This is a genomic window from Flavobacterium sp. (genome assembly GCF_044348915.1).
Classification (GTDB): Bacteria; Bacteroidota; Bacteroidia; order Flavobacteriales; family Flavobacteriaceae; genus Flavobacterium.
The window spans coordinates 1-57,671 of record NZ_JBIKRX010000004.1; the positions used below are offsets into that span (position 1 = coordinate 1).

Below are 57,671 nucleotides of genomic sequence, written 5' to 3' on the forward strand. Positions count from 1 at the left end.
ATGAAAGTACAAAATATAAAAAGATTCACCTAATAAATCCAATGACTATGTGGCATGAATTCGAATTTTATTTCACGTCATTTTGACATGAAATAAAATCCCTATATTTGAGACTGATTAGTTACGTTATTTTTTTTAAAAACATTATTTTAAAAAAACAGATTATACCTATATTTGCATAACAAAACACGACAGAAAAATGGTTGAGTTTGTAAATACTTAACTCCAAATTTTAAACAAACAATCAGAATGACTTGAGCTTACGAAAGCATGACTCCAAGTTTTAAATTAAAAACAGAATGAAATACAAAAGAATTCTTCTAAAATTGAGTGGCGAAGCATTAATGGGCGAAAGACAATATGGAATTGACCCTGCAAGGTTGGCCGAATATGCCGATGAAATAAAGAAAGTTCACGAAAAGGGAGTTGAAATTGCCATCGTAATTGGCGGTGGAAATATTTTTAGAGGAGTCGCTGGAGCAAGCAATGGTATGGATCGCGTACAAGGTGATTACATGGGGATGCTAGCTACCGTGATAAACGGAATGGCTTTACAAGGAGCGCTTGAAGACAAAGGAATGAAAACTCGTTTGCAAACCGCTTTAAAAATGGAATCTATTGCTGAACCCTATATAAAAAGAAGAGCAGATCGTCATCTTGAAAAAGGACGAATCGTGATTTTTGGAGCAGGAACTGGCAACCCATATTTCACAACAGATACTGCCGCAGTTTTACGTGGAGTAGAAATCAATGCCGATGTAATTCTTAAAGGAACTCGCGTTGACGGGGTGTACACAGCCGACCCAGAAAAAGATCCATTAGCAACAAAATTCAACTACATTTCATTCGAAGATGTTTTGAAAAAAAACCTAAATGTGATGGACACCACTGCATTTACCTTGAGCCAAGAAAACAAACTGCCAATCGTTATTTTTGATATGAACAAAGAAGGAAATTTATTAAAAATTTGCGAAGGACAAAACGTAGGAACAGAAGTAAATATATAGTTGGCAGTGTTGGGCGCTCAGTTTGCAGTAAAAACTGAACACTATACACTGGATACTGAATACTAAATATAAAAATTATGACTGAAGAAATTGAATTTATTTTAGATAGCACCCGAGAATCTATGGAAGGTTCTATTGCACATTTAGAAAAATCATTCTTAAACATTCGTGCCGGAAAAGCATCTCCTGCAATGTTGGGAAGCGTTTTTGTTGATTATTACGGATCAGCTTCACCTCTTTCCCAAGTTTCTAAAATTAGTGTGCCAGATGCAAGAACCATTACGTTGCAGCCTTTTGAAAAAAACATGCTGCATCCGATAGAAAAAGCGATTATGGTTGCTAATCTTGGTTTCAACCCAATGAATAATGGCGACGTTATTATTATTAGCGTTCCACCTTTGACGGAAGATCGTAGACGTGAATTGGCAAAACAAGCAAAATCCGAGGCCGAAGACGCCAAAATAGGGATTCGAAACGCTCGTAAAGAAGCTAATACTGAAATTAAAAAACTTGAAAAGGACGGAACTTCTGAGGATCTTTGTAAAAATGCCGAAGAGGAAGTGCAAATTTTAACCAACAATTATATCAAAAAAATAGACGAGTATCTGGTTCATAAAGAAGCTGAAATAATGAAAGTCTAACTTTTCACTATATAAAAACCGCTGACTGTAGCGGTTTTTTAATGTTTAAAAATCAATACCGAAGGAACTCTCCTTAGCCAAATACTATATTTATCTAAAAGAATTTTCCAACTTTCGACACTGATAATCATTAAATCTAGGTTCGCTAAAAAATCTTTTTTAATAACTTTACTATCGATTACAGTGACGTTGTGAGGATACTTCTGCTCTAATGAATTCAATGCACTTTTTAGGACGAAATTGTTGTTTAAGTTTTCATTTACATCCAAAACCATAACTTGCGAATTATTATTATAAATCATTTTTTGAGCATAATCTAATAAGAAAGTATCTTCTGCTCGAAAAATTGGAATAATAACCTGATTCACTTTTCTTAAATCTTTATCAATTAAAATCCCTAACGGAGTTTTCGTCTTGGCAATGATTTGCCTAGTTCTTTCGTCAAAAGGAGAGTTTTCGAAAAGCCCTTCTTTACCCGTAAATTTATCAATCAGACGGTCTGGATTAATGATTCTTGTCGTAAAGCCTAATACTTTTCCAAGCAAAGAACCTTCGAAAATGGATTTTCCAAGTCCAACCAAAAGCAAATCATATTGTCCATTATTGGCCACTTCGGCAATATTGGACTCAATATCAACCGTAGCTTGAAACAGAGTTGATATTTCTTGTTTCAAGTTTATTGATTCTGCAATAATGGTTGAAAATTTGTCTTTTTCGTATTGCTCTAAATTATAAGCGTGTACCTCGTCACTCAACGTGAGGTGCATTGCGGTAACCGTTGACTTGTCTTTTTGTTTTTTGACCAAACTATTGGCCAATCGCAAAAGAGATTTTCCTTTTTCGTTATTACCAAAAGACAGCAAAATCCTGTATTTTTTATTGCTAGAAAGTTCTTCAACAGGGCTAACATCTTTCGTTTTGAAAATAAAATTAATAAAATTTAATGCTGGACCCGTCATCGAGGTAGTAAACAAGGCCATAATCACCATCATTGTAAAAACTTCTGGCGAAAGCACCTTCAAGTCCAAACCTATATTCAAAACTACCAATTCCATCAAGCCCCGAGTATTCATCAGAGCGCCTATGGTCAGACTATCCCTCCAGTTTTGTCCGACAAATTTAGCCGCCAAAGCACTTCCTAAAAATTTACCAATAACGGCTACAAGAATAATCCAACCTGTTACTCTCCACAAAAAAGGATCGTTTATTAATCCGATTTCGGTTCGCAAACCAGTATAAACAAAAAACAATGGAAGTAATAATATCACCGAAACATCTTCTACTTTTTCGATAAATAAATTTCTGAACTTAGTAATGTCCGGCATAATAACCCCTGTCATAAAAGCCCCAAAAAGGGCATGAATACCAATAATTTCAGTCGTGTATGCCGAAATGATTAGTGTTAAAAAGAAAATTGCCACAATGGGTTTATTCAAAGCATCTTTTGTTCCGTATAATTCTCCAATTTTCTTCAAAAAAGGTTTAACTACAAAAATCATCGCCAGAACATAAATTATTGCTAATCCAATAACATATAGCGAACTCACAACAGTTCCCGCTTTTACTATTGCAATAACGGCAGCTAAAATACACCAAGCCGTTATATCATCTGCCGCAGCACAAGTGATCACTATTGCGCCTAATTTCGTTTTATGAATCCCCCGTTCTTGAACAATTCTTGCCAAAACTGGAAAAGCAGTAATACTCATAGCAATACCCATAAACAAGGCAAATGGTAAAAATGCAATATCGGCTGGTGCAAATTTCAAATACACAAAATAAGCAAGGCCAATTCCTAAAGCAAAAGGTATTACAATACTGGCGTGGCTAATTACAACTGCTTCTTTTGCCCGGTTTCTCAAGACTTTCAAATCCAGTTCCATTCCTATGACGAACATGAAAAGGATCAGACCAATTTGACTTAAAAACTGCAAGTTGCCTAGTGATTCAACCGGAAACAAAACAATTGAATATTCGGGAAAATAATACCCTAGCAAGGAAGGGCCCAAAACAATTCCAGCAATAATTTCACCAATTACCGAAGGCTGTCCAATTTTCCTAAAAATCCATCCACAAAAACGAGCGACAATAATGATAGTAATTATTTGAGCCAGAAGAATGGCTAAAGGATGGTGCAAATTAAGAGACAATGACTCTACAAAATCATTCCAATGCCCATTTTCTTTTACGGGTCGAATATAATTTTTGCCAATCTCTAAGCTTTTCCCTTGTCGCAATATCAAATAAATCAATGCGGTAAAACCGCCAGTAACAACGAAATAAAATATGGTATTTCTATGATTTTTCATAAATTATTGCTTCAATCTTGTTGATTTTTATACACAAAGATGAGAATTCCAAATATATAAATAACATCTGATTAAATTATTTTATTGTAAAATAAAAATTTCAATAAATATCAGCTTAAAAATAAAAAGATTGTTTCAAAATAAATGACTTAGGCTTGATTTAATTACCTTTGCCACATTTAAAAATTGATAATGATCAAGTGGTTTAGTTTAGGTTTTTGGGAATTAATAGCCCGAATCGTCCTTAGAAATAGAATTTTAATGTTGTCAATCATTGTGGCGATAACTGCTTTATTGGCAACGCAATGGAAAAATATACATTTTACTCAAACAGAAGCTAATATGCTTCCCGACGACAACATCGTCAATATAGAATATAATGCTTTTTTGAACAAGTTTGGCGAAGAAGGAAACTTGGTTGTTATTGGTGTAAAGGATAAAACTTTTTTCACTCCAAAGGCTTTTAAAGCTTGGGCTAAATTAATGAATAGCCTGAAAAACGACGAAGCTGTTGATTTAGTGATCTCAATCAACGATTTAAAAAAACTACAAAAAAACGAAGCACTCGAAAAATTCGAATTAATCCCTTTTGTTGATCAAAGTAAAACTACCGACAAGGTTTATTTAGAGAAAATAAAAAAGGAATTATTCAATGATTTGCCGTTCTACGAAGGGTTGCTTTTCAACAAAAAATCAGGAACTATTCGATCTGCGATTTATCTAGACAAGAAAATTGTAAATACTCCTGCACGAAAGGATTTTATCCTCAAAAAATTAGTTCCAGCTATTGAAAACTTCGAAAAAGAAACCAATATCGATTTGCGTGTTTCAGGAATGCCCTATATTAGAACCCTCAATGCACAAACTATCATTGGGGAAATCAGCATCTTCATTGGCGCATCATTACTAGTAACTTCCCTACTCTTCTTTTTCTTTTTCAGAAGTTTTAGAGCCACCTTAATTTCAATAATTATTGTGATTATTGGCGTAATGTGGTCCTTTGGTTTCTTAGGATTGTTGAATTACGAAATTACCGTTTTGACGGCCTTAGTGCCTTCACTAATTATCGTAATTGGGATTCCCAATTGTATTTTCCTTACAAATAAATACCATCAGGAATACAAAGTCCATCGAAACAAAGTCAAAGCCTTACAACGAGTAACCACCAAAGTAGGCATGGCAACCCTAATGACCAATGTGACCACTGCAATTGGTTTTGCAACCTTTGTAGCTTCAAATAATGCATTGCTTTTAGAATTTGGGATAGTCACTTCCATCAACATAATGGCGTTGTTCTTTCTGTGCATCATTGTCATTCCAATCTTCCATAGTTATATTCCAGCGCCCAAAGACCGCCACATCGAGCATTTGGATCGCGGTTATGTAAAATCGTTTATGGACTGGATTTTACGAAATGTGAAAGAAAATCGATTTTCGATATACGTAGTTGCCGTTTCTCTTCTTGTTATCAGCATCATTGGAATCTATAAAATGCGTATTTCCGGCAGCATAATAGAAGACATGCCCAAGAAGGAAGCTTTTTTTCAAGACATAATTTTCTTCGAAAAAGAATTTGATGGTGTAATGCCATTAGAAATTATGATTGACACCAAACGCAAAAAAGGCGTGATGAAACTGTCAACGCTCAAGCGAATGGAAGAGTTAGAAATAGCCATTGACGAAATTCCAGAGCTTTCAAAACCTATTTCGGTGGTCAATTTGGTTAAATATTCCAAACAAGCCTATTATAACGGAAATCCTGAGTATTACGAACTACCCACTTCACAAGAACAAACCTTCATTTTGTCGTATGCCAAAAATGCGACCAAAGACTCGAAAGAAAATCTGATGAAAAGCTATGTCGATTCGACAGGACAATTTGCTCGAATTACCACTTTTATGCGTGATGAAAACGGCGATGCCATTCCGAAAATTGAGGCCGAAATTCGAAAAAAAGCCGACAAAATTTTTCCTCCAAACCAATATCAGGTTTCGATTACCGGAAAAGCATTGGTTTTCCAAAAAGGAACCGGCTACTTGCTTGACAACTTGCTTTCCTCATTGATTTTTGCCTTTTTCTTGACAGCACTATTAATTGGTTTTATGTTCCGATCATTCAAAATGATTTTGGTTTCTATCATCCCAAATCTATTGCCGTTGTTGCTAACAGCAGGGATTATGGGCTTTTTTGACATTCCGTTGAAACCCTCAACCATATTGGTTTTCGGGATTGCCTTTGGACTTTCGGTCGATGATACCGTTCGGTTCTTAGCACAATACAGGCAGGAATTAAAGAAAAATAACTGGAAAATACGCAAATCAGTTTATGCCACTTTTGATGATGCAGGATTGAGCATGTTTTATACTTCCATTGTCTTGTTTTTCGGCTTTTCGGTCTTTATGCTATCTAGTTTTGGCGGAACCATTGCCCTAGGCGGATTAATTTCATTAACTTTATTGTTCGGAATGCTGTCCAATTTAATGTTGCTACCAGCTTTGGTTTTAACTTTGAATAAAACATTGGCCAACGAGCAAGAATTCATCGAACCAATGATCGATATCATTGAACCAACTGATGAAGAAATTGATGCCTTGAAGAAAGGGTAATTTATTTTTAGGAGTAAATCCCTCTATCTGTTACAAACGAAATGCACTGAACACCAGTAAAAATAGAAGCCAGTAAAGTTCGCTGAACTCAGCTGAAATTAGATACATTGTGAAGTATTAGGAACTAAAAATCACAATAATAAATTATATTTGCACTGCAATTGAAAAATCTACTTTCTAACATATAATATTTACAATAAAAATGAAACATACAAGAGTTAAAGACTTGCTAAACAGCACTAATACACTTCACGAAGTAAATGCAAAAGGTTGGGTAAGAACTTTTAGAAACAATCAATTCATTGCGTTGAACGATGGTTCGACCATCAATAATATTCAATGCGTAGTTGATTTTGAAAATACTCCTGAAAATACTTTGAAAAGAATCACCACTGGAGCCGCAGTTTCCGTAACTGGTGATTTAGTAGAAAGCAAAGGCGCTGGTCAAAAATATGAGATTCAGGTTCGAAAACTAGAAATTCTAGGCGATTCAGATCCTGAAAAATTTCCAATGCAACCCAAAAAACATTCCTTAGAATTCTTACGTGAAAATGCACATTTAAGAGTTAGAACCAATGCATTTGGTGCCATTATGCGCGTACGTTCGGTTTTGGCTTTTGCCGTTCACAACTATTTTCAAAAAAAAGGATTTGTGTATGTGAATACACCAATCATCACTGGAGCAGATGCTGAAGGTGCTGGTGAAATGTTTCAAGTAACTGCTTTACCATTGGATAATTTACCAAAAAACGAAGAAGGAAAAATCGATTATAAAAAAGATTTCTTCGGACAACATACGAACTTAACCGTTTCTGGACAATTGGAAGGCGAAACTTTCGCGATGGCGCTGGGTCAGATTTATACATTTGGCCCTACTTTTAGAGCCGAAAATTCAAATACCTCTCGACATTTAGCGGAATTTTGGATGATTGAACCCGAAGTAGCTTTCAATAATTTGGATGACAATATGGACTTGGCCGAAGATTTTATTCAATATGTGATAAAATACGCTATCGACAACTGTGCCGATGATTTGAAATTCTTGGAAGGAAGATTATTAGAAGAAGAAAAATCGAAACCGCAGGCGGAACGCAGCGAAATGGCTTTGTTAGAAAAATTGAACTTTGTTCTGGAAAACAATTTCAAACGTGTTTCTTACACCGAGGCTATTGACATCTTGAGAGATTGTACTCCGAACAAAAAGAAAAAATTTCAATACCTTATCAACGAATGGGGAGCTGATTTACAATCGGAACACGAGCGTTATTTAGTAGAGAAACACTTTAAATCACCAGTAATTTTATTTGATTATCCTGCCAATATCAAAGCGTTTTATATGCGCTTGAACGAAGACGGAAAAACCGTTCGTGCAATGGATATCCTTTTTCCGGGAATCGGAGAAATTGTCGGTGGTTCACAAAGAGAAGAACGTTTTGACGTTTTGGTCGAAAAAATGAAAGCTTTAGGCATCGACGAAGAAGAATTGTGGTGGTATTTAGACACCCGAAAATTCGGAAGCGCAGTACACTCAGGCTTTGGACTTGGATTCGAAAGATTGGTGCTTTTTGTAACTGGAATGTCAAACATTCGCGACGTCATTGCTTTCCCGAGAACACCGATGAATGCAGAATTTTAAAAAAAGTTTAATGTTGTTTAAAAAAGTTTAATGTTGTTTAAATCAGAACAACTTTAAACTTTTAAACTCTTAAACCTTTAAACAAATAAAAAATGCTTAAACAATTTCTAAATCTTAAACTCTCCCAGAAGTTATCTCCTCAACAAATCCAGTTGATGAAGTTAATTCAATTGCCTACGCAAGCATTCGAACAACGTTTGTTGGAGGAAATGAACGAGAATCCTGCCTTAGAATCAGGAAGTGACGACGAAGAAATTTATGAAAAAGACGAATTCGACAATGATGATTTAAACGACGAATTCGACGACTATGATGATAACGACGGCGAAGACACGAGCGACATCAATATTGACGAATATCTGAGCAGCGACGAAACCCCAGATTACAAAACCCAAACCAACAACTATAGTGATGACGACGAGGAACGTGAGTCTCCACTAGTTGCGCCAATAAGTTTTCACCAAGATTTGATCAATCAGTTGAATACTTTTATATTGGATGACGACGAGCGAGAAATAGCGGAATTCTTGGTCGGAAGCATTGATGATATGGGGTATATTCGCAGAAGCATTGCCGATCTGGTTGATGATATGGCATTTACTCAAGGACTGTACACCGATGAAAAAACCGTCGAAAGGATGCTTCACATTATTCACGAATTGGAGCCTTCGGGGGTTGGCGCTCGTGATTTACAGGAATGCTTGCTATTGCAACTGAAACACAAAACACCTACTGAATATGTGGCTTTGGCAATCGATATTATCGAAAACCAGTTTGATGCCTTTACCAAAAAACATTACGATAAACTCCTGCAAAAATACTCCGTTTCGAACGAGCAACTCAAAACTGCCATTCACGAAATAGAAAAACTGAACCCAAAACCAGGAGGCTCATTCACAGGCAACAACAAAATTACCGAACATATTGTTCCCGATTTTGCCATTCGTATTGTAGATGACGAATTGGTTTTGACCTTAAACGGAAGAAATGCCCCTTCCCTCCACGTTTCCAAAGATTATCAGGAAATGATGCAAACCTATAAAAGTTCGCGCGACAAATCGAATGCACAGAAGGATGCGGTGCAGTTTATCAAACAAAAATTGGATTCGGCCAAGTGGTTTATCGATGCCATCAAACAACGTCAGGAAACGCTTTATGTAACGATGAACGCGATTATGCATTACCAACAAGACTATTTTCTTGATGGTGATGAAACCAAGCTCAAACCGATGATTCTAAAAGATATTGCCGATATGGTTGGCTTGGATATTTCGACCATTTCTCGTGTTGCCAATAGCAAATATGTAGAAACTCCATACGGAACTAAGCTGATAAAAGAATTTTTCTCCGAAGCGATGAAAAACGATCAAGGCGAAGATGTTTCGACCCTCGAAATCAAGAAAATTCTACAAAATACCATCGAAGAAGAAGACAAACACAAACCTCTTCCCGACGATCAATTGGCCGAAATTCTAAAAGAAAAAGGCTATCCAATCGCCCGAAGAACCATTGCTAAATACAGGGAACAACTGGATATTCCTGTGGCGCGAATGAGAAAAAAAATGTAAAGCCCCCCAACCCCCGAAGGGGGAGAAAGCTGCAGATTTTAGAACTTATTTTCCGAGGTATAATTTTCATTTAAAAAAGGCGATATAAAATGACATTTAAACGACAATACTCCCCATCCTTTGGAGGGGTGTCCGCAGGACGGGGTGGTTTTTTATTGTGTTTTTAATACAAAAGAACGAGAAATCCCATTTGTTGCTCACGTAATATGATTTGTTTCAGCTGTTCACTTCGTTCGAGTCTCCTGCGTGAAATGATAAAAAAAATACATATAGTACCATTGAAAAAACTACTTCCTTTTTTTTCCTATCTATTTCACCCAATATTTATTCCGGTGTATGCGGCTCTGCTTTACTTTTTTTGCAATGATTCCTATTACACAAATCCAGAAAAATACTTTGCGCTTTTTCAAATTGTAGTACTGACCATCGTTCTGCCAATTCTAATTTTCTTCGCACTGCGAACCACGGGAAAAGTCAATTCAATTATGATTGCAGATATTTCACAGCGCAAAATTCCTCTAGTCATTCAGTGTTTTTTAACTATTTTGTTGGTTCGAAAATGTATCACTTTAGATCATTTCCCCGAATTTCACTTTTTCTTTTTGGGAGGCTTGTTAAGTACGGTCGTCTCCTTGATTTTGTTGTTTTTCAAGACAAAAGCAAGTTTACATATGATCGCAGTTAGTGCCTTGACGGTTTTTATAATTGGACTAAGCATTCACAATCAAAACAGAAACATCTATTGGATAGGTTTTTTTGTACTAATGAACGGATTTGTAGCTTCGTCAAGACTGGAAATGAAAGCCCACACTCCTAAAGAATTGGTTATTGGATTTTTTTCTGGAATAATTCCGCAAATGATTTTGATGCCTATATGGTTATAAAATATAAAACATAATTCCGACATTCAATACGTTCATGTCTATAGTTTCAGTTGAGGTTTTGGCGTTTTGAAACAATGGATTCAAACCATAATAAGCAAATATATTTATCGAATTATATCCAGCTGAAATATAGGCGCCATACTGAAATTTATTAAAATCTTTATTGTTATTTAACTCAATTGTACCAGTCGAATCCTCAAAAATCGATCTGTCATACACCAAATAACCGACTTTAAATCCAGCATAAACTCGCCAAAATTTATGGCTTTCAAAGGTTGATGTTCTCCATCTCAACTCAATAGGCATTTCTACTAAAAACTGTGAAAATCGGTTTCGATTAAAGTCAACATCCTCATCGATTATCGAATAAGCATAAGTCCCGTTCGATTCTGTGATTTTCAAATTTTGATGATAGTTATTATAGGCAATTCCAATTCCTGGTGCGATGGCGATAGTTCTATTTTTATTTAGCGGAAAATCTCTAAGAAATCCCGTTGAAAAACCAGCCGAAAATTTATCCTGGGTAAGCCCCACCGGCTTGTTTTGAAGTGTATTAAGGGTAAAACTAAAATAAAACTGATCTTCTCTATACAGCGAATCAACTTTTATTTTCGGAGCATCTTCGTCAGTTGTTTTCTCTTGCGAAAAAACAGGAAGAATCCCTATCAAAAGAAAAAAGCCAAATACTAATCTCATAGTTCAATTTTGTGGGATAAAATTACAAAAAAAAGACTTCCTTTTTAAGATAATAAAAATTAAGCCGATGAGTCTCCAAAAACTCTCCAAAAAGAACACGCTAAAAGGAATCGCATTTTGACTAACCATAGCATTTGGAAAAATCGTTTTAAGTAAAAAAATAATATAAAATAGACAAAATAGTATATAGAATTTTTTAACCCATTAGTTAATTTTGAAAATGTTAATTATATCTCATTAAATTTAATAAATTAACAAAAAAATCAGTTTGAAACTGCGATTTTTTTACAATTAAACTATTTAAACAACTCATCAAAAAAGTTGTTATTAAAAACTATAAAATGAAATACGGACATTTTGATGATGATTCAAGAGAATATGTAATCACAAACCCAAAAACACCTTACCCTTGGATAAATTACTTGGGAAATGAAGATTTTTTCTCCCTAACTTCCAATACTGGAGGTGGATATACTTTTTATAAGGATGCAAAATTCAGAAGATTAACCCGTTATAGATATAATAATGTTCCCGTAGATGATGGAGGAAAATATTTTTACATAAAAGAGGGCGATACGGTTTGGTCTCCTGGATGGAAACCCGTAAAAACGGACTTAGATAGTTATGAATGCCGTCACGGAATGAGCTATACCAAATTCAAAAGCTCTAAAAATGGAGTTCAAGCTGAAGTATTACAGTTTATTCCACTAGGTTTTTGGGGCGAAATCCAAAAAGTTAGCCTTACCGATAATGCTACAGAAACTAAAAAGCTGAAATTGTTTTCATTCATTGAATGGGCTCTTTGGAATGCGGAAGACGATATGACTAATTTTCAACGAAATTTCAGTACCGGCGAAGTAGAAATTGAAGATTCCGTAATTTATCACAAAACAGAATTCAAAGAACGCCGAAACCATTACTCTTTTTTTTCAGTAAACGAAGACATAAAAGGTTTTGACACAGATAGGGAATCATTTTTAGGCTTATATAATGGGTTTGATGCTCCAGAAGTGGTCACTGATGGTAAACCTAAAAACACCGTAGCTCACGGCTGGTCTCCTATTGCTTCGCATTATATTGAACTAGAATTAAAACCCGGTGAAAGCAAAGACTATATCTTTATGTTGGGTTATGTTGAAGTTGCCGCAGATGATAAATGGGAAAGCAAATCAATCATCAATAAAAAACCTGCAAAGGCAATGATTGAAAAACTCAATACTGTCCAAAAAGTGGAAGCAGCATTTAATGAATTAAGAACCTATTGGGACAACTTATTGGGCAAAATCAATATCCAATCGGGAGATGATAAACTAGACCGGATGGTCAATATTTGGAACCAATACCAATGTATGGTGACCTTTAATATGTCGCGTTCTGCCTCATTTTTCGAATCAGGAATTGGCCGCGGAATGGGCTTTAGAGATTCTAATCAAGATTTAATTGGTTTTGTGCATCAAATACCAGAAAGAGCGAGAGAGAGAATCATTGATATTGCTTCGACTCAATTCGAAGACGGTTCATGTTACCATCAATACCAACCCTTAACCAAAATAGGAAATGCCGCCATAGGGGGCGATTTCAATGACGATCCCCTGTGGTTGATTCTTTCAACAACCGAATACATCAAAGAAACAGGAGATTTTACTTTGCTTGATGAAATGGTTCCTTTTGATAATGATGTATCAAAAGCAAAAAGCCATTTTGAACATTTAAAAGTATCTTTTTATCACGTAGTAAATAATTTAGGGCCACATCAATTACCATTAATAGGAAGAGCCGATTGGAATGACTGTTTGAACTTGAATTGTTTTTCTAATGACCCAAACGAATCTTTTCAAACCACAGGAAACAAAAAAGGCGAAACTGCTGAGTCGCTTATGATTGCAGGCTTATTTGTAGTTTATGGAAAAGAATTTGTGAAACTATGCCGTCAAATAGGAAAAGAAAATGAAGCCTCTGTAGCCGAAAATCATGTAAATAATATGATTGAAGCTGTGAAAAATCACGGTTGGGATGGCGATTGGTATTTGAGAGCTTATGATTATTATGGCAAAAAAATTGGTTCAAACGAAAATGAAGAAGGAAAGATTTTTATAGAATCACAAGGTTGGTGTTCTATGGCTGAAATTGGCAAAGAAGAAGGTTTGGTCGAAAAATCATTAAATTCAGTAAAAGAACATTTGGATTGTGAATACGGAATTGTTTTGAATAGTCCCGCCTTTACAAAATACTACATCGAATATGGGGAGATATCAACCTATCCGGCGGGTTATAAAGAAAACGGCGGCATCTTTTGTCATAACAATCCTTGGATAATGATTGGAGAAACAATGATAGGCCGCGGCGATGCAGCTTATGATTATTATACAAAAATTGCTCCTAGCTTTTTAGAAGAAATTTCTGAATTGCACAAAGTAGAACCTTATGTATATTGTCAGATGATTGCTGGGAAAGAAGCCTTTAAACCGGGCGAGGCAAAAAATTCATGGCTTTCAGGAACTGCTTCTTGGAACTTTTATGCCATAACCCAATACATTTTAGGCGTAAAACCAGATTACAACGGACTTACAATAAATCCTTGTATTCCAGAGAAATGGGACGGTTTTAAAATGACGAGGAAATTCAGAGGCGCAACATACAATATTGAAGTAGTAAACCCTAAACACATTAGTAAAGGAGTTGAAAAAATAATAGTAAACGGTACAACCATACATTCGAATATTGTTCCAATATTAGAGGAAAACAAAACCCATGAAATTGTAGTAATTATGGGTTAGCAATTAGTTTTTGTTTTGATTAGTAACGAAAAACTCTCACTGGCTTTTCTTTGGGAGTTTTTTTATAATTATCTTTATTGAACCGATTTAAATTCAAAGGAATATGAATTATAGTTTTCCAAAAGTAATTATAGCAATAGCCTATTTTTCTTGTACTTATACCTTTGTTATAGGTCAGAATACGAATACAAACAAAGTGTCCATTCACAATACCAAATACAAACCAAAGTCAACGGACAGAATTATTTCAAGACAAGAATACAAAGATAAACTCTACGGCTTTTGGCTTGGACAATGTATTGCCAACTGGACTGGCTTAGTAACCGAAATGGATAAAATTGGCGACATTGGCGACATAAAAACAGGTGCCTTTTATACTCGAACCGATTGGGGAAAACCAGACCAACCTAGCATTTGGGGACAAGGAGTTCCCAGCAATTTATCAAAAAATATAGATTTTGTATTTGAAAATCCTAATGGCATTTGGGGTTCCGATGACGATACCGACATTGAATACATTTATCAAGAACTGCTTTTTGAAAAAAATAAATCAATCCTTACAGGAGAAGATATTCGGGAAGGATGGCTAAAACACATCAAAAAAGAGGAAGAAAATTATTTATGGGTTTCCAATCAAAAAGCTTTCGAATTGATGAATGAGGGAATGATACCCCCTGCAACTGGTGACCCAAAAAATAATCTGGAATTTGAAATGATTGATTCGCAGTTGACCACCGAAATATTTGGTCTTTTTGCTCCAACTAGGCCCGATATTGCCCTGAAAATGGCTAAGCTGCCCATTCAGACGACTGCTCGAGAAGAATCTGAACTTATTTCAGACTTTTATGTAACCATGTATGCTTTGGCTTCGGCTATTGATGTAAAAAAGTCAGATAAAGAGAATATTATTTGGATGGCAGACCAATCAAGAAAAGGGCTTCCGAATGATTCCTATCCTGCAAAAATGTATGATTTTGTAAAAAGTAGGTATTTGGCAAACATTCCCTGGGAACAAACCAGAGACGAGGCCTATCAAAGATACCAGGTAGAACAAGCAGATGGTTATAATATGACCTCAAAAAAAAAGATATTGTAATGGCTGTTTCGCATCAGGCATTAATTTTGCATCAAGCTTGATTAGTCTTTTCTACGGCGAAGGCAACTTGGTCGAAACTATAAAAATCGGAACCCTTTCTGGTTGGGATTCAGACAATCCAACAGCAACTTGGGGAGGAATGTTAGGATTTATCATTGGTAAAGAAGGTGTCGAAAAAGCCTTTAACCGCAAGTTTTCAAATAAATTTAATATACACAGAACTCGAATCGGATTTCCTAATAATGGCATTGATACTTTTGAAGCAATGGCTCAAAAAGGGTTGCATATAATTGATCGAGTGGTTCAGGATGAAATGGGTGGTGGACTAGATTTGAAAAAAGAAGTTTGGTACAGTTAAAGCAACAAATTGGTCGTATGCCTTGTATTTACTACATCCCTTGTCGGATTTATGTTTTTTTGCACAAGATTCAATCATCCATCGAGGAACAAGGTCAATAATTTGTCGGATAACCGGTTTTTTAATATTTTTGTTTCGCCTGAAGAGTCCCATAAAATTATTTTATTTTTCGCAAAACAAAAATAAGGGAATCTCAGGCACTTTTTATTTTAGACTTTCGGATGGTAGTGATGTTAATGAAATGTTGTTTAGAGAAAAATTAAAGAATTATTGCCATTAAAAACCTAAGAAAAGAGTAGTAAAATTTAAATTAACAATAAGTGTGTTTTTTTTTTACTTTTGAATTAATTAAATACTCTCACAACTAAAGTTTAAATTAGTTTGAGGATGTATCAATTTACTAAATATTTAATAATGAATAAATTTAAGCTGTTTTTTTTTCTAATCATTTTTAATAACACAATAATAGCACAAAGCGCTGCTATTATTGACCAACTTAATTTCAATTTACCTCAATTAGAGTCCGTAAAAAAAAATCATAATTCAGGTAATGATAAAAATGCTTTACGGTTACTTTTAGGATTATATAGGCAGAAAGAAAATTTATATTTAAAAGTTTCTAAATCGGATTTAGAGTATATTAAAAGTAATTATCCTGACGAAGTTGATAAAACTTTAAAAAATGCAAATAAAGTTTTAAATCATAATTTTTTATTCCGTGATGAATGGGATTTGGAAAAATCCACGATTCCATATCAGTTTACAGGAGCAATAGATTGGAAAACAATCCCTGACGGTGATATAGAGTGGTGTTATATGTTAAATAGGCACAAATTTTGGGTCGATTTAGGAAAAGCTTATTTGCTAACTGCTGATGAAAAATATGCCAAAGAATTTGTAAATCAGGCAACTCATTGGATTGATAATAACCCGTTAGAAGATGCTCTAAAAAAGTATTCATGGAGACGTATAGAAGCTGGTATTCGCTGTGAAAATTGGATAAAATCTTTTGAATATTTCAAAAATTCAAAATACATTACTCCCGAGTTTCTTTCTAAATTTTTAAACTCCCTTTATCAGCATGCGCAGTATATTAATAATTCTTTTAGTAATTTTTCTAAAACCAGTAATTGGGGTGTTATAGAATTTCAAGGGTTATTTAATGTTTCTCAATTTTTAACAGAATTTAAAGAGAATAAAAAATGGGAGACAGACGCTTTAAATAATTTAAGCACCTGCATTCAGCTTCAAATTCTAGAAGATGGAACTCATTGGGAACAATCCCCGATGTATCATAACGAGGTATTTCATTGTTTTATGAATGTGAATTTATTAGCGCAACGTAACCATATTGTACTTCCAGAAATTGTTGTCCAAAAAACTAAACAGATGGCCCTTGCTAATGTTCAATGGCAAAAACCCAATTATCATGAACCCCTTTTAGGAGATAGTGATGACAATGACTTAAGAAGTTTTCTCACATTATCCTCCTTTTTATTCAATGATTCGATCTTAAAATCAAGAGCTTTTAAAACTGTGGATTATGAAAATTTTTTCATAATGGGAAAGGAAAATAGTATCATTTATGAGAATTTGGCAGGTCAACAACCTGATTTTTTATCGACATATCAACAAAGTTCGGGCGATTTTTATATGCGAAGTTCCTGGAAAGAAAATTCAACTTATACTGGCTTCCACCTTAAAAAGCTTGGATGCGGTCATGGTCATGATAATTTATTGCATTTCACCCTGTTTGCAAACGGTAAAGATTATTTAGTTGATGGAGGCCGATATACATATGTTGAGAACCGATGGCGCGAATTTTTTAAAAATAATAAAAGTCACAATACATTGGGCGTTGACGATCTAACTAACAGCATCTATAGCGATTCCTGGTCGAATTCATTTGAAGCACGTTCTCAGGGTATATTTACAAAAATAGAATCGTCATTTGATTATGCCGAAGCTGAAAATACTGCTTACAAAAGATTGATAGACCCTGTTTCAATAAAACGAAGATTATTATTCATTAAACCAAATATTTGGGTTTTATTCGATAGCTTTAGCGCTAATGGTGAGCATAAGTTTTCACAATATTTTAATTTCCCCAATGATAGTATTCAGATAAAAAGCGGGACTTTAACAACTACTTATGCAAAGAATAATTTAATAATCCAACCTGTCAAAAAAGCAGAAATTAAGTTAACAGATTCATGGTGGTCGCCAGAGTATAATTCAAAAATAGAAAGCAAAAGAGCAGAGGTATTTAGTGCAGCAAAAGGATTTACTTCGTTTATTACGTTATTGTACTTTCCAGACGAAACCAATCTTAAATATGAAAAAACACCAGTTTATAATCGTAGTAATAAGTTACTCTCCGATGAAGTTGCAGAAGCTTTAAATATAGTTGTAGATGATAAAATGTATACCATTTTTGTTCTACACAATTCACCCGTACCAGCAGATCATTTTTTTATTGTTAATGACCAAATTATTAGTGGTGAAATAGTTTTAATTGAAAAAAATAAAGATCAAAATACAATAAAAATTATTAAAGATTAAAAGAAGTTATTTTTCAAAGTGAAAAATAAATTACATTTCTCTTATAAATTATGATAAAAATAATAAGCATACTATTCTATTTATTAACACTGTTAAGTTGGCAAAAAATAAGTGCTCAAAAGGATGCTTTGTTTTTTAAACATTTGACCACTTCTAATGGTCTGTCATCCAATAGAATAATTACCATTTTGGAAGACAAAGACGGTTTTATTTGGTTTGGTACTGGAGACGGCATAAATCTTTTCAATGGTAGCTCAATTAAGAAATTCAATGTAGAGGCTAGATGTATGTCACTTGATCCCAAAACAAAAAATATTTTGGTTGGCACTGAAAAAGGATTGGAATTATTTGATAAAAACTTCCAGAGTTTTAAACGACTAAATCTACAAAATATTTTAGGCGAAAAATTAAACACTGGAGATGTCAGGGCCTTGTATTTTAGTGCAGATAAAAAACTGTATGTGGGAGGGGATTCGTTTGCTGTTTTAAACGAATCCATGACTGATTTTAAAAAGTATGATCTTCCTAAGGATAGCAATGGAAGATATAGTAAAATAATTTCCATAAACGTAATTGAAAAGGGCAAAGTACTATTAGGCACGCAGCAAGGAGTTTGGCAATTAAATTTAACGACAGGAAAGTATACTGCTGTTTATAAAAATGAAGATTTAGGGCTTATAACAAAATTATTTATAGATAAAAATTCGAACCTTTGGATATGTACCTATTCAAAAGGTATTTGTTTTGTTAAAAATAGTAACCTCAAAGACGCCCCCATTTTTTTTAAACAAGAAAATGGATATTTAATAAACAATCGAGTGATTGATATGGTTGAAGATGGTGACCAGGTTTTTTTAATTGCAAACATTGAAGGAGGTTTAGTACGCTTCGATAAAAAAAACAATAAAATAGATCACTCAAAACCAGATATTCATAATTCAAATAGCTTAAGTGGAAAAGCACTTACAACAATATTAAAAGACAGTCAGAATAATATTTGGATAGGAACTTATAATAGCGGGGTTAATTTTATAGACAGACACCGAAAGAAATTTGAACACTACCAAATTAATTTCAAAAACGATGGCCTTTTTAACAACAATATAAGGGCTATGTTTCAAGATTCAAGAGGGAACATTTGGATAGGAACAAAAGAAGATGGAGGATTAAGTAAGTTTAACCGTAATTCGGGCACTTTTAATCATTATAAACCAAACGAAAGCAGTGCTGGAAGCTTAAGTGATGATTACGTTTTTTGCATAGAAGAAATAGACCCTACGCATCTAATGATAGGTACACTAAAAAAAGGGATTGATATATTTGATGTCGAGTCTGGTCGGTTTTCTAATATTTTATACAATAAAAGTAATTTACTTTATAATATGGTTTATACCATCCATAAAGATCTTAAAAAAAGAATATGGGTTGATTATGGAGGGTTGTTTTACGAATTTTTACCTCAAAATAATACTTTTAAAAACATAAAAGGATTAGCTAATGTTAAGTGTGTTATTGATGAAAATGAAGATCATCTTTGGATTGGAACCTATGAAAAAGGCTTGTATCTTTTTAATACGAACACCAAGCAATTTAAAAAGTTTGATGTTGGTAGTAATGAAATTAATACGCTCAAAAAAGATAGTCAAGGGAATTTATGGGTCGGTACAAATAATGGCCTAATTTGTAAAAAAGCAAATTCAAAAAACTATATAACCTATACCATCAAACAAGGACTTGCAAACAATCAGGTTTTGGCTATTTTGATTGATGACAACGATAATATATGGGCAAGCACAACGAATGGACTTTCTAAATTGAATTCTAAAAATAAAAAAATCAAGAATTATTATGTTAATGATGGTTTGCAAGGAAATGAGTTTGAGCGCTATGTAGCTTTTAAAACAAAAGAAGGTGAATTGATGTTTGGTGGCCGAAATGGCTTTAATATTTTTCACCCTGACAAGATTTTTGATAATACAAGTATTCCTAAGGTAGTTATCACAGATTTCAATCTATTTAATAAACCCGTTTCTATTGGATCAAAAGATTCACCGCTCACAAAGGATATCTCCCAAACTGAAGAATTAACATTGAGTAATGATCAATCCGTAATAACCTTTGGTTTTGTAGCATTAAACCATTCTTCGCCTGAAAAAAATCAATATGCTTATTTATTAGAAGGTTTTGATAAAGATTGGAATTATATTGGTAATCGACGAGATGCCACTTACACCAGTTTGCCAGCAGGAGATTATGTTTTCAGGGTAAAAGCTTCAAATTCAGACGGCTATTGGAATAACAAAGGCGCTTCAATAAAAATTACCGTGCTCCCACCCTGGTGGAAAACATTTTATGCCTATTTTGCTTATGTAGTGGTTATTATGCTCCTTTTTAAAGCATTTTATCATTTTTTATCTGAACACGTTAATTTAAAGAACAATTTGATTCTTGAGCAAATTGAAAAAGAAAATAATAAACAATTGTATTTAGCTAAACTTCAATTTTTCACAAATATTTCACACGAATTTCGAACCCCATTAACCTTAATTCTGGGTCCACTTGATAAACTTATACAGAGTAATATTAATAATCCTAAACTGCAAAAGCAATTTAAGTTAATGGAAGCAAATACAAAAAGGCTTTTGCGTCTTATTAATCAGTTAATGGATTTTAGAAAAGTGGGAAGTGGGAAGCTGACTATAAACGTAGCGAAGTATGACCTAGTTGCAACTACTAAAAAAATAACAGATTGCTATATAGGCAAGGCTGAAAATTGCTCAATTAATTTTACTGTTAACAGTTCAATTGACAGTATTTATGTTTATTTTGATTTAGAAAAATACGATATAATTTTAAATAATTTATTGTCTAATGCTTTTAAGTTCACGCAAAACTATGGCAATATTGCTGTTGATATTAATTTAAAAAACACAGAAGATGGAAACGAATTTGTTGAAATCAGTGTTGAAGACAATGGGAAAGGAATTTCAGAGGAGAACGTTAAAAGAGTTTTTGAGGAATTTTATCAGGTAGATCAGGATCAAATTGGTACAGGAATAGGTTTGTCACTTACAGAAAAATTGGTAGAATTACATAAAGGGAGTATCAGAGTTGAAAGCAGTATTGGCAAAGGAAGCTGTTTTACTGTGAGTTTGAGGTTAGGCAGAGAACACTTTACCGCAACTGACCACCTTTTGTCTCAAGATAATGCGTATCCTGTAGAGGAAGAATTTAATTATTTAGATGAATATAATTTAGATGTATTAGATGGCGAAAATTCAATTCAAGACCGTTATATTTTTAAAAATCATAAAAAACCAATTAAAATATTATTAGTTGAAGATAATGATGATCTTCGTGATTATTTAAAAGAAAATTTAGAGAATTATTATAGTGTTTATGAAGCTAAAGATGGTATTGAAGGGATAAAGGAATGTCTAAAAGTTAATCCTGATCTTGTAATAAGTGATGTAATGATGCCAAATAAAAATGGGGTTGAAATGTGTCGTGATTTAAAAACAGATATACGAATAAGCCATATACCTATTATTTTATTGACAGCTAGAACTTCTTCCGAATATAAAATTGAAGGATTGAAAACAGGAGCAGACGCCTATATGGAGAAGCCATTCGACATGAGACTTCTTGAAATTCAAATTGTAAATTTATTAGAATCTCGTAAAAAACTAAGAGAACGATTTGGAAATGAAATAAACATTGCCCCTAGTGAAATTTCTAGTTCTTCGGCCGACGATCGTTTTCTGAATAAAGCCATACAAATTGTTGAAGACCATTTAGCTGAAAGTGAATTTAGCGTAGATGATTTTGTAACCGAAATGAGAATGAGCCGAAGTAGCTTGCATATAAAACTGAAAGCTTTAACTAATAAATCTACTACTGAATTTATTCGCTCAATCCGTTTAAAAACTGCCGCCGCTTTAATAAAGCAAAGCGATCTGTCAATCTCAGAAATTGCTTATAAAACAGGTTTTGCCACCCCTCCCTATTTTTCGAAATGTTTTAAAAAATCCTTTGGAATATTACCAACTGACTACCGAAACGAATAACTATTTAATGATTTAAATTTTTACTCCTCAAATTTTATTAATTAATTATATCCTACAAAATGAAAATTAGCTTTTTTAAATTTCCACTAATTGCAAGTTTGCTATTGGGAATGACTGACGTATCAGCTCAAATGATTAAAACACCCACCCCTGCCCGTCCTGCTGGACAAAAAGACGTATTACGTCTTGCGACCGCACCAATTCCTGTAGTTCGTGTGGCCTTTATTGGTGTAGGAATGCGTGGTCCTGATCATGTTGAGAGTCTTATAAATATTCCTGGAGTTGAGATTGTAGCCCTTTGTGATATGTTAGAAAAAAACACAAAACAGGCTAATGAAATGTTAGTAAAAGCGGGACTTCCTAAGGCACAAGAATTTTTTGGTGATGAAAATACTTGGCGTAAAGTAACTAAACTCTCTAATGTAGATCTTGTTTATATTGCCACAGATTGGAAACACCATGCCAACATAGGCATACAAGCTATGAAAGACGGCAAACACGTAGCGATTGAAGTACCAGCAGCAATGACTATGAATGAAATTTGGGATTTAATCAATACTTCCGAAAAAACCAGAAAACATTGTGTGCAATTAGAAAATTGCATTTATGACTTCTTTGAATTGACTACATTGAATATGGCTCAACAAGGATTGTTTGGAGAAATTCTTCATGCTGAAGGTTCTTATATCCATAATCTGGAACCCTATTGGGCAGATTATTGGAACAATTGGCGCTTGGATTACAATGCAACTCATCGTGGAGATCTTTATGCAACCCATGGGATGGGTCCTGCGTGTTTGGCATTAAATATTCATCGTGGGGATAAAATGAATTATTTAGTTTCGATGGACACAAAAGCAGTTAGTATTCCAGCTTACATCAAAGAAAAAACAGGCAAAGAACTAAAGAATTTTAAAAACGGTGACCACACAATGACCATGATTAAAACAGAGAAAGGAAAGACAATTCAAATTCAACACAATGTGGCCAGTCCTCGCCCCTATACCCGAATGTATCAATTGACAGGAACCAAAGGATTCGCAAACAAATACCCAAAGGAAGGGTATGCATTGAATTCAAAATCCATAGGTGACGATATCCTTGTAGAACATAAAAAATTAACAGCTCATAGTTATGTTTCAGAAGAATTAAAAAAGGCCTTAATGGAAAAATATAAAAACCCGATAGTAAAAGATATTGAAGAAAAAGCAAAGAAAGTTGGTGGCCACGGCGGTATGGACTATATTTTGAATTACCGCTTGATTTACTGTCTTCAAAAAGGACTGCCGTTGGACATGGATGTTTATGATCTAGCCGAATGGTCTTGCTTAGCACCGTTAACAGAGCTTTCTCTTGACAAAGGCTCTTTTCCAGTAGAGATTCCTGATTTTACACGTGGAGGATGGAACAAATTGAAAACAGTCGAATTTTCGAAATAACAGAATAAATTTGATTAAAATATTATATGCAAAGGCTGTCTTCGGACGGTCTTTTTTTTATACAACTGGCTCCATTACAGTCCAATTGAACTAATTTGAAAAATAGCTGCTCAGAAGGAGATTAATTAATCGTACTACAATGTGGATATACAAATAAAAAAAGCACATACAACTAAGCTTCATTTTTGCAATTAACCTAATTATTTAAATTCTTCAATACTTCCGAAATTCAAATCAAATTGTAACTTTTTAGAGTCTAATAAAAACCTAATATATTCAAAGATATTTCTTATAATAAAACATATGTGTGTTTTCAAAAACATATGTATATTTTTAAAAACATATGTTCTTCAAGATAAAACAAATCACCTATACTTCTTCAACGAATTCAAGTTTCTTTACAAGAATAAAATACCAGGTTATATAAAATGAATAATAAAGATAAAAATGCTACAGTTGTTCTGTTTAAATTGTCAATTGTCGGACTGCTATTTATTACTGCAATCTTGTTTTTTATTCATTCATTATAAAAGTATTAGTTTAAAAAGTAATTTATAAAAAATGATAGTTTATGAAGTTTAGTCTAGTAAAGAAAGCTGATACGTGTTTATTGTTAACTAAACAAAACATTATATTTTGTGTTGTTTTTTTATTAACAAACATTATGTCTCAAGCACAAGTTTATAATTATAAACTTTTGATGGATCGAGTATATATTAGCCAAAATATAAATGTTGCCAGTAACACCACTATGGACAACTGGATTAGCACACAGAATCTCGATGGTAGTTGGCCAGATTTAAAATATGGAACGCTATCCGTTACACAATCTGTAACGGATAATCACGTAACACGTTTGTGGAATTTAGCAGCTGCTTGTTCTAAAACTGGTAATGTAAAATATAACAATGCAACTTACAAAGATGCCATAAAAAGAGGATTGCAATTTTGGTATACTTCCAAGACCGTAGATCCCAATTGGTGGTTTAATAAAATTTTATTTCCACAAAAATTAGGTGAACTCCTTATTTTTATGCGTGTGTTTGATGGATATATTCCAAAAACAACTTCACCAGGTATAGATGAACCCGAAATTATTTCATTATTCTCCCCTACGGCGATAAATGATATTACGTTGTATGGGACAGGTGCCAATGCAATTGACATAGGGCTACATTATGTTTACAGAGGACTGCTTACTGAAAATGGAGTATTACTTGAAGGCACTAAAAATAAATTAGAATCTGTTTTAGTTGAAAATATAATGGGCGATTTGATTTATCAAGATCATGGGCCTCAAATTATGACAGCAAGTTACGGCTGGGTATTTTGCGATGGTTTAATACGTTTGGCCTATTTCTTAGCAGATTCACCAGCAGCATTTGACACCACAAGCGTAAATTTTGGAACCGTATTGCGTTTTATTAGAGAAACACAGATTCCGTCTACTAGGGGTAACTCATGGGATTTTAGTGTTATGGGTAGAGGTGTAAGCCGTTTGAATGGGATGACTGCAAGTATGAATTACCTTCAATATTTAGCAGACAATGTAGATCCTGCCAATAAAACGGAATATATGGATGCACTTTCACGATTAAAAGGAAATAATCCTCCAAATTTTAAAGTACGTGAATTCAATAAACATTATTGGGCTTCAGACTATACACAACATGCCCGAAAAGGGTATTTATTTACAGTTCGAAATACTTCAACGCGCACAGTAGAAGCAGAAAAAGGAAACGGGGAGAATTTAAAAGCTAATTACTTTTCTTATGGTGCTAATTTCATTTCTGTAGATGGAGAAGAGTACAAAAACATTATGCCTGTTTGGGACTGGTCTATGATACCAGGAACTACATTTCCATATACAACAACTTTTCCATCTCGCTCCGATTGGGGAACTAATTATGCAGTTAATTCTTTTGTTGGTGGTGTATCAGATGGTGTTCATGGGGCAAGTGTCTTAAATTTAAATAAGTCAGGCATACAAGCAAAAAAGAGTTGGTTCTTCTTTAATGATGAAATTGTGTGTTTAGGAGCTGGTATTACTGACAATAGCAGTAGAAATGTAAGAACTACCATTAATCAAGCTTGGTTGAAAACTCTTTCTAATTCGTGTTCCGTTGGTAGTACAAGTGAAATTGAGCAAGGTGTAACCTCATCAACTTATAATAATACAAATCTAAAATACATAAGAAACGGCGCTGTTGGTTATTATTTTCCAAATCAGGGGAATGTGAAGTATACCATGAAAGCACAATCAGGATCTTGGAGTTCTATTAATAGTTTGATGGGATCCTCAACTACAGAATCAGGTTTTGTATTCTCGTTATGGTTAGACCATGGCAACAATCCTTCTAATGCAAGCTATAGTTACATTGTGGTTCCAGGAATAGACAGTCCGCAAAAAGCGCAGAGTTACGATGCATCTGCCATTGAAATAATACAGAATACAGTTACAACACAAGCAGTCTACCACAAAACATTAGATATACTTCAAGTGATTTTTCACCAAGCAGGCACTGTTAATGTTGGAGATAAATCAGTTACTGTAGATTATCCTTGCGCTCTAATGTTTAAAAATGGCAACTTGGTTACGGTTGCAGATCCTTTCCAAACCCGTTCAAGCATTACTATAACGATTAACGTATTGGGAACAACTTATACAAAAATAGCTTCAATGCCTACTAGTGCTGAAACTAAAGGATCTTCAGTTGCAATTGATTTTCAAGATGTTTTAGCGATACAAATTCCGGAAGAAAATCGCTTTAAATACTCCTTTTATCCAAATCCAACTAAGGGACTACTTCATTTAAAAGGCACAAATGATGATTCATTGGCTTATCAAGTAATTGGGATTGACGGAAAAACTGTAGCTAAAGGAGTCTTTATTGGCACAACAACGGTTGATTTATCGAACCATTCAAATGGTATGTATTATGTAACTATTAGAAGTAACACCTGGGTTAGTACACAAAAAATTATAAAACAGTAATAGTGTGCTACAATTATGATTTCACTTTAAATAAACAACTAAAGTTTAAAATAAATAAAAAAATATGAATAAAAGAAATTTATCACTTTCATTTACTTTACGAGTGATGTTGTTGCTCTTATTTGGAATGAACAATATGGTAACATATGGGCAGAACAAAAATAATGTTACAGGAATTGTAGTAGATCAGAAGGGCCTTAGTATACCTGGAGTTAATATTACTGTCAAGGGAACAAAAAGTGGCACAACCACCGATTTTGAAGGAAAGTTTACTATTGGAGTTACTTCTCCAAGTAATATATTGGTATTCAATTATACAGGTTTCATTTCGGTTGAAAAATCAGCATCTGATAAACAGCCATTTAAAATTGTTATGAATGAAGATCGTCAATCTTTGAAAGAGGTTGTAGTAATTGGCTATGGTAAGCAAAAGAAAGAGACTGTTACAGGAGCTATAAGCACTATACAAGGCAAGGACCTTGTAGATGTGCCTACATCAAATTTAAGTACGGCCATTGCCGGAAAATTATCTGGTGTTGTTACCATACAATCATCCGGTAGACCAGGCGAAGATGCGGCTTCTATATTTATTAGAGGTCAGTCAACATGGGTTAATAGTAGACCTTTAATTATTGTAGATGGTGTAGAACGTGGTAGTATTTCCGAAATTGATCCTAATGAAGTGCAAAGTATCTCTGTTTTAAAAGATGCGTCCTCAACAGCAGTTTATGGAGTTAGAGGTGCCAATGGCGTTATTCTGATTACTACAAAACGAGGGAAAGAAGGCAGTCAAAAAATTATTATATCAGCTAATTTTGGTGCGCAGCAACCGGTTAATATACCTAATTTTTTAGGATCATATGAGCATCTATTATTGCGAAAACAAGCTACACTAAATGATGGCTTAGACCCTGTCAACGATCCTTTGTTGACTGATGAGTCTTTAGAAGGCTTTCGTTTAGGTAACGATAAATACAAATATCCAAATTTAAAATGGTATAACGAAGTTATCAAATCAATGGCTTTTCAGCAAAGGTATAATATCAATGTTGTAGGCGGAACCAAAAAAGTCAAATACTTCGTTTCTGTAGGCTATTTAGATCAAGGAGGTATGTTTAAATATACAAACACCAGCAACAAATACAGTTCAGACACCGATTATAAACGCTTCAATTTCCGTTCCAACATTGATTTAACTATTAATAAATATCAAACTTTCAGTGCTAATATTAGTGGACGTACCGAAGAAAAAAATGGTTTTCCAGATGTGAGTAACGTATTCCAAACCTTAATAGCCAAAGTGCCCTATGCTCATCCTATTTTTAATCCAGACGGCTCATATGCAGCTATAGCAGGTCAGCCTAATCCGGTAGTGAAAATTGCTAATTCTGGTTACGATAATACGCGAATCAATAACTATGACATAGTAGGAGTATTAAAAAATGATTTAAGTTTTATAACCGATGGTCTATCTTTAGATATGAATCTGTCTTATAATAGTTCGATGGGCGCAACCAAAGGTTACAGAGAACAACCCGATACATTTTATTTTAACCCTAATACAGAAGAGTACGACCAGATCACAGAATCCTCACCTCTAACTTATGTAGGAGAATCAGCTACAGATACCTACACCAATACAGGGATTCAATTAAAATTAGGTTACACTAAATCAATTGGGAAATCAAAAATAAACACTACTGCAATATATAACCAACAGAACGAAAAATACAATGCCAACAATCCTTTCGTACTTATGGGATACGCTGGACGTGTAGAGTATGACTATGCTGGCAAATATTTAGCAGAATTCAATATGGGCTATAATGGTTCTGAAAACTTTGCTCCGGGTAACCAATTCGGTTTCTTTCCAGCAGTATCGTTAGGCTATGTAGTGACTAACGAGCCTTTTATGGAATCTGTGTCTTCTGTTGTAAAGTTCTTAAAAATTAGAGGGTCATCTGGTATGGTAGGTAACGATAAAATTGGAGGTAATCGTTTCTTATGGCAAGGTCTTTACCAATATATACCCCCAAGCCCATCAAATTTACAAAATTTTGGTTTTGGAACAACAAATCCATCTAGCTTAGGAGGGATATATGAATCCCGAAGTGAAAATAGACTTTTGACCTGGGAAAAATCAAATAAACAAAACATAGGTATAGATGCTAAACTATTTGACAAAAACCTATTGAATATAACTTTTGATGTATTTAGCGAAAGACGGACTAATATTTTAATGGCAGCACGTTCTTTACTGAATACTACAGGAATTCCTTCACCCCAATACAATATAGGAGAAGTTAAGAATTGGGGATATGAAATAGATATTAGACATAGCCATAAAATAGGTCAAGTAGAATATTCCCTTAATGGATTGTATAGTTTTGCACGCAATGAAATCATTAATTACGACGACCCTGCAGGAACACCTGAATATCAGAAATTCAAAGGGTACCGCATAGGGCAATATAGAGGGTTTAAAGTGTTGGGATTCTTTACCTCACAAGAAGATATTGATAATTCGCCAAGCCAAACCACTCTGGGAGGCCCTATCATTCCTGGAGATTTAAAATATGAAGATATAAATGGTGATAATCAAATCGATGTTAGAGATAGAACTCCAATCGGCTATTCTAATGTTCCGGAGATTGTTTATTCTCTTTCTCCAGAAATTAGATGGAAGGGTTTTACTTTAAGCGCTATGTTTCAAGGTGCTGCAAATGCTTCCGTCCTATTTGTTTCAAACGCTGGTTACGAGTTTGGAGGTGCTGCGGGAGGAGGTCAAGTTACACAAACTCATCAAGATTTTTGGACTCCAGAAAATCCTAATGCTTCGTATCCATCATTGCATCTTAATCCACAGCACAGTAATAAAAATGTAAACTCTTTTCATTTAAAATCGGGCAACTATGTAAGATTACGCAATGTGCAAATTAGCTATGATTTACCCGATAAGTTTTGTAAGAAGTTAAACGTATCAAATGTAAAAGTTTTGTTAAGTGGAAATAATCTTAAAACCTGGTCCCATATAGACGGATTTGATCCTGAAACGTTAGATCAAAATGGAGAGGCATATCCACAGCAAAGTGTTTATAATTTAGGAGTTAATATTAATTTATAAAAAAATGAAGAAATCAAAATTATATAAATCAATGTCATTGGTAATGTTTTTAGTAGCTTTTGTTTCTTGCACCGACGCCTTTGATTCGTCTCAATTAGAGCAAGCTCCAGAACAAGACTTGAATTTTGAAAAAGTATTTACTGACTATCAACAGTTTCGACAATACCTAGACTACACTTATAGCTTTATGCCAGGACATTTAGGGCGCATGTGGAATAGTATGGTTAGCGAACTCTCTGATGAAGCAGAGGGTTTGGGTTTAAATACCTGTTCAACTGTTTTCAACAATGGTGCTTGGTCTGGCGATAACTTATCGTATTCAAGTCCAACTGGGAATGCCAATAGAGAGTTAGGAGATATGTGGGTTAATCTTTACAGAGGGATTCGTCAAGCAAATATGGCAATAAAAAACATTGATTTAGTTGAAAACTTTCCAACGCAAAAATTGCATGACCGCTCGTTGGGAGAAGCTCATTTTATTCGTGCTTATCTATATTTTGAATTGATAAAACGATGGGGAGGTGTACCTATTTTTGATAAGCCATTAGAATTGGGTGTTGATGAATTAGATATACCTAGAAGTTCATATGATGACTGTGTAAATTTTATTGTTGCTGATTGTGACCGTGCAAATCAGTTACTTGATTTAGTGAATGATGAAGGTGACACAGGTCGAGCGACGAGAGGTGCTGCATTAGCCCTAAAATCTAGAACTTTGTTGTATGCCGCACGGCCATTAAACAACCCTAATCAAGATGTAGAGAAGTGGAAAGCGGCGGCTGCGGCGGCTGCAGATGTTATTAATTTAAATCAATATTCGTTAGATTCAGATTATGTAAACATGTTCTTTCGTCCTAATTTAGGAAGTGAAATTATAATGAACCGACCACGGCGAAAAATAAATTTTGAACAAGGCCATATCGACAACTCTAATTTTTTAGTTCGCTTTATAGTTCCTCAAGGATATAACGGATGGATGGGAACATCTGTAACACAAAATTTTGTAAATCTTTATGAAGATTCCAATGGCTTACCAATTACAGATGCATCGTCAAGTTACAACCCTAATAATCCTTATGCAAACAGAGATCCACGTCTAAAAATGACCGTACTCTATAACGATCGTTTTTGGTATGATAGAAAAACTCAATTCAATGTAGGAGGATTAGATTATGGAAGCACCTTAATTAATCCGATAGGATATTCAATTGCCAAATTTTGGCCAGAAGCCCATCAACGCTATAAAGGAACATCAACTTATTTAAATTATATCTTTTTCCGGTATGCCGAAATCTTATTAAACTATGCAGAAGCTTCCAATGAAGCTTATGGTCCAGATGGAGCATCACCGGGTACAGGTTTAACTGCAAGAGGAGCAACTGCACAAGTACGCCAACGGGTAAATCAAGTACCTATTCCACCCCAGATTTCTTCATCTAAAGAAGGAATGCGCGAACGGATTCGTAACGAACGTGCCATAGAACTTTGTTTTGAAGAACAACGCTGGTATGATGTAATCAGCTGGAAAAAAGGTGTAGAAATTTTTGGTGAACAGAATCCAATTATAGGGATGAGAATTACTAAAAATAGTAATGGTTCCTTCAATTATAATCCTTACGAGTATGAAAGACGCATTTTTAAAGAGCACATGCATTATTATCCAATTCCAAATAATGAAATATTTAAAAGTAAAGTATTAAAGCAAAATCCAGGTTGGTAGTAATAACTTAATCTTGAGGATATAAAAAATAATATCACAATGAATCAAATAAAAACATTTTTAACCGTACAAAGAAGCTTCATAGTTCTTGTATTTTTTTTCTATTCGATAAATATTTTGCCCCAAAGCCTTCAAAATAATACAGCTGCATACGAGCTAACTGGAATTGTAAAAGATGAATCAGGCACACCTATAAGCGGTGTACTTGTGTCCTTGCAAGAGGAATCAGGCACTATTCGTACTAATAAGGCAGGGGTATTTAAATTACAAATATTAAAATCGGATGTCCTAATATTTAGACATACAGGGTACAAAACGCAATCGGTATTAATGGAATCCGGAGCAAAAAATGTTACTATAATTATGAAGTCTTTGTTAAGTGGCGAAGAACCTATTGACGTAGCGTTTGGATCCTATCCAGCGAGAAAAATACCTGCAGCATTTTCTAAAATTGATGAAGAAGTTGTACGAAAAAATGCTGTGAATACAATTGAACAGTCATTAAATGGAACTTTATCAGGCTTATATTCCATTAGTAATGGAGGTCAAAAATTCGGGAAATCCAATTACGAATTTTATGTTCGAGGTGTTGCTACCACGGGGAATGCCAACCCTTTAATATTGGTAGACGGTGTAGACGGTAATATTAACCTTTTAGACCCAAAAGAAGTAGAAAGCGTAACTGTTCTTAAAGACGCAAGTGAACTTGCGATGTATGGAATGAGAGGCGCTAATGGTGTAATTTTAATTAAAACGAAAAGAGGAAATAAATCGGTTGATTTTATGAATGTCGATATAAGAACAGGCTTTCAAACGCCTAGTTATATTTCCGATAAACTTAATGCTTACCAGTACACAAAATTGCATAATGAAGCGAATACTAATGATGGGAATATACCCGTTTTTAATGCAGATAACTATTTAAACCCTGTAGACCCATACCGATATCCAGACACAAACTTTCCTGATAAGTTCCTCAGAAAAGATACTCAAAGTGCATACCAAAATTTAAATTTTTCATCTGGAGGTGGAAACGATATTGCACAGTATTATTGTTTAGTAGGATATATGAAACAGGGTGGATTATTTACAGTGCCAACACAATTTGGTGATTCAAACCAAACTAGCAATGAACGCTACAATTTTAGGACAAACATAGATGTTAATTTAGGAAAAGGTTTTGTGCTAAATACTAATATAGCTGCCATAAATGATAAAAGAAAGTCTCCCTGGTTAGGAAGTACGAACAATGTGGCAAATTCAAATAATATTCTTTTCAATAGTATAATGAATACTCCAGCTATTGCTTATCCTATAATAAATCCCGACGAATCGCTAGGTGGAACATCTGAATATCAAAGCAATATTCTTGGAGTTTTGCAATCTGGTAATCGCGATGAAATTACCCGACAGTTAAGTGTTAAAATAAAGTTGTCTAAAGATTTGAGCGAAATATTAAAAGGCTTAAGTGCCAATGCAATTTATAGTTTCGAAAATTATAATTCATACTATGAGGGAAGATACAATCGTTTTGCTGTGTATCAGTTGGGTCCAGATGGCACTTACACGAAATATGGGGTTAATGACACCAAAGTAACTAATACCGGCGGACAAATGAGTGATTTTTACAGTGATGTTACCATTATGGCGGGTCTTGATTACAACGCTACTTTTGGAAATCATCAAGTAACAACAAACATAATTACTAACCAATATACTTCCAATATAAGTGGCGACAATCCTGATTATAAATGGTTAGGGACATCGGGACGCTTATTATATGGGTTTAAGAATCGTTATTACGCACAGCTAACAGGTTCCTATCAGGGTAACAATAGTTACGCTACAGGTAAACGTTATGGGTTTTTCCCTGCTGCTAGTTTATCTTGGATAGCGTCAGAAGAAAATTTTCTGAAATCAAGTAAAATCGTTCAAAATCTTAAGTTTCGTGCCAGTTACGGGGTAGTTGGAAATGATATGGGGTCGCCTCGTTATATGCACCGACAAGCATACTATCAATCTAATGGTTATGGCTTTGGAAATCCTAATGGTAATGTTCCAGGTGTATATGAGGGGACTTTAGGAAATCCTAATGCAACTTGGGAAACTGCTTACAAAGCAAATGTCGGATTGGATTTGAGTGTTTTCAAAAATTCACTAACATTTTCTGCGGACTACTTCCACGAAAACCGCAATAATATACTCGTATCTCAAGCCAATGTAGTGCCAGAATTAATAGGTATAAACCTTCCTATGTACAATGCAGGAAAAGTTAGCAATAAAGGCTATGAATTCCAATTGAATTATTCTAAAAAAATAAATAATGTACTCATTCGTACTGGAGGGAATTTAACAATAGCTAAAAATAATGTTTTAGACTTGAAAGAAGTTGCTTACTCACAACAAGAACAATATCGTTACCGACAAGGAAATCAGGTTGATACCCGTTTTGGGTTCGTTGCTGATGGTATTTATCAAAATAAGGCCGAGATTGACGCCTCTGGTTTAGTATCATCATATGGAAATTTAACCCCTGGAGATATTAAATATAAAGATTTGAATAGTGATGGAATAATTAATGATGCCGATCGAAAAGCTATTGGGAATACATTACCAAAAACAATTTATGGCATCCATTTAGGCATAGAATATAAAGGCTTCGATTTTTATAGTTTCGGAGAGGGTGCAACAGACTACAATGTACATATTAGACCTAATCAGTTTTCAACATATGCCTATGATAACAGATGGTCTGCAGAAAATAGCACTTCACAATCTGCATATCCACGATTAAGTTTAATAAGTACACACAATCAACAAACGTCTACTTTTTGGCAAGAAAAAGGCAATATGTTCCGTTTATCAACACTAGAAATTGGATATACAATGCCTGATGAGGTAGTCCGCACTATATCATTGTCCAAAATACGTTTGTTTTTCAATGCCAATAACATGTTCTCAACTGTGAGTTCAAGAGAAAATCGTGATTTTGAAGCTTCAAATGCTGGCTACTCTGAATATCCGACAATGAAAACTTTCTTGTTTGGTTTATCCGTAAATCTATAATTAATAAAATAATAGGTAATGAAAATAGTAAAAAAATTATTCTTTGCACTGATCGTTTTATCGTTTACTGCATGTGACGATATGTTAGAACCTGCACTTGATGGTACATTGACAGAAGATGCCGTTTGGTCTAATAATAACCTGGCTTTCGGCTTTTTAAACAATGCCTATAACAATCTACCCAACGGTTACAATCGCATATCAAATGCTATGTTGGATGCAGCGACTGACGATGCTGTATGCCCTAATCCGTTAAGCGCAATTAATGGGTTCAATAACGGCACATGGAGTCCCTTCAATGTGATTGAAAACGTTTGGAATAAAAATTATGATGGAATTCGTAAAGCCAATATGTTTCTATCGAGGATAGATGATGTTCCACTTCCAAAAAAATCAAATGCTTTAGGCACCGATGAAAGTATCCTGAATACTAGAAAAAGAATGAAAGGAGAAGCTAGATTTCTTAGAGCCTTTTTCTACTTTGAATTGGTTAAACGATATGGAGGAGTACCACTAACTGAAACTATTTTATCTCCCGAAGAAGCTATTAAAATCCCGCGATCTAGTGTTGATGAATGTATTAAGTATATTATTTCCGAGTGTGATTTAGCGGTATCACTTTTGCCAACTAAGTATGGAGCTTCTCCAGTTGTAATAGGATTTAATGAGGCAAAAGATATTGGTCGTGCCACTTCTGGCGCAGCATTGGCATTAAAATCGAGAGCATTGCTATATTGGGCAAGCCCACTATTTAATGAAAATAATGATGCTTCAAGATGGGACTTGGCAGCTAAAGCCGCTAATGCTGTTATCAATTATACTATTAATGCAGATGGAACAGGCAGTAAAGCATATAACTTGAAACGATTTGATAGTAATATAAACTTGTCAACTCTTTTCTCCACCAATGCCGTATTACCACTATACCATGACGAGATCATATTTTCTACCAAATATGAAAATAACACAACCATTGAAAGTCTAAATGCTCCTATTTCTTTTGGGGCTCAAGGGTTAACAAACCCAACTCAAAACTTAGTGGAAGCATTTCCAATGAACAATGGTAAACCAATAACAGACCCTACTTCTGGTTACAATCCAAACAATCCTTTTGTAAATAGGGATCCACGTTTAAATATGACTGTTTTAGCAAATAATACTGCTTTTAGCGTAAATGATAAAGCAGGTACTATAGAAACCTTTGTAGGTGGTATTGATGGATCAGGTTCCTATCCTAATGCTACACATACTGGATATTATTTACAAAAATTTATTATGCCATATGCTGTTTGGGATGGACGCTCTGTAAATGTTGCCAGAACTTGGATTCTATTCCGTTTTGCTGAAATGTACCTTAATTATGCTGAGGCGAGAAATGAGGCTGTAGGGCCAGATGTTGAAGTATATAACGCTCTAAGAGCCTTACGCTTTCGTGCAGGTTTCCGTCCGGTTTTTGTTCCAATAGGACTTACTAAAAGCGAGATGAGAAAGTTCATCCAAAACGAACGCCGAATCGAATTTGCATTTGAAGAGCACCGCTTTTTTGATGTGCGCCGTTGGAAACTTTTTGATAACCCTTCCGAACGCGATAATCTACTAACTATTCGTGGTGTTAAAATCACAAAGAATAGTGACGGAACTTTCAAATATGATACCAATAACGTAGTAGAAAAGCGTGTTTTTTTGGATAAAATGTATTTGTATCCAATAGAAGATGCTGAACTAATGAAAAGTAATGCTTTACAGCAAAACCCGGGATGGTAAATCCTTTTTAAATAACGCTAAAATTATTATTAACTATTTAAACAACTATGTACAATTATTATTAACTATTTAAAACAATTATTATGAAAAAAAAATTATCCTGTATTATTGTATTTTTTATGGTGGCTACCATACATGCGACAACACTGCGTGTATCAGCTACTGGTGATAACTCCGATGGTTCCACTTGGGCCAAAGCATTTACATCAATCCAAGCGGCGACAGCAGTTGCGGTCACTGGCGATGAAATTTGGGTAAAGCAAGGCACTTATGTTATTGTAGATGAGGCTACACAATTAAATTTCAAAAGTGGCGTGAATGTTTATGGTGGTTTTGTTGGCACTGAAGCCACACGTGCAGCCCGCAGCACCAATCCAGCCTTAACCATTATTAGTCAAGATATTGCTCCTGCAACTAACTTTAGACTATTGTTCAGTACAGCTTTAAATGATTTAACTACCTGGGATGGTTTTACTTTTGATGGTAAAAATATAGGCTCTGGGGTTCTTTTATCCGGTAACTGTAAATTAGAAAATGCAATTGTGGCAAATTGCAAAGTAACAGATGGTGCGGGAGCAGGTGTACGCATGAATTCTAGTTTAAATTTTAGTCCAGCAATCATAAAAAACACGACTGTGAAAGACAATACTATTAATGTTGCTGGCTCAAGTTATTTTGGTGGTGGTGCAGGAATTAGTGCAGTTACCTATGCATTAATTGAAAATTGTACTATTTCTGGAAACAAAATTACGATAACAACAGTTGGTGGTAGTTCTGTATTTGGAGCTGGTATTTATATTGTAGAAGGAGAAATTAAAAATTCCACTATTAACGGTAATATTTTGACAGGTTCAGCTGGAAACAATATTACAGGAGCTGGAATTGCCATTGTTCCCGCTGCTACATTAAAAAAGGTGCTAATTGATGGTTGTAGTGTGACCAATAATAGTAGTCCAGCCCGTGGTGGAGCTATTCTTATCGATCCACGTTATAGTGGACCATATCTCGGTGAATATACCATCAAAAATACCAACATTATAAACAACAATTCAAACAATGTTGGTGGGGGTATATTCAGTACTGCTGCAACAGTTCAAAGCCCTGGATGGACATTAAACGTTATAAACTCGGTTATAGCTAATAATACGGCTACTACAGGAGCTGGTATGTTTATTAATAATTCAGGAACTGTAAAAATCACTTATTCCACCTTTGCCAATAACAAAGCAACAACTGGTTTTGGTGGAGGTGGGATACAATTTGCGGGACAAGCGAATCAAACTATAAACGCCACCCTAACCAATGTGTTATTATGGGGTAACAAGGAGTCAGTAGCAAATACCCAACGTACTCAATTTAATAATAATAGTCAACTTTCAACTGTTCAATATACAGCTATACAGGATTACATTTCATCTTCTACTTATTGGACTAATGCTACAGCAACAAGTATTGTAGCTTTAAACGCTGCTAATTCTAATGCTGCAGGGCCTCAATTCTTCAACCCAGCAACAATAGTTGGATATGACGCGGCGAATGCTGCAACATTGACTGATGCTTCAAAATGGCAAATAACGAGTGGATCGCCTTGTATTGAGGCTGGAACAGATGCTAATGATCAAAACGGAAATCTTATTGCTACCGATTATGCGGGAAAAACTCGTCCAAATTCAAGTACTTTTACATTTCCAGATATAGGTGCATATCAATTTGATGCAGCGAATCCACCAACTCTTGGATTAGAAGATATTGTAAAAAATGATGGCTTTAAAATGTATCCAACGTTAACTTCGAGCACCATAAATATTAAATCAACGAAAGCTATTAAGAGTGTTGAAATTTTCAGCATCAATGGAACTTCTGTACTAAAAACAAATGTTTTAGAGCAGATAAATGTATCATCATTAGCTAATGGTGTTTACATAGTGCGTGTAGCCTTTGATGATTACAGTACAGATGTAAAACGTTTTATAAAACAGTAAACGCTCAAGCATAGTTTATTGTAATTAATACAATTAATTATGATCGATAGATTTATAAATCTATCATAAAAATAAGACCCTGTAAATGCATAATTTTTTTTGCAGGGTTATTTTTTTGGTCTAAAAATTAAAAAAACATACCTTAATTCGTACAAATTTAAGTGTTCTATCTAATCCATAAATATAGAATTAACGTATTAAAATAGGAAGATTTTTCCGTAAGGTTAAAAAAAAAAAAAATGAATAAACGAGCTGCCAAAAACGTCATTTTAGTATCAAATTATGTTGAAGTATATGGGGGGAATAAATAAATATATACTGTTCCTTAAAAAAAACATTATCTATTGTTCTGTTTTTATCTTAACTATAAACGTTTCAAGTGCGCAGGAATATAATTTCCAGCAAATGAGAGAACGTGTTTTTAATGGTCAAAGCGCAAACATTGTGGATAATGCTATTTTGGACAGCTGGATAAGCACACAAAACACAGATGGGAGTTGGCCGGATGTTGAATATGGTACACTTTCCAAATCTGTTTCTATATATGACAATCATATTTTGCGTATATGGAATTTTGCAGCAGCTTGTTCTAAAACAGGAAATGAAAAATACAATAATGCCACTTATAAAGACGCCATAAAAAGAGGACTTCAATTTTGGTATAATTCCAATACTAAAGATCCGAACTGGTGGTTCAATAAAATTTACTTTCCCAAACATCTTGGGGAGATTCTTATTTTTATGCGAGTGTTTGATGGATATATACCTAAAACAGCTTCATCAGACATTGATGAGCCTGAAATTCTTTCACTATTTAAGCCAACTGCAATAAACGATATCACTTATAATGGAACAGGGGCTAATGCCATTGATATTGCGACACATTATGTTTACAGAGCTTTGCTTACCGAAGATGGAAAACTATTAGAGAACACGAAAAACAAGTTGGAATTGATACTAGCTGATAATATAACTAGCAATATGGTGTACCAAGATCATGGACCACAAATAATGATAGCCAGTTATGGTTTGGTTTATTGCGATGGTTTAATGCGTTTGGTGTCTTATTTAGCTGAATCACCAGCAGCTTTTGATACCAAAAGTCCCAATTTTGAAAAAGTAGTGCGCTTTATTCGAGAAACTCAACTATCATCTATCCGCGGAAAATCTTGGGATTTTAGTGTTTTGGGAAGAGGTGTGAGTCGCGAAAATGCTACAATTGCAGGAATAAATTATCTTCAAAGTTTGGCAGACTATATTGATCCTATAAATGCAACAGACTATTTAGATGCTCTTTCTAGATTAAATGGAAATAATCTAGCGAATTATAAAATACGTGAATTTAACAAACACTATTGGGCTTGTGACTATACCCAGCACATGCGCAGCAGCTTCCTATTTACCGTTCGTAACACCTCTTCTCGTACCGTAGAATCTGAAGTGGGAAATGGCGAAAACCTAAAGGCCAATTATTTTTCATACGGAGCCAATTTTATTTCGGTAGATGGAGACGAGTACAAAAACATTATGCCTGTATGGGACTGGTCCATGATTCCTGGCACTACCTACCCTTACATTACATCATTCCCATCACGTAAAAATTGGGGTGTTAATTATGGAAAAACAGATTTCGTAGGTGGTGTTTCCGATGGTGACTATGGAGTATCGGTTCTGGATCTTGATAATGCGGGAATAAAAGCTAAAAAAAGTTGGTTCTTTTTTGATGATGAAATTGTGTGTTTGGGAGCCGGTATTACAGACAACAGTAATAGAGAAGTGCGCACTACCATTAACCAAACATGGATGAAAGGACCATTATCTTATATTGAAACAGGAAATATAAACGAAATACCAGAAGGTGTAAGTTCTTCTGTCCATTCTAACACCAATTTATACTACATAAGAAATGACAAGACAGCTTACTACTTTCCGCATCAAGGGAATATAAAGTATACCACGAAATCACAATCTGGAACTTGGAAATCTATCAATACCTTAGAAGGTTCATCAAACATAAAATCTGGAAATGTATTTTCCCTATGGTTAGATCACGGAAATAATCCTAAAAATGCCGCCTATAGCTACATTGTGGTGCCAGGGATAGATAGTCAAAAAAAAGCACAAAATTATAATGCAAATGATATTCAAATAATACAAAATACATCAGCTATACAAGCTGTTTATAATAAAAGATTAGATGTAATTGAGGTTGTTTTTTTTGAAGCAGGGAAAATTAGTTTTAAGGACAAAACTTTAAAAGTTAATAAACCTTGTGCTTTAGTGGTAAAAAAAGGCACACGTGTTACTGTGTCCGATCCCTCTCAAAAACATTCAAAAATATCAATAAAGATTAAAGTAAATAGAACTAGCTACACTCAAAAAGTTGTATTACCAACAAGTCATGAAGCTAAAGGAGCTTCAACTACATTCGATTTCATTGAAGCACAGTAAGTTCAATACAGTATATTAATAAGAATAAATAGTAAAATAATAAAAACAAATTAAATGATTAAGAAGATATTTTTAAGTGTAATAGCCGCATTAACAATCACTGCTTTTAGTACTAAAGAAAAAGAAATTGACAAGATGAGTTTTATAACTCATAGGCTTGAAACAATTTTAGCTACTGAAACAAATCCAAACAAAATTCCTAGGACAATAAATAAAGATGGAAGCTTACTAACGGTTGATATTTATGATTGGACCAGTGGGTTTTTTTCTGGTAATTTATGGTACATGTATGAATTAACCAAAGATCAGAAATGGAAAAATGAAGCTATAAAACGAACAGAAGTATTAGATACGATTCAATATTGGACGGGAAACCATGATATTGGGTTTATTATGAATTGTAGTTATGGCAATGGTCTAAAATTTGGTGGGCAAAAACAATATAAAAAAGTCATTATTCAATCTGCCGAATCGTTGAGCAAACGATTTAATACAAAAGCAAAAGTTATAAAATCTTGGAATCGTAATAAATCATGGAGTGGAGAAATTCAGCACTATCCAGTAATTATTGATAATATGATGAATTTGGAGCTTTTGTTTGAAGCCAGCATATTAAGTAATAATTCAAAATACAAAGACATCGCAATATTACATGCTGAAACCACAATGATAAACCATTACCGTAAAAATTATTCAAGTTATCACGTAGTTAATTATGATACAATTACGGGTAAAGTACTAAGTAAAGTAACCGCTCAAGGTTTTACCGATGAGTCGTCTTGGGCGCGTGGTCAAGCTTGGGGACTTTATGGTTACACACTTTGTTACCGCTATACAAAAGATGTGAAATACTTGAAATTTGCCGAGAATATTGCAAAATATATAATCAACAACCCAAACCTTCCAAAAGACATGGTCCCTTTTTGGGATTACAACATTAAAGATTCCAAACTTAAGCCAGACTGGAAATACAATCCTGAAAAATTCACTTCTATACCGAGAGACGCTTCTGCTGCTGCAGTTACGGCTTCAGCTTTGTTTGAATTGGCTCGATATTCAAAAAATAAAAGAGAACTTCTTAAAGCTGCCAATAAAATACTGGCATCATTAACATCGCCAAAATATATGGTTGAAAACAGTACAAACAAATATTTCATTCTAGATCATAGTGTGGGAAGTATACCCCACAATACTGAGATTGATGTGCCTTTAGTATATGCAGACTATTATCTTCTTGAAGCTATGTATAGAAAAAATCAAATCGATAAAAACGAAACGTTTTAATGACAGCTTTAATTATAATTTAAAAGCAACAGGCTCTTGCAAAGTGTCCTTTTTGATAAGATTGCTAGCATCAATGCGAAATAGCAAGAATAGGTTCAAAACTTAATAATTAAATCAAGGAAACAGAATAATAAATATTTAAATGAAAAATACTTTTATAACTCTTATCGGTTTTTGTTTTTTCTGTATCGTTTGTAATGGTCAAGAAAATAATCTTTTTTGGCTCAACGAAAAGATAAATGAAGATAACCGCATGCCTATGCACGCGTCCTATTTTGTTTTTGAAAATGAAGAATTGGCCAAGTTAGGAGACTGGAAAAAATCTCAGAATTATATAAGCCTTAATGGCGCATGGAAATTTAAGTATTTAGAAAACCCGATGAATCTTCCACAAGATTTCCAAAAAACAGACTATAAAGATGCTTCGTGGGACGATTTTAAAACCCCTGCCAGCTGGGATGTCAATGGGTACGGATTCCCCGTGTATGTTAACACCACCTATGATTTTGCCAAAATAATAAAAGTAGACCCGCCTAAGGTTCCTACAACTTATAATCCTGTTGGGATCTATAGAAAAACGATTACTGTTGATAGAAAATGGTTAGAAAAAGATGTTTTTCTTTATGTTGGAGCTGCAAAATCGAACCTTACCGTTTGGGTTAATGGAGTTTATGTGGGCTATGGAGAAGACGGCAAATTACCACAAGAATTCAAGCTTAACCCCTTTTTAAAAACAGGAAATAACACTATTGTTTTAAAAGTCATGAAATGGAGCGATGGTTCTTATTTAGAATGTCAAGATTGGTGGCGAATGAGCGGTATCACGAGAGACACCTACTTGTACACCAGAAATAAAACGCACTTAGTAGATTTTGAAATAATACCAGACTTACTTGATAATTATACCAATGGTACTTTAAAAATTTCAACTAAATTTTCAGAAATTAAACAAAATAACGGGTATTCTTTGGAAGTCCAATTAAAAGATGAAACGACATTAATTGAGTCTAAAACAATCAAAATTAGCGATTTAACAAATAATAAAAGTTTCAGTTTTACACTTAAAAATCCGAAAAAATGGAGCGCTGAAACTCCCAATCTTTACCAAGTTTATTTCATTTTAAAAAATAGTAAAGGTACTGTCGTTGAGGTTATTCCGCAACAAGTTGGTTTTAGAAAAATTGAAATTAAAAATACACAATTTTTGGTCAACGGAAAAGCTATTTATATAAAAGGAGTCAACCGTCAAGAAACAGATCCCACTACAGGTCAAACCATTTCGAGAGCACGGATGGAACAGGATATTAAGGTTATGAAAGAATATAACATTAATGCTCTAAGAATGTCGCATTATCCAAACGATGACTATATGTATGAATTATGCGATAAATACGGAATCTATGTCGTTGATGAAGCTAATTTGGAATCGCATGGCATGGGGTATGAAACAACCAAAACATTAGGCAATAAGCCTAATTGGGAATTGGCTCATTTACAGCGTATAAAACGAATGTTTGAAAGAGACAAGAATCATCCCTCCATTATTACCTGGAGTTTGGGTAACGAAGGCGGTAACGGTTATAATTTTTATCGCGCCTTTTTATGGCTAAAGGAACAGGATTCATCTAGACCCGTGCAATACGAAAGGGCATCAATTGGTGCTTGGGAAGGAGCAAAGTTAGTCTTCGATTGGAATTCTGATATTGTATGTCCGCAATATAGTTCTCCCAAAGGCATGCTGGAGTACATAAAAGCGCATCCTAACCCCGATAGACCATACATTCTAAGCGAATATGCGCATGCGATGGGTAATTCTATGGGTAATTTTAAAGACTATTGGGATATATTCAGAAGTACAAAAAATTTTCAAGGCGGTTTCATTTGGGATATGATAGACCAGTCTGTTTATAAAAAACGTGAAGATGGAACCGTATTTTTTGCTTACGGAGGAGATTTTGGTCCTAAAGATGTGCCTAGTGATAACAACTTTCTAAACAATGGTGTTTTTAATCCAGAACGAAAACCAAATCCACACGCTTTCGAGGTTAAAAATGTATACCAAAACATTCTTACTTCTTGGGATAATAATGATCAAGGAACAATTAAGATTTTTAACGAAAATTTCTTTATAAACTTAAGCAATGTGAAGTTAAAATGGCAATTGGTTCTTGATGGCGTTAATGATATTGAAGGCAGTTTCGATATTTTAGATATTGAACCTCAAACAGAAAAAATAGTTTCACTCCCAATTAACTTAGACGGCAAACAATTTAAAGAAGCTTTTGTAAACCTAAGTTATCAGCTAAAAGAAGACGAACCTTTATTGCCTAAAGATTTCGAAATAGCGAAAGAACAGTTGCATTTAAAGGGAATTTGGAAAAACAACATCGAACTCAGCAAGGGTGTTCAAATGAAAATAAAAAATGAGGAGGAAAGCGTTGTTTTTAAAAGTGAAAAAGCAGAAATAGCTTTTGATAAAAAAACAGGATTTATAAGTCTTTATTCATTTAGTGGCGAATCCATTATAAAAGAAGGACATCAACTGAGACCTAATTTTTGGAGAGCTCCAAACGATAACGATATGGGAGCAGACTTGCAAAAAAAACTCATAACTTGGAAGCAAGCCACGGAAACGCCCGTATTAATTAATTTCAATTTCTCAGAATCAAAAAACAACGGTGTTCTAGTCAATGCCACTTATAACTTACCACAAGTTTTTGCACAATTGGTTCTCAATTATGAGCTGAACAGCTCTGGCGAATTACGTGTAAAAGCCTCTTTAAACATTGATGAATCTAAAGACACGCCAATGTTGCCGAGATTTGGAATGGAATTGATATTACCCAAAAACTTTGAAAACATTTCGTATTACGGCAAAGGACCTTTTGAAAATTATATCGATAGAAATTACAGCGCTAAAGTGGGTATTTATAATCAAACGGTATCACAACAACTATACCCCTACATCCGTCCGCAAGAATCCGGAAATAAAACCGATGTTCGGTGGTATACGATTTCTAACAATGTCATAGGATTAAATATTCAATCCGATATAGTATTAAGTATGACAGCATTACATTGTTTAACCAGTGATTTAGATGATGGGCTTCAAAAAAGACAAAGTCACCCTGGCGATATTCCCGAAAGAGATTTAACCAGCTTAAAAATTGATTATAAACAAATGGGAGTAGGCGGCATCAATAGTTGGGGCACCCTACCAATGGAAGAGTATAGTCTTAGTGCCAAGAAATATGAATATTTATTTAAAATTATGCCCTACCTCATAAACGAAAAAAAGAATTGATTTTTACTTAAAGTAGCTGCTTTTAAGCGGTACTGTGTACAATCGATTTCTAATTTGAAATATTACCATTATTAACCATTAATTAATTATTAACCATTAAAACAATTTATGAAAACAAATTTCACATTACGAACCGGCCTACTTTTGGCCTTCGTCCTGGCATTGACAAACATTGCCGCACAAGTTACAGGAGATTTTAGAACAACTGCAGCTATAACAGCTAATGGGTTTTCTAATGCAACTGGTTGGCAAACCTATAACGGGTCTACTTGGGTGAACGCAATTTATTCGCCCGTTGGGAATTACGGAAGTCAGAAAATAAGAGCGAACGGTACTGCCTTGACTGGCTCAACCACCGTTACACTTACCGCCGTCAATCCCTTAATCAGAGTGAATCAAATTCTTGATTCTAGTTCTATCATACAAGTAGGAACAGTGGTAACTGCCATTTCAGGCACAACTTTAACACTATCTAGACCCACTTTACAAGCATTGACGTCGGGCACTACGCTATTTTTTGGAGAAGAATTTTCAGTAGCTTCTTCTGGGATAGTAACCGCAAGCGCGAGCGTAACATTAGCAACTGCCAACCCTGCTATTGTTGTCGGTATGGGGGTACAAGGCTCAGGTACAGGTGTGACATTTCCAGCAGGGATTATTGTTAGTGCAATAAGCGGAACGTCATTGACTCTTTCAGCACCAGTTACAACTACTAATAATTTACCTCTTAAATTTTTCACTCTAGAAACTACAGCAGCAACAACAGTAAATAGCCCAATTATTACTTTAAAAGCACCCAATAGTTTGGTTGCGGTAGGTATGGATGTCTATTCCGTAACAAATGGTCTAATACAAAATTCAGCAACAGTTACTGCAATTAATGGAGCTGAAATTACAATTTCAATACCAGTAGCTGTTGCTTACGCTGGATTACCGGTACAGTTTGCGTTTTTTGGCACTATTCCAAATCTGTACATCAATCACAATACTAGTACAGTAAACAATAGTAAGTCCTATCACATAGGTAATGTCTTTGTCAATGATGCCAATTCAACTAATGCCGGTGCTTCAGCAACCTATACAAATGCAACCCTTGGTGTGGGAGGCACTAGCACTTCATCTACTATATTTATGTGTGAGACCTTAACCGTAGCGCCAAATGCCAAAGTAAATATTGCCACAACTACCTCCAACTTAATCAATAATTTCTTTATCACTAATGGCGTAGGAGGAAATGCAATCAATAACAATGGTACAATTGATTTGTTTACTTCACCAGGTACAACTTCCGCTAAAACAAACCTCTTTTTTTCAGGTGCTGGCGCCACTACGCTGTCGGGCACGGGCGCTTTTACATTTAACACCTTTAGTTTAAATAGGAATACCTTAAGCTTATCTCTAGCGGCTAACGCTACAATAGCTGGAGGAACAATTGTAACGGGTGCTTCATTAATTGTAAATGAAGGAAAAGTTTTAACTAATACAGGAACTTTAACCAATAATGGTAATTTAATTCTAAAATCAACTGCAACAGGAACTGGTAGTTTGTTGAGTACTTCTAGTGTACTTAACGTAACCCAACAACGCTATTTGAGCAGCAACCAACGTGGTTGGAGATTGTTAAGTAATCCGATTGCTACGAAAAATTTTACTGCTTTAGCTACAGCTAGTGGCATTACCATTGGAACAGGTTTTACAGGAGCCTACAATTCTGTTGACAATACTTGGACTAGCACAGACGGTACAGCTAATATGGACACTCAAAAAGCCTACAAAGTTTTTATTACAGGTCTTTCAGGAGAATCGCCAACTTATACCACTGGGCCTTCTAATGTAACACTTGTTAACAAAGGAACTGCTGCCAATACAGCACCTAGTGCAATAGCTACTGTTACAAACCAGTACTATTTAGTGGCCAATCCGTATACAGCACCCGTTAGTATGGCTAGCATATTAGCTGCAAGTCCAGGGCTTAGTGCTACTGTTTCATATTACGATCCAACTGTTGCTTCAACTGATGTAAAAGTAAAAGCAGGTGGTTACAATACTCGAACAATTTCTGGAGTGGCAGGAAGTGCTACTGATGTAGTAATCCCTCCTATGGGCGCTATTTTTGTGCAAGCTTCATCGACCGGTAGTATCAATGTTCCTAAAACAGCTATTTACACAGGGATTGTTACATCACCTGCTGGTAATTACAATCATAAAACGGCTCAAACCAAAATCGCTTCTACCAATGCATTGAAATTGGAAGTTAGCAGCGATGGTGTTTACTATGATGCAATAGCGCTTCAGTTCACGGCAGTGGGTGATGCAGGAAGCAATATCGATTTTGGTAAATTACCAAATACCGTTTTAGATGCCTACAGCTTAGCAGGAAGCCAAAAAATGGCTGTTTCAGAATTAGAGTTAAAAGAGCAAACCATTCCGTTAGGAGTTACGTCTACCCTTCAAAAAAACTATTCTTTCAAAGTGATCGAAAATACTATTCCAGCAGGTTTTGAAGCAGTTTTAATAGATAACGTATTGAATACTTCGACAGTATTAGCTCCTGGAACCAACTACAATTTTGCCATCAATAGCACTCCAGCCAGTCAAGGTGATGCTCGTTTTGCTATTAATTTGAAAACGGCGGGTTCTTTATGGATTAAAGCTAACGAATTGGAAGCTTCTATTCAAGTATATCCCAATCCAGCACACAATCAATTCAATATCTTTAACGGACAAGACCTAAACAACGGTACTTCTAATATTGAAATTAGCAATGTAAACGGTCAAGTGATTCATTCTCAAAAATCAAATCCTGGAACCACAACTACAGTTCAAACGAACAATTGGGCTGCAGGAGTTTATATCCTAAAAGCTACAAACAATGGAACTCAAACAACTAAAAAACTAATAATTCAATAATTATGAAAAAAATATTTTTAATAATAGCCAGTATATTTGTTGCACTTCTATCCTGTCCGATTTTTGCACAGGAAGATCCTGGTGCGGATCCAGAAGCTCCAGCAGCACCAATAGATGATTATGTGGTGTTTTTAGCAGCAATATCTTTGATTTATGTTTTCTTAAAGTTAAGAACTTTTGCCCAACAGCGAAATACATCAAGGGAATAGCAAGAAAACTGTTGTTATTAAAACCCTGTCCCATATTGGAGCAGGGTTTTTTAACTCATTATTTTATCAAAGATAATTTCACCTTAAATGCTATCATCTAAAAATAATTTCCCTGAGTATTATGGCTAGAACGACAAATCACAACTCAAAATTTGACACGCTAATTTTAATTGACAACGGATTAGTTTTAAAGTATAGAAAAAGAAACGAAATAAAAATTTCGTACTCCGAACTGAACAAAGTTTACATCGATAAGCATAAACTACACCCCTTTTTTGAATTTTTTTGTATTGCTATTCCTTTTTTACTTGTATTGGTTTCCATACAATATTTACCTTTTTATCCAATAATTATTTTGTCTTTGATAACAATTCCACTTGCTTTCATAAGAGTTTTGAATTACAAATGGTATCAATTAAATATTTGCCTCAAAAATGGTGTTTTATATAGAAAAAAAGTATCTCTAAATAAAAAAGCAGAGAATTTCTCTTTGATATATAAAGTTCAAAAAGAATTCTCATACTATAATTTGAATGCCCTTCAATAAATATAAAGCATTTCACAACTGTAGTACTATTGCTATTTCAAAAGAAAAATAAAAATCCCAAGAATAAAAAAAATACCCTTATGAATTTAAATTTTGAAAGCCGTTTTGCAGTAAGTCCAAGAGAAGCAAAACAAATGAATACCGCAGAGTTACGAGAAAATTTTTTAATCGAAAACATTTTTATCGCAGACGAAATTAAACTGACTTTGTCTCATTTCGACCGATTTATTACTGGTGGCACAATGCCAATCAACAAAAAAATTACCTTACCCAATCCTGCCAATTTAAGAGCTGAATATTTTCTGGAAAGAAGAGAAATAGGAATCATCAACATAGGAGGAAAAGGAATTGTTACAGCTGATGGAGAACAATTTGAAATCGACTTCAAAGAAGCTTTATACATTGGAAAAGGAACCAAAGAAATCTTTTTTGAATCGGTTGATGCCAACAAACCAGCAAAATTTTATTTAAACTCTGCTCCTGCCCATCATACTTATCCCTCAAAAAAAATAACCAAAGCGGATGCAGAAATTGTAGAATTAGGATCAGTAGAAACAGCCAACCATCGCATCATCAATAAATTGATTGTGAACAGCGTGGTGCAAACTTGCCAAGTTCAAATGGGAATGACCGAATTAAAAAAAGGAAGCGTTTGGAACACGATGCCTGCCCATACTCACGACAGACGAATGGAAGTGTATTTTTATTTTGAAATTCCAGAAAACCAAAGCGTTTGTCATTTTATGGGACAACCACAAGAAACCAGACACATTTGGATGCAAAACGAGCAAGCCGTAATCTCGCCTAACTGGTCTATTCATTCAGGAGCGGGAACCTCAAACTATACTTTTATTTGGGGAATGGCAGGTGAAAATTTGGACTATGGAGACATGGACCATTGCGCCATTAATGACTTAAAATAAGAGACCATGAAATTTATAAAATCCTTTCTGGGAATTACCTTTATCTTGCCTGTATTCCTTTTGGCTCAAACAAAAGCAAATATCAGCATTCAAAACAATTCGGCTTTGGATCGAAAAGAAACCGTTGTTACTATAAAATGGGAAACTATCCTATCGCATTATCCACAAATAGACAGTACGAACTTTGTGGTGATCAACTCTGCAACCAAAAAACAAGTTCCATTTCAATTGGAGCACAAAGGATTAAAAAAAATCCAGAATTTGTTGGTACAGGTTGACGTAAAAGCAAAATCGACTCTTTCCCTTTTCATACAAAAAGGAAAACCGGAAATATTCACCACTAAAACCTATGCTCGTTTTGTACCGGAACGCAAGGATGATTTTGCTTGGGAAAACGACCAAATCGCTTTTCGTACCTATGGTAAAGCCATAGAAAAAACAAAAGAAGATGCCTATGGTTTGGATGTCTGGGTGAAACGAACCAATAAAATGGTCATCAACGAGCGATACAAACTAGGCGATTATCATATAGATCACGGCAATGGAATGGATTATTACCACGTAGGATTTTCATTGGGAGCAGGCAATATGGCACCTTATTTGAATGATACAATCCGGTATTCTGGAAATTACCACCAATGGAAAGTATTGGATAATGGGCCTTTGCGCTCCACATTCCAATTGATTTATGATACTTGGGATGCGGGCGGAATAAAAGTCAAGGCCACGAAAACTATTTTATTAGATGCCGGCTCACAGCTCAATCGCATCGAAAACGTTTATTCATTTGAAGGGGATAAACCATTGCCTGTTGTTGTAGGGATTATAAAAAGACCTGAAACTGGCATTATATCCTTAAACGAACAACAGGGAATAATGGGTTATTGGGAACCTACCCATGGATTGGATGGCACTACAGCGGTAGGCTCCATATTAACAACTCCTGTAAACAATATGTTGGTGGGCAATACTCAAATGTTGGCAAAAACTGCGGTAAAAAACAATGAACCCATCATTTATTACAGTGGAGCAGCGTGGGATAAAGCAGGGAAAATAACCAATGCCGAACAATGGTTCCACTATCTGGAAACCTTTAAGCAACAAATAAATGAACCTTTAATCATTACCGTAAAATAAAAATAAATTAAACAATAACTATTAAAACAAAAATTATGTCAATTAACCTTTTTGATTTAACTGGAAAAACAGCTCTTATAACAGGAGGAGTCCACGGTCTAGGAATGGCGATGGCCAAAGGACTTGGAAATGCAGGAGCAAAAATTGTGGTAAACGATCTTTCGCAAGAAGCCTTGGATAAAGCCGTGGCAGAATATAAATCGGTTGGGATTGAAGCTTACGGCTATGTATTTAATGTATGCGACGAGAAAGCCGTAATTACCAGTATAAAACAAATAGAAGCCGAAGTGGGGCCTATCGATATCTTAATCAACAACGCAGGTATCATCAAAAGAACTCCAATTATAGAAATGGAAGTGGAAGATTTCACAGCGGTTATAACTGTAGATTTAATTAGTCCTTTTATAGTTTCCAAAAATGTTGCCAAAGGGATGATTCAACGTGGCGGAGGAAAAATCATCAACATCTGTTCGATGATGAGCGAATTGGGAAGAGATTCCGTAAGTGCTTATGCTGCCGCCAAAGGGGGACTAAAAATGCTTACTAAAAATATGGCTACCGAGTGGGCAAAATTTAACATTCAAACCAATGGTATTGGTCCAGGTTATTTTGCAACAAGTCAGACTGCTCCAATTAGAGTGGATGGACATCCCTTCAATGATTTCATCATTAGCCGAACACCTGCCGCACGTTGGGGTGATCCCGAAGACTTGCAAGGAGCTGCCATTTTCTTGTCTTCCAAAGCGAGTGATTTTGTTAACGGTCACATACTTTATGTTGATGGAGGAATTTTGGCAACCATAGGAAAACCATCTAACGAAGATTAACCCCTTTCTAGGGTAAGTTCGTTTAATAAAAATTCTTATCCCTATTTTATTTTTGGGCATTTGACTCCCATTTACTAAAAAAACATCCAGTTTTTTCATATCCAAAAAATGAAAAATCATTTGCTCAAGAATGCCATGCATCCGTCAACCGGAAGCATGGCATTACATACTTCGGGGTTATTAGATGCTATTTTGGGTAGAACTAAAAAGATAAAATAATAAATTATAAAAATTAAGTTATGTTAAACAGTAGTATTGATAAAGCCACAGGGTTTGAAAAAAGGTTTGAAAATATAGGAACCATAGTTTATGAAAATTCGGTAAAGGCCTCCCAAGCTGTGGCTCGAGAAATATCCGATTTGATAAGAGTAAAACAAGCCCAAAAACAGCCATGTATATTGGGATTGGCTACAGGTTCCTCTCCAAAAGGATTGTATTCTGAATTGGTACGATTGCATAAAGAAGAAGGATTGAGTTTTAAAAATGTGGTGTCATTCAATTTAGATGAGTATTACCCTATGGAACAAGATTCCATAAATAGCTATGTGAGATTCATGAAAGAATTATTATTCAATCATGTCGATATTTTACCAGAAAACATTCATATCCCTGACGGAACACTCTCCAAAGCCGGTATAGCTGATTTTTGTGCTGTATACGAATCAAAAATTGAAGCTTTGGGTGGAATAGATTTGCAAATTCTAGGAATCGGAGGCAATGGCCATATAGGATTCAATGAATCCGGATCATTGCAAAACTCTAAAACGCGTTTAGTGGCCTTAGATCATATCACCAGAGCAGCTGCAAGTAATGATTTCTCTGGATTGAATAATACACCTAGAACTGCAATTACCTTAGGGGTGAAAAAAATTATGGAAGCCAAAAGGGTAATCCTAATGGCTTGGGGAGAAGGAAAAGCTAATATTATTAAAGCCTCGACCGAAGGGCCTGTGACTAATTTAGTCCCTGCTTCCTTTTTGCAAGAACATAAAAATGCCACTTTTGTTTTGGATAAAGAAGCAGCATCGAAACTGATTCGAATCAATACCCCTTGGTTGGTCGAAAAAATTGTGTGGACAGATAAATTAATTCGAAAAGCAGTATTGGGCTTGGCGCTTCATTTAAAGAAACCAATTTTAATGCTTACCGATGCGGATTACATTGAAAATGGAATGAGCGATTTATTGGCCGATTCAGGACCAGCTTACGAAATTAACATTAAAATATTCAACAAACTGCAAAACACCATTACGGGATGGCCAGGAGGAAAACCTAATGCCGATGACAGCAAACGTCCAGAACGTGCAGAACCGGCTAAAAAACGGGTTCTTATTTTTAGTCCGCATCCTGATGATGATATTATTAGTATGGGTGGCACATTCAAGAGATTGCACGAGCAAGGACACGAAGTGCATATAGGATATCAAACCTCGGGAAATATAGCTGTGGCCGATGATGAAGCTTTACGATTTGCCAGTTTTGTTTGCGACTATAATGACAAGTTTGGCATCAAAAGTCCAGAAGCAGAAGACATTTACAAGAAAGCGATAACATTTCTAAAGAACAAAAAAGCGAGCGAGGTTGATATCGCTGAAGTAAGATACATCAAAGGATTAATTCGAAAAGGAGAGGCTCGATCAACCAGTTTTTATGTTGGTATTCCTGAAGAACAGATTCACTTTATGGAACTTCCTTTTTATGAAACTGGAACCATTAAGAAAAATCCAATAGGAGAAGCAGATATCCAAATCACGATGGACCTCATCGATAAAATAAAACCACATCAAATTTATGCAGCAGGTGATTTAGCGGACCCTCATGGAACCCATAAGGTATGTTTAGATGCTATTTTTGAAGCCGTAAAACGACTGAAACCTAAAAAGTACATGAACGATTGTTGGGTTTGGCTGTACAGAGGGGCTTGGCAGGAATGGGGCATTGATGAGATTGAAATGGCAGTACCAATGGGACCTGATCAAGTGTTGGAAAAACGAAAAGGTATCTTTAAACACCAATCCCAAAAAGATGGTGTCGTCTTTCAAGGAGCAGACAGCAGAGAGTTTTGGCAAAGAGCCGAAGACAGAAATAAAGAAACGGCAGATTTATACGATGAATTAGGATTGTCCCATTATGCAGCAATGGAAGCATTTGTTAGATGGGAGTATTAAATAAAGACTAAATAACATTATGAAATCGATTTCAGGAATAAGAGTTACAATAGATGGAAGTGTCAACGATAATTTGACACCTATAAAAAGAAATGCAGCTCTGTATTAAGTGATAGTTTGGATAGGCTACTTGGGCATGATAGAGAGTTATGAATAAGAAGTTGATATTGTATTTCAAGATATAGGGTTTTAGTCTTATTCTAGCTGACTTGGAGCAATTATTTAATTTGTACGAGGCGATTGAGGCTATTGTGCGGCAATTACTCAAATTCATAAAAAGTACCAGATTCTTTTGATTCAGAAATTGTAAAAACAACTCGTTCTGTTAATTTTTTTAAATCTCGATTAGCCGTTGTATCTGATATTATGCTATGAAATGTGATCCAATTGTGCAATTAAAAAAGTTCATAAAAGGAACCAGCTCCTATAATATCAATTGATTTAAAAATGTTTCTGACAACCAAAATTCTTAAATTATCGTGGGGATTGATTTTTATCCGCCACTTATCCGCCAAAACGAGATAAAAACAATTTTGTTAAACCAGTAGAATAAAAAATAAAAAAGCTAAATAGAAAGGAAATTAGTGAAATAGTTAAAAAAGATTGGGAAGAAAACAAATCAAAAAAGTTTGCTTTTTAGAAAGTGTACGAAATGTAACTTAAAACAATAACTTTTTTTTTACTCGAAATATTAAAAATTATAGTCTTAATTTTATTTATCGTACATTGTATCATACAATATTATAAATAAAAAATCCGCAATGCCTATCATTAATAGTCGATTACGGAATTATTTTGCAGAGAGGAAGGGATTCGAACCCTCGATAAGTTGCCCTATACACGCTTTCCAAGCGTGCGCCTTCAGCCACTCGGCCACCTCTCTAAATTGGTCTGCAAAGAACACTAAAAAATTCGACTTTAGAAAATTAAAAATTACTTTTTATAGCATTTCCCCTCTTAATGAAGTTTCGAATTGTATTTTGAAATTATCTTGCGAAACATTTTGCCCCAACAAGTACATTAATTTTGTAATAGCCGCTTCAGTGGTAATGTCTTTGCCAGAGATTACTCCAATTTCCTTTAATGCCGTACTAGTTTCATATTTTCCCATTGTTACACTTCCGATGGAACATTGGGTTACATTAACAATTTGCAAACCGCTTTTTATTGCTTTTTTAAGCAAGTACAAAAACCATTCTTCTAAAGGAGCATTTCCTGCACCGTACGTTTCCAATACAATTCCCTTAAGTTTGGGAATATCGAAAATGACCGACAAAACACTTTCGCTAATTCCAGGAAACATTTTTATTATGACGACATTAGTATCTAAATTTTTGTGAATCTGAAGTTTTTTCTCTCTCGATACTGGCAAAAACAATTCTGGAAATGTCTTCAAATTCACTCCCGATTCAATTAGCATTGGATAATTGGGCGAAATAAAGGCATTGAAATTCTCAGCATTGATCTTAGTGGTTCTATTACCGCGATACAATTTGTATTCAAAATAAAGGCAAACTTCACCAATTACTGGTTTATTGTGTTCCCGTAATGATGCTATCTGAATGGCAGTGATTAGATTTTCCTTTGCATCGGTTCTTAAATCTCCGATGGGTAATTGGGAGCCGGTAAATATAACGGGTTTCGACAAGTTCTCGAGCATAAAACTCAAGGCTGAGGCGGAATAAGACATTGTATCCGATCCGTGAAGCACTACAAATCCATCAAAATCTGTATAATTCTTCTCGATAATACTTGCAATTTCCACCCATTTTTCAGGATTCATAGTAGATGAATCAATTGGAGCATCGAACGAAACCGTTTCGATATCGCAATCCAATTGTTTCAATTCCGGGATTTTTTGCAGCAATTTGCTGAAATTGAAAGCCTTGAGCGCTCCGGTTTCAAAATCCTTCATCATACCGATTGTTCCACCGGTATAAATCAAAAGAATTTTGGCTTTAGACTGCATTTTCGTATTTCAATTTATTGACAACTGGGTTGGCGTACATCGATAAAAAACTTTGCATTGCCTGTGGATTACTATGATCGATTCTCATCTCTAACCTGCGCTCAAAAAGTAACTTTTCATTTTCTGTGTATAAATGACTATACTGAGTGGTTTTATGTAATAAATCAAAGGCAATATAATTGGTCGGCCACAATTTATAATTACTTAAAATAGAGTCGTCTATAAGCTGTGCCAAAGCTTGAATTTGCTTATTAGAATTTTCGTGATGCGCTTTTATCTCATCCAATTCGCTGTTCAAAACAGCTCCAACATGAATATGAATTCGGCGCTTTTGACCCATCACGCCGCTCATCAAATTGATAAAATCTTCATTTTTCTCTTTGACATAAATCTCCTGATTGGCCTCTGCCATCAATTGTGGCATTTTCAAGGCATCTGTAGGGTCGTATTCATAAGAAATAGAAACAGGAACTATTTGAATTTTCTTGAAATAATCCATAAGCTCAACTTCGTCAGAAGCCATCGCCAACATTTTCAAGACTCCCGGATTTGTAGCGTCATTTCCGTCCTTGGTTCGTCCCTCACGCTGCGCTATCCAAACCGATCGATTCTCGTGCTGCAACAATTTACTTATGTACTCTGATAATAATTTGGAGCTTTGTAACATTTCACGAGGTGACAATCCTCTTTGAACCAAGAAATTACGATTCAATCTAGCTAATTTTCGTAAAAATGATTTTTGTACCAAATTGTCTCCAATAGCCGATGCGGTCATCACTAGTTTATGTTCAAACAAACACGCATTCAATAACGACGTATCTAAAAGTATGTCGCGATGATTTGAAATAAACAAGTAAGAAGTGTTTTTTTCTAGCATCTCAAATCCTGAAGTGGACAATCCATCAGATGTTTTTTCCAGCACTTTTTGTAGTGACTTATAAATGAAATTACATTGAAAATCTCGGGTTGAATGCGTACGCAGCAATTGCTCTTTCCAAACTTCATCCTGAGTTTCTGGAAAAGTAAAGTTCATCAACGCTTTCATCATCGGATGATTTACTACTCCTTGAATCGCGTCGTTTACTTCTGTTTCGTAAAATGGACGAATGGCGTCAAATTTTGACATATTAAGATGTTTTTTAGGACAAATGGATAAATTTTTATCAAAAATAGTTGAATTCTACGTCAAATCCCAAAAATAAGTCTAGAATTTTCTGTTGTTATCTTTGCGATTTCTTCTGTAGGTAGGTTGTAAATTTCGGCCAATTTGGCAACCACATTCAGCAGATAACTGCTTTCGTTGCGTTTTCCTCGATAAGGAACAGGTGCTAAATAAGGAGAATCGGTTTCTAAAACGATATGGCTGATGTCGATTTGGTTCAAAAACTGATCTATTTTTCCGTTTTTGAAAGTCACCACTCCTCCTATTCCCAATTTCATTTGATAAGAAATCGCTTGTAATGCTTGCTCGTAAGTTCCCGAAAAACAATGAAAAATCCCAAATAAATCGGCCGATTTTTCTTCTTCCAAAACGGCAAAAATCTCATCGAAAGCTTCCCGACAATGAATTACGATAGGCAATTTGTACTGTTTCGCCAATTGAATTTGTTTTCTAAAGGCATCTTGCTGCTGCGGCAAATGGGT

General features: G+C 34.9%; 32 protein-coding genes, 1 tRNA gene and 1 pseudogene (1 of these 34 running past the window's edge). 27 read left to right on the top strand and 7 right to left on the bottom strand.

Annotated elements, in window-relative coordinates; all coding sequences use genetic code 11:
* Positions 1 to 299: 299 nt before the first annotated feature.
* The gene (gene pyrH, locus ACIQ1E_RS01310) at positions 300 to 1,007 is read left to right on the top strand and encodes a UMP kinase (protein ID WP_396167996.1); all 708 of its coding nucleotides are present in this window, start codon (positions 300 to 302) and stop codon (positions 1,005 to 1,007) included.
* Between the two features lie 77 nt (positions 1,008 to 1,084).
* Positions 1,085 to 1,648 carry a ribosome recycling factor gene (frr, locus tag ACIQ1E_RS01315; RefSeq protein WP_396167998.1) on the top strand — a complete coding sequence of 188 codons (564 nt, stop codon included), beginning with the start codon at positions 1,085 to 1,087 and terminating at the stop codon, positions 1,646 to 1,648.
* Positions 1,649 to 1,686: 38 nt separating this feature from the next.
* On the opposite strand, the gene ACIQ1E_RS01320 is transcribed toward frr, so the two are convergent.
* Complete coding sequence (locus ACIQ1E_RS01320) at positions 1,687 to 3,957, bottom strand: cation:proton antiporter (RefSeq protein WP_396168000.1); 2,271 nt, start codon at positions 3,955 to 3,957, stop codon at positions 1,687 to 1,689.
* A gap of 192 nt (positions 3,958 to 4,149) precedes the next feature.
* Between ACIQ1E_RS01320 and ACIQ1E_RS01325 the strand changes: the two genes are divergently transcribed.
* From ACIQ1E_RS01325 to ACIQ1E_RS01340, 4 genes are all read left to right on the top strand, one after another.
* Positions 4,150 to 6,564 (top strand): RND family transporter, encoded by a 2,415-nt coding sequence (locus ACIQ1E_RS01325; protein WP_396168002.1) that lies wholly within the window; start codon positions 4,150 to 4,152, stop codon positions 6,562 to 6,564.
* Between the two features lie 202 nt (positions 6,565 to 6,766).
* Positions 6,767 to 8,200 carry an asparagine--tRNA ligase gene (gene asnS, locus ACIQ1E_RS01330; protein WP_396168004.1) on the top strand — a complete coding sequence of 478 codons (1,434 nt, stop codon included), beginning with the start codon at positions 6,767 to 6,769 and terminating at the stop codon, positions 8,198 to 8,200.
* A gap of 92 nt (positions 8,201 to 8,292) precedes the next feature.
* Positions 8,293 to 9,768: an RNA polymerase factor sigma-54 gene (rpoN, locus tag ACIQ1E_RS01335; RefSeq protein WP_396168006.1), complete on the top strand. Its 1,476-nt coding sequence runs from the start codon at positions 8,293 to 8,295 to the stop codon at positions 9,766 to 9,768.
* 278 nt (positions 9,769 to 10,046) lie between these two features.
* Positions 10,047 to 10,652 (top strand): hypothetical protein, encoded by a 606-nt coding sequence (locus ACIQ1E_RS01340; RefSeq protein ID WP_396168008.1) that lies wholly within the window; start codon positions 10,047 to 10,049, stop codon positions 10,650 to 10,652.
* On the opposite strand, the gene ACIQ1E_RS01345 is transcribed toward ACIQ1E_RS01340, so the two are convergent.
* Positions 10,647 to 11,348 carry a porin family protein gene (locus ACIQ1E_RS01345; protein ID WP_396168010.1) on the bottom strand — a complete coding sequence of 234 codons (702 nt, stop codon included), beginning with the start codon at positions 11,346 to 11,348 and terminating at the stop codon, positions 10,647 to 10,649. The two genes, ACIQ1E_RS01340 and ACIQ1E_RS01345, sit on opposite strands and share 6 nt — an antisense overlap.
* Positions 11,349 to 11,689: 341 nt before the next feature.
* Between ACIQ1E_RS01345 and ACIQ1E_RS01350 the strand changes: the two genes are divergently transcribed.
* From ACIQ1E_RS01350 to ACIQ1E_RS01360, 3 genes are all read left to right on the top strand, one after another.
* Positions 11,690 to 14,125: a GH36-type glycosyl hydrolase domain-containing protein gene (locus tag ACIQ1E_RS01350; protein WP_396168012.1), complete on the top strand. Its 2,436-nt coding sequence runs from the start codon at positions 11,690 to 11,692 to the stop codon at positions 14,123 to 14,125.
* Between the two features lie 103 nt (positions 14,126 to 14,228).
* Positions 14,229 to 15,221 carry an ADP-ribosylglycohydrolase family protein gene (locus ACIQ1E_RS01355; protein ID WP_396168014.1) on the top strand — a complete coding sequence of 331 codons (993 nt, stop codon included), beginning with the start codon at positions 14,229 to 14,231 and terminating at the stop codon, positions 15,219 to 15,221.
* A gap of 37 nt (positions 15,222 to 15,258) precedes the next feature.
* Positions 15,259 to 15,579 carry an ADP-ribosylglycohydrolase family protein gene (locus tag ACIQ1E_RS01360; protein WP_396168016.1) on the top strand — a complete coding sequence of 107 codons (321 nt, stop codon included), beginning with the start codon at positions 15,259 to 15,261 and terminating at the stop codon, positions 15,577 to 15,579.
* On the opposite strand, the pseudogene ACIQ1E_RS01365 reads toward ACIQ1E_RS01360, so the two are convergent.
* A pseudogene (locus ACIQ1E_RS01365) lies at positions 15,574 to 15,732 on the bottom strand (DUF4372 domain-containing protein); the annotation flags it as partial. The gene ACIQ1E_RS01360 and the pseudogene ACIQ1E_RS01365 sit on opposite strands and share 6 nt — an antisense overlap.
* 261 nt (positions 15,733 to 15,993) lie before the next feature.
* Here ACIQ1E_RS01365 and ACIQ1E_RS01370 point away from each other — a divergent pair.
* From ACIQ1E_RS01370 to nagB, 18 genes are all read left to right on the top strand, one after another.
* Positions 15,994 to 18,141: an alginate lyase family protein gene (locus ACIQ1E_RS01370; RefSeq protein WP_396168018.1), complete on the top strand. Its 2,148-nt coding sequence runs from the start codon at positions 15,994 to 15,996 to the stop codon at positions 18,139 to 18,141.
* A 50-nt stretch (positions 18,142 to 18,191) separates the two neighbouring features.
* Positions 18,192 to 22,208: a two-component regulator propeller domain-containing protein gene (locus ACIQ1E_RS01375; RefSeq protein WP_396168020.1), complete on the top strand. Its 4,017-nt coding sequence runs from the start codon at positions 18,192 to 18,194 to the stop codon at positions 22,206 to 22,208.
* A gap of 110 nt (positions 22,209 to 22,318) precedes the next feature.
* The gene (locus tag ACIQ1E_RS01380; protein ID WP_396168079.1) at positions 22,319 to 23,647 is read left to right on the top strand and encodes a Gfo/Idh/MocA family protein; all 1,329 of its coding nucleotides are present in this window, start codon (positions 22,319 to 22,321) and stop codon (positions 23,645 to 23,647) included.
* Positions 23,648 to 24,311: 664 nt separating this feature from the next.
* Positions 24,312 to 26,642 carry a polysaccharide lyase family 8 super-sandwich domain-containing protein gene (locus tag ACIQ1E_RS01385; protein ID WP_396168022.1) on the top strand — a complete coding sequence of 777 codons (2,331 nt, stop codon included), beginning with the start codon at positions 24,312 to 24,314 and terminating at the stop codon, positions 26,640 to 26,642.
* Between the two features lie 64 nt (positions 26,643 to 26,706).
* Positions 26,707 to 29,766 carry a SusC/RagA family TonB-linked outer membrane protein gene (locus ACIQ1E_RS01390; protein ID WP_396168024.1) on the top strand — a complete coding sequence of 1,020 codons (3,060 nt, stop codon included), beginning with the start codon at positions 26,707 to 26,709 and terminating at the stop codon, positions 29,764 to 29,766.
* A 4-nt stretch (positions 29,767 to 29,770) separates the two neighbouring features.
* Positions 29,771 to 31,486, top strand: coding sequence for a RagB/SusD family nutrient uptake outer membrane protein (locus tag ACIQ1E_RS01395; RefSeq protein WP_396168026.1), 1,716 nt, complete (start codon positions 29,771 to 29,773; stop codon positions 31,484 to 31,486).
* A 117-nt stretch (positions 31,487 to 31,603) separates the two neighbouring features.
* The gene (locus tag ACIQ1E_RS01400) at positions 31,604 to 34,552 is read left to right on the top strand and encodes a SusC/RagA family TonB-linked outer membrane protein (RefSeq protein WP_396168028.1); all 2,949 of its coding nucleotides are present in this window, start codon (positions 31,604 to 31,606) and stop codon (positions 34,550 to 34,552) included.
* Positions 34,553 to 34,570: 18 nt separating this feature from the next.
* A complete protein-coding gene (locus tag ACIQ1E_RS01405; RefSeq protein ID WP_396168030.1) occupies positions 34,571 to 36,316 on the top strand; it encodes a RagB/SusD family nutrient uptake outer membrane protein in 1,746 nt (581 codons plus the stop codon).
* Positions 36,317 to 36,399: 83 nt separating this feature from the next.
* A complete protein-coding gene (locus ACIQ1E_RS01410) occupies positions 36,400 to 38,298 on the top strand; it encodes a T9SS type A sorting domain-containing protein (RefSeq protein ID WP_396168032.1) in 1,899 nt (632 codons plus the stop codon).
* A 405-nt stretch (positions 38,299 to 38,703) separates the two neighbouring features.
* Complete coding sequence (locus tag ACIQ1E_RS01415) at positions 38,704 to 40,749, top strand: polysaccharide lyase family 8 super-sandwich domain-containing protein (protein WP_396168034.1); 2,046 nt, start codon at positions 38,704 to 38,706, stop codon at positions 40,747 to 40,749.
* 54 nt (positions 40,750 to 40,803) lie between these two features.
* A complete protein-coding gene (locus ACIQ1E_RS01420; protein WP_396168036.1) occupies positions 40,804 to 42,033 on the top strand; it encodes a glucuronyl hydrolase in 1,230 nt (409 codons plus the stop codon).
* Between the two features lie 142 nt (positions 42,034 to 42,175).
* Complete coding sequence (locus ACIQ1E_RS01425; RefSeq protein ID WP_396168038.1) at positions 42,176 to 45,337, top strand: glycoside hydrolase family 2 TIM barrel-domain containing protein; 3,162 nt, start codon at positions 42,176 to 42,178, stop codon at positions 45,335 to 45,337.
* A gap of 108 nt (positions 45,338 to 45,445) precedes the next feature.
* Positions 45,446 to 48,247: a T9SS type A sorting domain-containing protein gene (locus ACIQ1E_RS01430; RefSeq protein WP_396168040.1), complete on the top strand. Its 2,802-nt coding sequence runs from the start codon at positions 45,446 to 45,448 to the stop codon at positions 48,245 to 48,247.
* A gap of 2 nt (positions 48,248 to 48,249) precedes the next feature.
* A complete protein-coding gene (locus ACIQ1E_RS01435; protein ID WP_396168042.1) occupies positions 48,250 to 48,456 on the top strand; it encodes a hypothetical protein in 207 nt (68 codons plus the stop codon).
* Between the two features lie 627 nt (positions 48,457 to 49,083).
* Complete coding sequence (gene kduI / locus ACIQ1E_RS01440) at positions 49,084 to 49,926, top strand: 5-dehydro-4-deoxy-D-glucuronate isomerase (RefSeq protein WP_396168043.1); 843 nt, start codon at positions 49,084 to 49,086, stop codon at positions 49,924 to 49,926.
* Positions 49,927 to 49,932: 6 nt separating this feature from the next.
* On the top strand, positions 49,933 to 51,063 hold the full coding sequence (locus ACIQ1E_RS01445; RefSeq protein WP_396168045.1) for a DUF4861 family protein: 1,131 nt from the start codon (positions 49,933 to 49,935) through the stop codon (positions 51,061 to 51,063).
* A 35-nt stretch (positions 51,064 to 51,098) separates the two neighbouring features.
* The gene (locus tag ACIQ1E_RS01450) at positions 51,099 to 51,890 is read left to right on the top strand and encodes a gluconate 5-dehydrogenase (protein ID WP_396168046.1); all 792 of its coding nucleotides are present in this window, start codon (positions 51,099 to 51,101) and stop codon (positions 51,888 to 51,890) included.
* Positions 51,891 to 52,129: 239 nt separating this feature from the next.
* Positions 52,130 to 54,058, top strand: a complete 1,929-nt coding sequence (gene nagB / locus ACIQ1E_RS01455; RefSeq protein WP_396168048.1) for a glucosamine-6-phosphate deaminase — start codon at positions 52,130 to 52,132, stop codon at positions 54,056 to 54,058.
* Positions 54,059 to 54,856: 798 nt separating this feature from the next.
* Here nagB and ACIQ1E_RS01460 read toward each other — a convergent pair.
* The 4 genes from ACIQ1E_RS01460 to ACIQ1E_RS01475 form a co-directional block, all read right to left on the bottom strand.
* Positions 54,857 to 54,941: transfer RNA gene (locus tag ACIQ1E_RS01460), tRNA-Ser, on the bottom strand.
* 57 nt (positions 54,942 to 54,998) lie between these two features.
* Positions 54,999 to 56,027 (bottom strand): asparaginase, encoded by a 1,029-nt coding sequence (locus ACIQ1E_RS01465; protein ID WP_396168049.1) that lies wholly within the window; start codon positions 56,025 to 56,027, stop codon positions 54,999 to 55,001.
* Complete coding sequence (locus tag ACIQ1E_RS01470; protein WP_396168051.1) at positions 56,017 to 57,153, bottom strand: 1-acyl-sn-glycerol-3-phosphate acyltransferase; 1,137 nt, start codon at positions 57,151 to 57,153, stop codon at positions 56,017 to 56,019. Before ACIQ1E_RS01470 ends, ACIQ1E_RS01465 begins: the two co-directional genes overlap by 11 nt.
* Positions 57,154 to 57,212: 59 nt before the next feature.
* Positions 57,213 to 57,671, bottom strand: the 3' portion of a protein-coding gene (locus ACIQ1E_RS01475) for a TatD family hydrolase (protein ID WP_396168053.1). It continues 309 nt past the right edge of the window; only the last 459 of its 768 coding nucleotides appear in the window; its start codon lies off the right edge, out of view — the gene reads right to left on this strand; the stop codon is at positions 57,213 to 57,215.

Excerpts from the sequence above, each read along its gene's own strand:
- pyrH (WP_396167996.1), top strand. The coding sequence starts at position 300 with ATGAAATACAAAAGAATTCTTCTAAAATTGAGTGGCGAAGCATTAATG.
- frr (WP_396167998.1), top strand. The coding sequence starts at position 1,085 with ATGACTGAAGAAATTGAATTTATTTTAGATAGCACCCGAGAATCTATG.
- ACIQ1E_RS01320 (WP_396168000.1), bottom strand. The coding sequence starts at position 3,957 with ATGAAAAATCATAGAAATACCATATTTTATTTCGTTGTTACTGGCGGT.
- ACIQ1E_RS01325 (WP_396168002.1), top strand. The coding sequence starts at position 4,150 with ATGATCAAGTGGTTTAGTTTAGGTTTTTGGGAATTAATAGCCCGAATC.
- asnS (WP_396168004.1), top strand. The coding sequence starts at position 6,767 with ATGAAACATACAAGAGTTAAAGACTTGCTAAACAGCACTAATACACTT.
- rpoN (WP_396168006.1), top strand. The coding sequence starts at position 8,293 with ATGCTTAAACAATTTCTAAATCTTAAACTCTCCCAGAAGTTATCTCCT.
- ACIQ1E_RS01345 (WP_396168010.1), bottom strand. The coding sequence starts at position 11,348 with ATGAGATTAGTATTTGGCTTTTTTCTTTTGATAGGGATTCTTCCTGTT.
- ACIQ1E_RS01350 (WP_396168012.1), top strand. The coding sequence starts at position 11,690 with ATGAAATACGGACATTTTGATGATGATTCAAGAGAATATGTAATCACA.
- ACIQ1E_RS01355 (WP_396168014.1), top strand. The coding sequence starts at position 14,229 with ATGAATTATAGTTTTCCAAAAGTAATTATAGCAATAGCCTATTTTTCT.
- ACIQ1E_RS01370 (WP_396168018.1), top strand. The coding sequence starts at position 15,994 with ATGAATAAATTTAAGCTGTTTTTTTTTCTAATCATTTTTAATAACACA.
- ACIQ1E_RS01375 (WP_396168020.1), top strand. The coding sequence starts at position 18,192 with ATGATAAAAATAATAAGCATACTATTCTATTTATTAACACTGTTAAGT.
- ACIQ1E_RS01380 (WP_396168079.1), top strand. The coding sequence starts at position 22,319 with ATGACTGACGTATCAGCTCAAATGATTAAAACACCCACCCCTGCCCGT.
- ACIQ1E_RS01385 (WP_396168022.1), top strand. The coding sequence starts at position 24,312 with ATGTCTCAAGCACAAGTTTATAATTATAAACTTTTGATGGATCGAGTA.
- ACIQ1E_RS01390 (WP_396168024.1), top strand. The coding sequence starts at position 26,707 with ATGAATAAAAGAAATTTATCACTTTCATTTACTTTACGAGTGATGTTG.
- ACIQ1E_RS01395 (WP_396168026.1), top strand. The coding sequence starts at position 29,771 with ATGAAGAAATCAAAATTATATAAATCAATGTCATTGGTAATGTTTTTA.
- ACIQ1E_RS01405 (WP_396168030.1), top strand. The coding sequence starts at position 34,571 with ATGAAAATAGTAAAAAAATTATTCTTTGCACTGATCGTTTTATCGTTT.
- ACIQ1E_RS01410 (WP_396168032.1), top strand. The coding sequence starts at position 36,400 with ATGAAAAAAAAATTATCCTGTATTATTGTATTTTTTATGGTGGCTACC.
- ACIQ1E_RS01415 (WP_396168034.1), top strand. The coding sequence starts at position 38,704 with ATGAGAGAACGTGTTTTTAATGGTCAAAGCGCAAACATTGTGGATAAT.
- ACIQ1E_RS01420 (WP_396168036.1), top strand. The coding sequence starts at position 40,804 with ATGATTAAGAAGATATTTTTAAGTGTAATAGCCGCATTAACAATCACT.
- ACIQ1E_RS01425 (WP_396168038.1), top strand. The coding sequence starts at position 42,176 with ATGAAAAATACTTTTATAACTCTTATCGGTTTTTGTTTTTTCTGTATC.
- ACIQ1E_RS01430 (WP_396168040.1), top strand. The coding sequence starts at position 45,446 with ATGAAAACAAATTTCACATTACGAACCGGCCTACTTTTGGCCTTCGTC.
- ACIQ1E_RS01435 (WP_396168042.1), top strand. The coding sequence starts at position 48,250 with ATGAAAAAAATATTTTTAATAATAGCCAGTATATTTGTTGCACTTCTA.
- kduI (WP_396168043.1), top strand. The coding sequence starts at position 49,084 with ATGAATTTAAATTTTGAAAGCCGTTTTGCAGTAAGTCCAAGAGAAGCA.
- ACIQ1E_RS01445 (WP_396168045.1), top strand. The coding sequence starts at position 49,933 with ATGAAATTTATAAAATCCTTTCTGGGAATTACCTTTATCTTGCCTGTA.
- ACIQ1E_RS01450 (WP_396168046.1), top strand. The coding sequence starts at position 51,099 with ATGTCAATTAACCTTTTTGATTTAACTGGAAAAACAGCTCTTATAACA.
- nagB (WP_396168048.1), top strand. The coding sequence starts at position 52,130 with ATGTTAAACAGTAGTATTGATAAAGCCACAGGGTTTGAAAAAAGGTTT.
- ACIQ1E_RS01465 (WP_396168049.1), bottom strand. The coding sequence starts at position 56,027 with ATGCAGTCTAAAGCCAAAATTCTTTTGATTTATACCGGTGGAACAATC.
- ACIQ1E_RS01470 (WP_396168051.1), bottom strand. The coding sequence starts at position 57,153 with ATGTCAAAATTTGACGCCATTCGTCCATTTTACGAAACAGAAGTAAAC.